Origin of the sequence: Paenibacillus massiliensis 2301065 = DSM 16942 (genome assembly GCF_000377505.1) — a bacterium.
GTDB lineage: Bacteria > Bacillota > Bacilli > Paenibacillales > Paenibacillaceae > Paenibacillus > Paenibacillus massiliensis.
Genome location: NZ_KB898208.1, coordinates 1 through 57671, shown reverse-complemented (window position 1 = coordinate 57671; position 57671 = coordinate 1). Strand labels below are relative to the sequence as shown.

Sequence of the window (57671 nt, the reverse complement as noted above, 5' to 3'; positions counted from 1 at the left end):
ATGAACCCAGTAGCATGTTATTTTTCGCATCAAGTGCTTCTGGATTGGTACAAGCTTCAATAATGTTATTCATAATCAAATCAAGTGCTTCCATTGCAAATGTATTGCTGAACGGATTAGCCTTCGTTGAGGTGAAGCATTCAATCGCGTGGCACAAGGCATCTACCCCTGTAGCTGCTGCGATCGGTTTTGGCAACTTTTTAATCAGGCGACCATCCAGAATCACATAATCGGCAATCATTTCAGGATTCACAATGCCAACTTTCAGCTCTTTTTCCGGCACAGCAACGATGCTATTTGGCGTCGCCTCTGCACCTGTTCCTGCAGTGGTTGGAATCATTAAGGAAGCTACCTGCTTTTTAGCCAGAAGCGGGTTGTCCAACAAATCCTTCACCGTGTAAGCATCTGTGGCCAGGATGGAGGCCAGTTTTGCTACGTCCATCACACTGCCGCCACCGACCGCAATGATGAAATCCGCTTTTTCGTTTTTGAACCGATCCACAATGTCTTGTGCTTGATGATAGCTAGGTTCTGCTGGAATTTCAGAAATAATAGTATAATCAATAGCTTTACTAGTAAGAATTTGTTCCGGGATTGCGATCAATCCAGCACCCAACACACCTTTATCCGTGAAGATAACAACCTTTTTAATATCGGCTGACAGAATGGTGTCCAATTGTTCCAGCGCATGCTCACCTGCGAAAATATTCTTAGGCATTTTCAAACTGTAATCTACTAACATGTCTGTTCCTCCTGCTCTATGATTTTCTTATTAAGATCGTCAAATAATTCTTTATGCCCGAACCCACCTGATTTTGTGATTACCTGGATCGGCTTATCCTTCCACATCATCTCGGATAACACAACCCCCTGACTGATTTCACAGAGTGGTGTTACTTCATTAATCTTCAAGACCTGCATCGACTGGAATAAAGTGTCGCCACCAGTAAAGAGTAAGGTTCGATTTATATTTCTATTAAGTAATTGTTTCGACAAGTTTCCCAACGACTGTGCTATTCTAAAACGAAATTCTGAAGATGGAACATGATTAGACTCTCCGTAAGATTCCAAATTATTCATGGTATAATCGCTGAGTGTTTCGAATATGATTAACTCATTTTCGAGCATGTCCACAAGATAGGATTCGAGACTTTCCTGTCCATCCTTACTTCCCCAATAATCTGTCTCCAGCAGTTGACGGGGGCTTAATGAATAGCGCTTACATTTTTTCGTTTCAGCATACTCAATTTGCTGTCTGGTAATAGGATTAACTGATCCGCAGATGACAACTAACGGTTCATGAATGACTACCTTTTGAGCTGCTCTATTTGAAAAAATAGTATCAGCTAATACCTTAGCAAACCCGGCACATCCAATGGTAATGTCTGAAATATTATGTTTCTTTAATGTAGTCATAATTTGAAGTAGCTGTTCGTCTGTTTCACTATCAAAGAGCAGCAAGCCCGCTCTGGCTTCTTCGATCTGATCATCACGAATCAATTGAGTATCTACATTGGCCTCGTCTAGAAGCCTTTTGGGAATATTACTTTCTGCAACAGGCTCATAAGGATCTTGACCAAACACACTTTCCGCAACCAACTGTCCATTGATATAGAGGTTACCGTCACGAACAATTCGGTTTATTTCTGGAAAAGCGGGTATAAAAGGAATGGTCTTCTCCGAGAAATGATCCAGCACAGCTTTGATTTCACTGCTGATATTTCCCCTCAAAGCAGAATCAACTTTTTTATAAATGAAGGGCACTTGAACCTTCTTGGATTGTTCTATAATGCTACTGATTATGTTGTAGGAATCGGTGAATGACAGATAACGACTTTCCGTATCCATAACCAAAACTTCCAGATCTTCTTCCAGTAGTTCGTAGTCAATAGCTAGATCTGCTGTGACTAAGGTTTTCACACCTAAGTTCGCAAACTGAACTCCCGTATCTAAAGCTCCAGTAAAGTCATCAGCGATCACCAGTAACTTCAGCATCAACTCACCCCCTCTTTGATTACAATTTTATTTTATAGCCATACTAATGATTAAGTAACCTTATACACGAACCAAATGTTTCTTTTTGAAACGATTAATGAATGATTGTATTATTATTTTTGATTTCGCATTATAATCGTTTATAAATGAAACGTTTTTCTGGAGGAGGCGAAGTCTGGTGACCCAAAAAATCAAATTACTCGGTATTGCACCTTACGAAGAATTAAATCATTCCATGACAATTGTCGGGGAACAATTTGAGGAGATTGATATCAAGATTTACACTGCCGATTTAGAAGAAGGACAACAATTAGTCTCTGAATTATCCGTAGACAACTATGATGCTATTATTTCTAGAGGTGGCACGGCTAGCTTACTTCATAAGTCCGTCTCCATCCCTGTGATCGATGTATCTATTTCCGTGTATGATATTTTGGGTGCCATAAAGCTTGCTAACAACTATACTAGTAACTTTGCCATTGTAGGATATCCCAGCATTACAGAAGCCGCCCACCTGATCTGCGATATTTTGCAATATAATATAAAAATTATTACCTTAGATAACTCTTCGAGTGCTGATAACTTATTAGACCAATTAAAAGATGAGCATTACGAAATGGTACTGTGTGATGCCGTTACTCATAAGATTGCCCTGAGTAAATCAATTAATACGATACTGATTACCTCCGGGATCGAGAGTATCAAGCATGCCTATCGACAAGCTATTTCCCTGGTACATGATCTTAAAAAAATCAAACAAAAGAATGAGCTACTAACCGCATGTTTTCATACGCAATCGCAGAAAGTCGCCATTTTCGATAATGAACTAGGAAGCGTTTTCTCTAATATCGATGAGAAGCTAGAAAAATCAATTCGTCACTTTCTCACAACCAAGGGGACTTTAAACGGTGAACAACAATTCTATCACACACATAATACACAGGTTTATCAGCTCAAAATAAAGCAACTCGACATAGAGGATGGGTACGTGCTCTGTGAAGTGAAGCATTCAACGCCTCCCCTAATCAACAATAGCTTCGGTGTGAAGTACCTGAATAAAGCTGAGATCGAAGAAATTATAAATAAAAAGCTCTTATTTACCTCTTATATCCAGGAAGCCTCTAAAAATCAGATCGAAAAGTTAGGCTCCTATTACAATGCCATGCTGATTTTTGGAGAGAGCGGCACCGCTAAGACCAGCTTGGCCTACACAGCCTACCTTAAGCAAAAAAATCATACGAATAATCTAATTGTTATTCATTCTGAACTCGTTAACGAACGAACATGGAAATACCTGCTGAATTCATCGAATGGCCCTTTAGTAGAAATGGGTAATACGCTATTATTCAAAGATATTGAACAAATGAACATTCAAGATGTAGAGAAGCTGCTAACTATTATTAGTAATACCAAGCTGCTGCAAAAAAATAATATTCTATTTACCTACAGTACGAACGGTGCGGATCAAGACAAACAAATCTTCAATCAAATTATGACCCAATTGGATTGTGGCAGTATTTACTCGCCTTCTATTGAAGAGAGAAAAAATGAAATGTCTGGGATCATCACCCTTCTGCTCAATAAAACGAATATTGAATGTAACAAGGAAGTCATCGGCTTTGATCCTAAAGCTTTAAGGGAATTACTGAACTTTGATTGGCCAGGAAATCTTAATCAGCTTGAGCAAACCATTAAAAAGTTAGTTCTGTATTCTAATTCATATTACATTTCAGAGCATCAAGTGCTGGAAGTACTAAAGCATGAAAGAACTGAATTGCCGTCCGCTAATATTACTGCTAATCTGACACAGCATCTGGTTGAGGATAAGACGCTTTTCGACTATACTACCGAAATTGTTAACGCTGTTCTTGAGCAAAACAAGGGCAATCAAACGAAGACGGCTAAGCAGCTAGGTATAAGCAGAACAACGCTATGGCGATATCTTAAGATAGATTAGTGCCTTGACCGGGTCACATGAGAAGATAGCTTCTACAAGCGACTGTAATCATGTTCGGTCAAGATGCCAGCTATACAGGCACTATACATGATCCATAAATGAGGAAGTACACCCATGCGGTCGGTGAATACGATCGCTGAACTGCTCCCATCATAGTAGACGGTAGAAGCATCGGAATTTCTATTGCTACTATGATGGGATTTTTTGCAATGTAAATAATCCCCCAGCTCTTGTCACTGAACTGAGGGAGAAACCGACCTAACCGTTATTTGTTTTTTTCTACAGTCTGTTGATTAAGAACTGATAAGCCATTTGGTCAGCTTCATTTCCCATCGTTGGGCCATGATTAGCTTGGGAGACCGATATATACATCGCTTCCGCATCAGCAGATAGCAGAGCTTTATACAGCCTTTCACTTTGCTCAATAGGCACAAGCGGATCTTGTCCCCCGTGCAAAATTAAGATGGGTGGACCATCGGCGTCTACATAGCTGATCGGACTGCATTTCTTCGCCAACTCCAGGTACTTCCAATCCTCATCATTTGTGTCGCCACTCTCAAGTAATTGATACAAATCTTTTATCGACTTTCCTGATCCAGATAAACCAAGAATGTTGGATATTACATCCTCTGTAGATTGACTGGTATTGTCGACCTCAGTTCCTGATACATTTACGGATTCATGCACACTGTTCCTGATGAACTCTATTAAGTCAGCTGGAGCATAAAAAATGGTTGCTGCTTTTACATCACTGGAGAAGTCGAGATTACCGCCGACGTCGCCTTCCATTTCACTGTTGTTGGCACTCAACGCCACCATGGCAGCTAAATGTCCACCAGCAGAGTTCCCTAGAACTCCAATCCGTTCTGGATCAATATGATACTCTTCTGAATTCGCTTTCAAATAACGAATTACTCCCTTGCAATCATGGATACACGCAGGGAAAGCAGATTGGGTAGACAAACGATAAGACGGCGATACAACAGTAAAGCCTTGCTCTACTAGTCTTACAAGCTCGCGAAAATATACTGCTTTTTGAGTCACCTGCTGGTATTCTCCGTGCATCCAGCCTCCACCAAAGTAATAAACGATGCATGGTCCTGGTGTTTTTTGGTTAAGGTCCTGATATATATCCATTTTTAAAGTATGAGGCTCTCCATTGTCCAGGGTCACATCCGCAAAGGGCACATCCTTGAAGCGTGGCGGGCGCCCTGGTGGACATAATGGTTTTTTAGGCATCTGTTTAGTCAATTTTGTTCCTCCTTTACAATCTATTTAAAAGTTATAAAGAAAGTTTTGTCCATCATACAGGGAACAAAAGCATCGCACCAACAGTCAGCGCCAAAATCCGAATGATATACATCGGAACTGAAAACGCCCAGAAATGGGATAGCTTATATTTACCCATTCCAAAGATCATTGCTGGCATTCCATCAACTGGCATATACCCGCCATTCCATGCGGAGACAACAACTGCAACTGCTGCTGCTGTAGGGTTCAGTCCCAGACTGATGCTGGCTGCAATCGCAATAGGTGCAAAGATATATACAGAACCCATAGCTGCCCCAGTAAAGGTTGCACAAGTACTAGTTAAGAGTGCAAAGATCAGAATCAGCATAAATGGACTGAGGTTCGTCCCAAATGAATTCGCTACATAGTCACCAACCATAGCCGTAAAGCCAGTCTCAGCTAAAGTATTGGCTACACCGATTACCCCCGCCATTAACAGGATCACAGGTGCTCCCATATTATCTCGAACTTCCTTGAAATCAAGCACATTGATGATTAATAAGAATGCTGCTGCAATACCAGGAATGACATATGCAATCTCACCTAATACACTCATCAGCATCATACCAACAACGCCTATGATAAAAGCAGCAATGGTAGCAGTTTCCTTCCATGCAGGCATGGTGGAAACTTCAGCCGTAGCAGCCGCCTCTTTAACTCCAGCATTCCCCTCTTCGGTGTCTGGATAATCTGGCAGAAAACGATAAGCGACCAAAGCCCACACTAAAAATCCAAGCGCCAGGATGAGGTTCACAACAGCGAATTTAGACATCGAAAGCCCACCGGTAAATCCGGCTGTTTCTAATACGCTTACAGTAATACCATAAAAGAGTGCTACGTTAATGGGAAGCAAGGGGTGGTTCGTCGCAAATCCTAACGGCAACATTAGCTTGGATGTAGGCATTTTTTTATTGTAAGGAATAGCCGATACGATGGACAGAATCAGTACATAATAGCCGGTGGAACCCGCGCCTGCCAAGCTGGCACCGAGCATAACCACGATAACTAAAAGAACGTAACTTTTATATCCGCCCTTATTAACCAGCTTGATCATAGCGGACTGAACCTTACCAATGAAATGCGTCTTCATAAGTGCGGCCATAACGACCATGAATCCGGCAATCATAATAACACTGGAATTAACGAAGCCTGCAAAAGCCTCTGGAACCGTTGCCAGACCAGTGACTACTAATAATAGACAAGCAATGAGCGGCGGTGCACCAAAGGCAAATTTGTCTGACATGATCATTACAATCATCAGGACCAAGATACCCAAGGCGAGAATCATTTCCATTGTCATTTTTATCTATCCTCTCTTGAAGTAGTTAGTTTATCGTTTTTTGTTGAAAGCGCTTTATATGCAAAATAATAATATTTTTCGTTTCTCTAAATAAGAAATTACACGAATTCATTCGTTTCTTTTTAGAACACTTTTGTTAAAAATATGAGTATTTTAAAGAATGGGATAATAAATCGTTTCAATTGTTAACGATTACTCGTTTTTTAGATTCCAGATATCGGTATTTACACGCTGATTAGCAGTGCAATAAAACATGTTGAAGAATTTCCGCTGCTTTAAAAAGTCATCTCTGCTGCTCTTAGTATGTGTAGATGTGGTGTGATCTACCATCCATGATCTTATTTGCCCCACATCTTGATGCCACGTAACCAGAAAGAAATGCTGGCTTTGAACCCAGTGATTGATGCAAGCCATTACTGTCACACGACACGTGCATAAATGCCTTCCACTGAATACCCCTTTCTTTCTGGTGTTCGTCACCCCATCACGCGCAGCATCTGCTGTTTTTAGGCATAGAAAAGGCAGGTACACCATTTGGCGTACCTGCCCATTCTGGAGTGCCTGCCCTTTCTAGGGTACCTGCTTTCCACAAGTTCGGACAAGCAATAACAGACACTAAATCGTGTCCGTTGCTGGTATTACATAGCATTCTTTATATAATTCAATTCTTAATTTGCTTCTTCTTACTGACTGGCCAGGGTTAGATATATTGTTTAGATATATTGTTTAGATATATTGTTTAGATATATTGGTTAGATTTATTGGTTAGCTAATCTAGCCTGCTCTTTTCTCAGCTTTTCAGGAGTAACATCATCATTATTCGGATCATAAATGGTAGAATTCAAAAGGATGCTTTTTACAGACCCCCGAAAGATTTGAAGGTATTCTTTGCGGAGGTTAGTCTGTTCGTTTTTTTCAATTTCAGTTAATCCAACTTCGTTTGCTTTTCTTGCGAGCTGATTAATTCTGTTTAACATTGTACGCATGTGTATACCTCCATATTCAAGATTTTGAATTTAATTGTGTTTCAAATTTAATTATCTTGATATAAAGATATAATATTTTGTAGTCTTTGTCAATACCTTGTTCCGAGAAGGATATCTCAAGGATTGATTAAGCCGATTGCATCAAAAACTTTGGCTTACGCGCATGCATGTTGACTAGCTTTTTTCAGAATTGCTAGGATCTGTTCTCAGTTTACAAGCATCTTGAATTACTCCGTCTTTATGATTTCATTACTATATCAAAAAGAGCCACCAACCAGCTGACTGGCCGATGACTCTTTGACTTAATAGATATGGAGGCGAGGGGAGTCGGACCCCTGTCGGAAGATAACGCCACATAAGCTTCTACGGGTGTAGTCACAGTTTTGATGCACCTAGGCAGGCGCTAATTAGGTTGAATTTCAATTTTATAATTGTATAATTGTTATAACAGTTGAATATAATGATAAGGAGGAATACTTATGAATAGGATGGTTGATATGGAACGAAAGGTAACAAAATTCGGTAATAGCCTAGGTATAACGATGACGGATGCTTTGAAGCAAATTGGATTGGAGCAGGGTGATACAGTTAACATTGAGGTTAGTCCAGATTCAGGAGAAATTAGAATTAAGAAATCTACAAAAGTTTCATTGCCTGTAGGAATCAGTTCAGACTTTATGACCACTTTGACTGAGGTTATTGAAGAGTACGATCAAACACTTCAAGGACTCAAAGATAGATGATGCAAACTCGTTATTTATCTGTTCAAGAAGTAATAGCCATAAATGTAGCCATGATTCAACGTTACAGTCCAGGGGAACATATAGGCGTTAAAGAAACTGGGTTGCTCGAATCAGCTGTCCACCGACCGCGATCTTCGGTCTTTGGAGAAGATGCTTATCCAACTATTTACGAAAAGGCTGCCGCTTTGTTCGAATCGCTTGGTCAAAACCCTCCTTTTCACAATGCCAACAAAAGGACCGCTTTCACAGCACTCGTAATATTCCTACGTTATAATGGTATACACCTTAAGATGGATACAAAGGAAGCCGAAGACTTTACAGTGGACATGGTTAATCATCAATTCGATCGACGGCACACCGCTGCAATCATTGAATCCTACTGCACTCCAATAACAAAATAAAAAGCAAAAACACCATCCGCATGAGGATGGTGTTCACAGACCAGCTAGGAATTTTCCCTACACAATATACAAGTGTATTTTGATCCAGCTCGGCCATTATGGATGTTCATAATGATTCTAATAACAAATATAGTACCTCATTTTTCTGTAATTAGATATATTCAATCCATGATTTTTAACAAAACAGAGAAGCAGATACCAAATGGTATCTGCTTCTGATCGTAAGTATGGAGGCGAGGGGAGTCGAACCCCTGTCCGAAGATAACGCCACATAAGCTTCTACGGGTGTAGTCACAGTTTTGATGTCACCCGAGTATCGCCCCGTAACCGGCTATACTTTGGGTCAGCCTGATTGTCTTCTTCAGTACACCCCAGGCGGAGATGTAACAGCGTATCCCACTATAGGTTAGCCCCTACATCCGGCACATGGGCGATGCAGGAGAGGAGCACGCTCACAGGTTATTAAGCTGCGAAAGCGTAGTTAGTTTGTTGTTTGCCGTTTAATAGGCTTTAGCGTTGATGAAGTGGACGCGTCCCCACTACCCGCTACTCATGCTCGAACTATCCCCGTCGAATCCAAGAACGCCCCCTCATTAAGAAGGGCCTGGATTAAATCCGGCAATGCCGGGCATAAGCATCTAATCTAGCCACAAAAAATAACTTCAATAACAATACTGCTTAGTTAGTATAGCATAATTCCGTCTCTAAATACAGACATCCTGCTATACTGAAGGTGTATAAAATACATCCAAAACAGGTCATTCAAGGCTATCACAGCAGGAAACACCTATCCTGCCAGCTCTTTCATGAACTGCAGGTGAACGCCCTGAGGATCAACTACTTTGTTAAGTCACTGCTTTTCTTTAGTCACCCAACTTCTCCAATCACCACTTATCCTGTTGGCAGGTGTCTCTCCATTAGATAAGCTATCACCCTATCTCTTGCGCTTAACTCTGTCATCCAAAGCCCGAAGGCTTAAATTAACGAGCGATCTTCTGCTTCTCACGCAGTGCACGCTGGATATCACGCTGTGCATCACGCTTGGCTGCCGATTCGCGCTTGTCGAACTGCTTCTTACCTTTACCAAGACCGAGCAGTAGCTTGGCATAGCCATTACGCACATAGATCTTCAAAGGTACGATCGAGTAGCCCTCCTGCTTGGACTGGCCCAGCAGCTTCACAATCTGCGCCTTGTGCAGCAGCAGCTTCCGAGTACGGGTCGGATCATCCGGATTGCTACGGTTCCCCTGCTCGAACGGGCTGATGTGCATATTGTGAATATGAATCTCTCCATTACGAATAGTAGCGAATGCATCTCCGATATTCGCGCGTCCATTGCGCAGCGACTTGATCTCGGTTCCGGTTAAGACCATGCCTGCCTCATAAGTATCCTCAATAAAATAATCGTGGGAAGCCTTTTTGTTCTGGGCCAGCACTTTTCCGTCCGCTTTCTTCGCCATGAGATTCACTCCTTCATCCACTAATTGCACGCAACTACTCATCTCAGACCTCACACTGTAGATGTCCTAATTCAACACACTGTCACGCAGAAATCACCGTGAAAATAACAGTCAGAATAGGGCCTCTGTTCATCATGTAAAAGTCTGATACGACGAATATCCCGTCTGCGTCAGAGCTTTATTGTACCAAATTTGGCTCCCTCAAGGCAAGGAAGCGCATCATTTACTCACAGACGTTGGCAACCCTGCAATCAAATGCATGTCATGCCCGCTGTTCATTTACGCCTTGGAAGCATTCCTTGGAATCATACGGATCACTTACCCACTGCTGTCCATTCTAACTCAATCAGGGAATCTCCATGCCAGACTTACCCACCACAAGCATCTCACAATAGCAATACGGCATCGGCTATCCTTGTAGGGAGTACCGATGCCGTGACTGTTTACCGATGTGTTATCCTGTTACTACTGCTGCTACCCGCTTACCATCTCTGCCTCGCAGCTTTTGAGCCTTCTCACAATATCTTTTCTCTTGCCGAATTACTTCTTTTTCTTCCGGACAAAGGCTGCTGTACCATTGCCATTGCCGTTACTCTTGCTCTTCCGCTTGCGGCGCGATCCACCGTTCCCTCCAGGGGCTGCTCCTTCACCGATGAAAATCCCGCTCTCACTGGTCCGCTTACGGCGCCCTTGACCACCGGAGCCATTACCACCGCCAGCAGGTGCTGGGGAGTTGTAGCCACCCTTGCCGCTACCGAAGCCGAAGCTGCGCTGCTGTGCAGGCTGATCTGCTCGCGGTGTACCCTGTTCAGGGCCACCTTTGCGGCCATTCCCACCGGACTTCGCCGGATTGCCGGTCTTGGACTTCGGCTTGCCGCGTTCGCCTTGGCGACCTCGGTGATCTTCGCCACGTGAAGAGCCCTTGCCTCGTCCTCCGCCAAATCTGCCACCGCCACCTTCAGGACGGCCACGGCCACTTTCAGAACGGCCACCATCCGCACGATCTGGTCGTCCACGCTCGCGGCGTGGCTTCATATCGACCATTTCGAAGTCAATCGTATGCTCATCCATATTGACACGAGCGACCCGAATCTTGACTTCATCCCCGATGCGGAACACCTTGGAGGTGCGCTCACCTATCAAGGCCATATGCTGTTCATCAAAATGATAGAAGTCATCGGTCAATCCGCTCAGGCGAATCAGACCTTCAACGGTATTCTCCAGTTCAATGAACATACCGAAGCCAGTCACACTGCTGATGATCCCATCGAATTCCTGCCCAACCTTATCGAGCATGTACTCTGCCTTCTTCATCTGCTCGGTATCCCGCTCTGCATCTACCGCTACCCGCTCACGCTCAGAGGATTGCTGTGCGATGTCATGCATACGGCTGGCCAAATACTCCTGGCGATCGGCCGGAAGGAGCCCACCATGCTCAATGACCTCGCGAATGACGCGGTGGATGACCAGATCGGGATAACGACGGATTGGCGAGGTGAAATGGGAGTAATATTCAGCTGCCAGCCCGAAGTGTCCCGTCATCGACGCATCGTATTTCGCCTGCTTCATGGAACGCAGCATCATCGTACTGATGACGGTCTGCTCCTTCGTACCCTCGATCGACTCCAGCAAGCTCTGGAGTGCACGCGGATGAATCGCATTACCACGCCCCTTGACCTGATGTCCAAAATTCGCAGCAAACGCCATGAAGTTCTGCAGCTTCTCCTGATCCGGGTCCTCGTGAATCCGATAGATGAACGGTACCTTCAGCCAGTGGAAATGCTCAGCGACAGTCTCATTCGCTGCCAGCATGAATTCCTCAATGATCTGCTCGGCGATCGTCCGCTCTCTTTTGACAATATCAACCGCCTTGCCCTCTTCGTCCACGATGACCTTTGCCTCGTCGAAGTCAAAGTCCACCGCTCCGCGCTTCATCCGCTTGTTGCGCAGCTTGAGAGCCAGTTCCTTCATGAGTCGGAAGTTATCGACGAGGTCGGCATAGCGTTCCATCACTTCCGGGTCTTCTTCCTCCAGAATGATACGAACATTCTTATAGGTCATCCGTTCCTTGGTCTTGATCACACTGGTGAAAATATCATGGCGCACGACCTTCATCTGCTCATCGAATTCCATCTCGCATGACATGGTCAGTCGATCCACTTGCGGGTTCAAGGAACAAATCCCGTTCGACAGACGGTGCGGCAGCATCGGAATAACACGGTCTACGAGGTACACGCTACAGCCCCGATTATATGCCTCCTGGTCCAGCTTGGAATTCTCCCGCACATAATAGCCCACATCGGCGATATGCACACCCAGCAGGTAATGTCCGTTCTCCAGTCGCTCTACATTGACCGCATCATCCAGATCCTTGGCATCCTCACCATCAATCGTTACAATCGTCTTGCCGCGCAGATCACGACGCCCCTGACGGATGATCTCATCCTCCGTAATGGCATCAGGTGCAGCCTCTGCCTCTGCCATGACCTCCTCCGGGAATGCTTCCGGAAGCTGATGCTTACGGATGACAGAGAGGATATCGATACCCGGATCATCCTTATGACCAAGAATCTCAATAATCTCTCCCTCTGCCGCTGCCCGGCCCTCTGGATAATTGACAATCTTGACGACTACCTTCTGTCCATTCACCGCTCCATTGAAGGATGGCTGCGGGATGAAGATATCCCGATTCACACGCTTGTCATCTGGCAGCACAAATCCGTACACCTCATGACTCTGGAAGACCCCTACAATCTGAGTGATGCCACGGGTAACGATACGCACCACTTCGCCCTCCAGCCGCCCACCAGAAGGTCCGCTCGATGTGACACGTACCAGAACAGTATCCCCATTCATAGCCCCTTTGAGGTCATTCGCATGAATGTATACATCCTTGGATTCCCGATCCTCCGGAATGAGAAAAGCAAAGCCCTTCGCATGAGACTGCAGCCGACCGCGGATCAGGTTCATCCGTTCCGGCACCCCGTAACGATTGTTGTGTGTCAGCAGAATTTGTCCGCTTTCCTCCAGCGCATTCAGCACCTTCAGGAACTCCCTGAAATCAGATGCCTCTTCAATGCCAAAATGCTGCTCCAGCTCCTGGTAGGTCATAGGTTTATAAGCGGTCTCCCGCATAAACTCCAAAATTGCTTCTTTCGTTATCATGTGTATTGTCCACCTCGGGTGCCCTGTAATTTTGACCTGTGCGTATTGGCAATGTAGCCCCAGGCCAATGCGTCACTGCTGTGCCGGGTACATCCGAAGTCTGCTCCAGAACATACCTTTCCTGTACAGCAGACCTTAGTATACTCATACCCTAGTATACACCATATTAATCCACAGCATCCGTATAGGATGACCCATTATCCTTTTTAAGATTCGAATCCGCATTTTCATTCACAAAAAAAGCCTTCGTTTCATTGTGAAACGAAGGCTTTCGTATTTCCTTGATTAAGTATAGATAGCAACCACAATCGATACGATCATGAACGCCGCACCCAGACCTGCAGTAGCACGCTGGAGCACCAGATCCATACCGCGAGCTTTGGTCTTACCGAACAGATGCTCAGCTCCACCAGAGATGGCACCGGACAAGCCTGCGCTCTTACCTTTTTGCAGCAATACTACGGTAACCACTGCCAGGGACAACACTACAAGCACAATCTTCAAGAACAATTCCATGTTAATCCACCTCCTATGAGACTGCATCTGATCTTCAAGAACCCAATACAGCAACATGTATGTCAAATGATGATTATCTGTAATTAGGGCCAAGCATAATGCTTAAAACACCAATTTCATTCTATCATACCCCACCGAGGTTGACAACCTGATTTGCTTGATTAGCTCAGTAACGTCATAAAAAATATGGTGGATTCTGGTGCTGCGAAGGCTAGCTGTGAATACAGCCTACATGCATGGACAGTATTCCCTATATATTGTCGATCTTGGCTGCCCATACCTAAGCTCGAACACGTTCAGGAGCTATACACTAGAACTCCCGCCATACATTAGCCAGAGGGTGCTCGCCAATATAAGCCCGATCCCCACCGATACTGTGAACCATGACAACCCACGGTACATGCCCTGCTTCCATGACTGTAATCCCTCATCCTGCAGAAGCCGATCATTCTCTCTTTGCAAGGATCTGGACGTTCGACGCACACCTTGTCCTAACATATGCAGCCCTTGTGAAAATGGAGCCAAAAATCCCGTGTTACGCACATAAGCGAATGCCCCCACGACGAGCGCCAGCAGCCCTAGAAGGAATATGCGATTGGCAGCCTCTGTCCCGCCCTGGAGCACAGGAACTGCATCCGCACCAGTCACGATGACTGGAATGTACCCACTACATATGAGCCAGCCTATCCCAGCCACCAGTCCAGTTATTGTGACTGTACGCAGCAGCATGCTTACTCTGCTACCCGCTTGGCGAAGCGAAGATCTGCATTAGAGCGCGCATCAAAGATGATGCCATCTACCTTAGGGCTGACGAGAGCTGTATCTGCAGAGAACAGCAGGTTCATAATCGGAAGCTCATCCAGCAGAATGCCCTCAGCCTCATGAAGCTGTGCGAACCGTTTTTGTGGGTCCTGCTCATATGTCGACTCCTGAATCAATTGATCGTAAGCCGCGTTGCTCCAGTTCGTGAAGTTGTTCGAGTTGTCTGATGTATAGTGTCCAAGTACGCCCAGTGGATCCAGATAGTTGCCGACCCAGCCCATCCGTGCGGCTTGGAAATTCTTTTGCTTGAACGTATCGATGTACGTGCCCCATTCCTGATTTTCCAGTTGCACCTGCACACCAAGGTTCTCCTTCAACATTTCCTGAACGGCTTCTGCCACTTTCTTATGCTTATCATTCGTATTGTACTTGAAGGTTACTGGTGGTAGCTCTGTAAGTCCTTCCTCCTGCAGGCCCTCTGTCAGCAATTTTTTGGCTTGTTCTACATTGTACTCATAGTACTTGACCGTTGCCTCCTCACGGAAATCCTTTCCGGACGGTGCTGTAGTTCCATAGGGCACATACCCATAGGCAGGTACTTCTCCTGCTTTGGTAACATTGTTAGCCAGCGCCTCCCGGTCAATGGCGTAGGAGAATGCTTGTCTGATCTTCTTGTTGTTGAATGGCTTCTCATTTACATTAAATGAGTACGTATAGACGCTGAATGAAGGGTGCGACAGATACTCTTGGTTGCTCTTCTCCTGATCAATCGTATCTACAGGCAGCGACAGAATGAGATCAAGGTCACCCGTCTTATACATCTGATAGTAAGTGGTGGAGTCCTGTACCATTTTGAAAGTAATTGTATCTAGCGTGATAAGGTCCTTACTCCAATATGAATCGTTCTTCCCGAGTACAATTTCCTCATTGTGCTTCCAGTCTTGAACTATGAATGGGCCATTGCCCACGAGTGTCTCAGCCTCTGCCGCCCATTTGTCATTTTGCTCGACAACAGCACGGTTCACAGGCAGATAAGCGCGTCCAACAGCAATCGTTGGGAAGAAGCTCAGCGGCGATTTCAGCTCTACCTTCAATGTTCGGTCATCAGTAGCCGTAATGCCTACGTCCTCGACTTTTCCTTTTCCAGTGTTATATTCCTCAGCGCCTTTGATGTAATAAAAAGAAGAAGGATCGTAAGCAGCCGTCTCCGGATTCAATACACGCTTCCAAGCATATTCAAAATCCTGAGCCGTAAGCGGATCGCCGTTGGACCATTGTGCACCATCGCGGATTGTGAACGTGTACGTCTTGCCATCCTCCGAAATGTCAACGTTGCTTGCAGCCGCCTCTACGACCTTACCCTCTTTGTCATAGCCGTATAACCCCTCATACAGATTGTCAATGATCCAGTAGGAGGTGGTATCCGAAGCAAAGGCTGGGTCCAGCGTATAAGGCTCGCCGCCTGCAAGATTGGTTGTTAGAACTTGGGGAACGCCCTCGGCAGATCCACCCTCTGTGCCCCCCGTTGAATCGGTCGAAGGGCTGCTGCTGTTAGAGCATCCCGCTACTGCAATAACGGCTACCAGCAATAGAACAATCCAGGATCTTGTGAATGATTTCATAAGACTCTACCTCCAAATATTATTATTTAATTGCGACCTCTCGGATCAAGCACATCCTGAAGCCCATCACCAAGTGCGTTGAATGCGAACATGGTTAGAGAGATCATGAAGCCAGGGAAGAATAATCGCCACCACTGCCCACTCAGAATTACGCCTAATGAATCGTTAGCCATCGTCCCCCAGCTCGCTGCTGGTGCCTGGATTCCCAGACCAAGAAAGCTCAGAAATGATTCGGAGAAAATGGCTGACGGAATGGTAAAGGTCAGATTCACGATGATAATTCCGGCCGCATTGGGCAAAAGATGCTTCAGAATGATTCTGGTGTGGGACATGCCCATCATACGAGCCGCCAGTACATATTCTCGTTGCTTGAGCTGCAGGATCTGACCTCTGACGACTCGTGCCATGCCGACCCAGCCTGTAATTGATAATGCGATAATCATCGTCCATATCCCAGGCTTCATGATGACCAATAGCAAAATAATGACTAGCAGGTAAGGAATGCTATACAGAATTTCGACAATTCGCATTAGTACGCCGTCCACCCTGTCACCCAGCTGACTTCTTCCTGCCATATAACCTGATATCCCCCCGACCACTATGCCTAGCACCAGATCAATCGCCGCTGCCGCAAAGCCGATGAACAGCGATATTCTGGCACCAGCCCAGGTACGAGCCCACACATCCCGGCCAAGGTCATCGGTACCGAACCAATGCTCTGCCGAAGGAGGCAGATTCGTCTGCGTCAAAGCCTGTGCGCTGGGGCTGTAAGGGGTCACATGAGGACCAAGCCAGGCCAAGATCAAGATCAGAATCAACAGTCCTCCGCCGAATACGGCGAGCTTGTTGCGAAGCAGTCGGAGGATCACCTCCCGCCAGGCTGGTACGGCAGGTTGTCGCTGAATGGTACTTTCCGGCTTTTCCTTGCCGACGAGCCTGAACGAGGACTCAGGATAGGTGCCCAGTTGCTCTGTAGATGCCTTCATGCTACTCTCCTTTGCTCACCAGTTGGATTCTTGGATCGACCACACGGTATAGAATGTCTATCAGAAATAAGGTGACGACAAGCACCGTGCTGTAAAAGATGGTCGTGCCCAAAATAACTGGATAATCACGGTTGAATATACTATCCACGAAATATTTGCCAATTCCCGGAATCGCAAATATTTTCTCGATCACAAAAGTCCCGGTAATTACAGAGGCAAATAGCGGACCCATGAAGGACAACACCGGTATAAGTGCATTTCGCAGACCATGCTTAATGACAACCTCCCATGTTGATAATCCCTTGGCCTTCGCTGTATGTATGTAGTCCTGACGCAATACATCTATTAGACTTGTTCGCACGAAGCGAGCAATAATAGCCAGTGGTGTCACAGATAGAGCTAGAGAGGGCAGCACTGTATGCTTCCAGCTCCCCCACGATGCTACTGGCAACAGCCGCCACTGCACAGCTGCATACTTGATAAGCAGCGGCGCCAAGATGAAGCTAGGGATCGAAATTCCGATGATTGCTACGATCATGGACAAATAATCAAGCGCCCGATTATGGTACAGCGCAGCCACACTGCCCAAGGTCACTCCCGCCAGAATTGCGAACAAGATCGCCTGCAGACCAATCCATGCCGAAGGGGGAAAACCCCGGCTAATTAGTGTATTTACATCCGTCGTCTTGGACTGAATGGATGGCCCCAGGTCGAACGTAAGCAAATTCTTCAAATACATCACATACTGCACAGGTAAGGGCTGATCCAGATGATAGCGGGCTCGCATATTTTCTACTACGGCCTCTGGCAATGTGTTCGAGTCTGATGCAAATGGATCACCAGGAATCATGTGCATGATCAGAAAGGTCAGCGTAACGACAATCCAGATTGTGATCAGCATGGTTAGCATTCGTTTGGCAATATACATCTTTCTGTTCTCCTGTCTGTTCATATTACTCTGTAAACTTATATGTAAAGTAAGATTAAGAGACACAAAAATTGGACTACTAGGCAGTCAAAACATAGCGCAGTAGTATGAATCCACAAATGGTAAAATATTATTCCTACAAATTTAATAGGAATAATATAGTATTTAACCAGTCATGTCAACTATTTTTCCAGTATGAGCCTTCCTGTAGCCTCGTTTAATAGCCAATTCACTAGTATTTTTCGCCTTTCTATTATGAAACTTTCCAACCATCTTTAGTTGAGAAGCGACTTCATAGACTGGTATAATAATACAATTCATTCTGTTTCAAAATTCCAAGCTACAACAAAGGAGACAATTACATGACAGTGCAACAGCAAGCAGCCAAGGAGTCCTTGATTGAATGGTTGTCACACGAGCAAGAGCTGGGGCATAAGCCCCGCAGGATTGAGCCAGCGGGAGAGTTCGAACTGCACGGCATGCGCTACTACATATTTAAGTACAAGAAGAATCTACTGGGTGGTTGGCTGATTGGGGTATGCGGCGGTTATGAGAGCCCCGAGGATACTCAGCACTGCGGTCACGTATTCAGTGAGATGCAGCCTTATAATCCATCTACAGCCGAGCAGGATGCCATCGCGATGGTGGAAATGATTCGTGAATACTGGATGCAACAAGCTGCAGCCTATGAAGCCACTGGAGAAGCTCCAGCGCAGGGAGGCTCATCGGATTCCGATAACTCCGATGACTCCGACGACTCTCCGGGGCTATTTACCGGATTCGTGTTACTGAATTCATCTGAGTTCAATGAAGAACAGATCAAAGCGAATCTGCTTCAAGACTGGAGCATCTCGGTTGATGCTGCCGTGGCGGAGGAAGACCATTCTCGTGAAGATCAGGACGGCCCGACTCCCCTGGTCTTTGAAGCAGAGGGCTGTATGATCGCTGTCAGCTTCGTGAATGCCCCTGTTCCTGATGATGAAGCAGTACACAATGCAGCCAGTAATTATCTCTGGCCCGAGGCAGAAGAGGTCACTCGCACCCATGTCGCTCAGATCATCATCGCTGTATTCAAGCGGGAGAGCTCTCTGCTAGATACCGCTGCCGTATACACCAAGCTGGCTTCCAGCTGTCTTAAGCTCCCTAATGCGATCGGGCTGTACTCCTCGGGGACGGTATTCCAGCCTTCGTTCTTTCAAGAGGTAACGGAGGACATGAAGGCCAATGAGCAATTCCCGTTGTTAAATCTGGTATACTTCGGGTTGGTGCGGACAGAGAACGGGGTGAGTGGCTATACGATTGGGCTGAACTCCTTTGGCAAGGATGAGATTGAAGTGCTCGAAAGCCCTGCTTCTCCTGCTGAGCTCCGCGATTTCCTGGCGGATATAGCCCGGTATATTATCAGTTATAATGTTACCTTGCGCGATGGAGAGACCATTGGTTTCACTGAGGAGCAAAAGCTGGCCATTCGTCGCTCGGCTGGCGTGAATATTCAGGGAGACACACTTAAGATTCAGTTCTAGTAGCTTATGTATCTGACATATACACTGAAATTATTAACAAACAACATTCAGGAGGTTAAGCTCCCATGCAGCCCCAGACCATTCAACTGGATGCCTTTCAGGTAGTTGGCTACCGATTGGAAGCCACTGTTCAGGAATTTGAAGCAGAGCTAGGCCAAGACACATATCATGCTCTGGTCAATCGTAAGCATGAGCTATCCTCCATAAATCAAGATGAGGTATTACTCATCCAGATATACCCTGAAGATGAGGAATTCGATCCCAAGAGCGACAGCTTCTCACATATCATCGGATATCGTACAGCTGGTGTAGTAGAGGCGCCGTCCGAACTGATTATTCAGCACATCGCTAAGAGCTCTTATGTCCAATATACGCATGTTGGCCCCGAGTCTGCATTAGATGAGACCTATGATTACCTCTATCGAGAGTGGATTCCGTTTCAAGGCTATGAGCTCCGGGACTACGATTTCGAGATATGGGGAGCTGCTTACCAGCCCGAAAGCGAAGCGAATAAGATTGAGCTGTACATTGCGATTAAGTAATACGGCTCAATGAGGGGAGGAGCGTCCATGCCTGTGCCTTATCAGGTTGGCATATTTTTATTCAACGAGGTGGAAGTGCTGGATTTCGCTGGGCCCTTTGAGGTGTTCTCGATCACTGAGACACAAACCTTCCACAAGAACGAAGCTGGGGCGGCCATGACAGCTAAGGCCTTCACCGTGCATACGGTATCAGCGGACGGAGCCATGATTACGGCACGCAATGGACTTCAGGTACAGCCGGGTCACAGCTTTCAGACCTTGCCTGTCGTTGATCTACTCATTGTCCCAGGCGGCTATGGGGCGGAGGAAATTGAAATACGCAAGCCAGAGGTACTGGAATGGCTGCGTGAACAGGCACAGAACAAGGTGCAGATTGCCTCTGTCTGTACAGGAGCTTTACTGCTTGCTGAGGCTGGGCTACTCGACGGTCGTTCAGCCACCACACATTGGATGGATCTGGAGAGACTTGCCCGAGACTATCCTGTCGTACAGGTCCAAAGTGGCGTCAAATACGTGGATGAGGACGATATAATTACCTCTGGAGGAATATCGGCAGGTATTCATATGTCCCTCCATCTCGTTAGTCGATATCTAGACGTAGAGACAGCCCTTCAAACAGCTAGACGTATGGAATACGAGTGGAAAGCTCCTGATTGACGAGGATGATACGTGCGAGCCTTACTCAGAATGAGCACATACAGATTAGTTATCTAGATGCCAGGTGACGACCCTTGGTTGTACACCTCAGCAAGTATGATACGTTTGCGAGCCATATGCAAAAGAAAAAGCGGACCCGTAGGTCCGCTTTTTGTCGTAGAATAAGCCCTCATACCGAAGCACCTTATTATATAAGGATACTACAGTACATCAGCACTCATTCATATGCTAAGCACACATTCCAAGTCTTCAGGTGAAGACGTCAGGAACCGTTACTTATTTTTTCAGGTTGTAGAAGGATTTCAGGCCGTTGTATTGTGCCAATTCACCCAGCTCGTCTTCGATGCGAAGCAGTTGGTTGTATTTTGCAATACGGTCTGTACGGGAAGGTGCACCCGTTTTGATTTGGCCAGCGTTAGTAGCAACCGCGATGTCAGCGATTGTGCTGTCTTCGGACTCACCGGAACGGTGGGAGATAACAGCTGTGTAACCAGCGCGTTTTGCCATTTCGATCGCATCGAAAGTCTCAGTCAGTGTACCAATTTGGTTCACTTTGATCAGGATAGAGTTACCGATGTTTTCTTCGATACCTTTGCCCAGACGCTCAGTGTTAGTAACGAACAGATCGTCACCCACCAGTTGGATTTTGTTGCCCAGTTTCTCAGTGAGCAATTTCCAACCTTCCCAGTCGTCTTCGGAGCAACCATCTTCAATGGTAACGATTGGGTATTTTTCCACCCAAGAAGCCAACAGGTCAACGAACTCAGCAGGCGTGAAGGATTTCCCTTCGCCTTCCAGTACGTATTTACCATCCTTGAAGAACTCAGTGGAAGCTACGTCCATACCCAGCAATACGTCTTCGCCTGGTTTGTAACCAGCTTTTTCGATAGCTTCGATGATAGAGGACAGAGCATCTTCGTTGGAAGTGAAGTTAGGAGCGAATCCACCTTCGTCACCAACTGCAGTGTTCAGGCCTTTGTTTTTCAGTACGGTTTTCAGGTTGTGGAAGATTTCAGCACCCATACGCAGTGCTTCCTTGAATGTTGGAGCGCCAACAGGCAGAACCATGAACTCTTGTACGTCAACGTTGTTGTCCGCATGAGCGCCACCGTTAACGATGTTCATCATTGGTACTGGCAATTGCTTCGCATTGAATCCACCCAGGTACTGGTACAGTGGCAGTGCCAGAGCTTCAGCAGCAGCACGAGCTACACCCATGGATACTGCGAGGATCGCATTAGCACCCAGTTTACCTTTGTTTGGAGTACCGTCCAGGCTGATCATCAGCTTGTCGATCTCAACTTGGTTCACAGCATCCAGACCGATAACTTCTGGTGCGATGATTTCATTTACGTTCTTAACAGCTTGCAGAACGCCTTTGCCAAGGTAACGATCTTTATCGTTGTCACGAAGTTCTACAGCTTCATGAGCACCAGTGGATGCACCGGAAGGTACGATCGCACGGCCAATTGCGCCGGACTCCAGATATACTTCAACTTCAACAGTCGGGTTACCACGGGAGTCAAGGACTTCGCGGGCGTATACATCAGTAATAATAGTCATTTGTACACAGTCTCCTTTAATTATGTTATGAGGGTCGCCTCTTCGCTCCCGCATTCAGCAGAGATTGAAGAAGCGTCAGTACCAATTTACTTACGGCTTGCAATCATGGACTGGCCTGTCATTTCGGCAGGCTTCGGCAGCCCCATCAGATCAAGCAACGTTGGTGCGACATCGGCCAAGATACCTTTGTCACGCAGTACCACATTCTCATCTGTAACGATGAATGGCACAGGGTTCGTGGTGTGTGCAGTGAATGGACGGCCTTGCTCGTCAATCTCCATATCTGCATTACCGTGGTCCGCAATGATGATCACGACGCCGCCTTTGGCTTTGACTGCATCAACCACACGACCTACACACTCATCCGTTACCTCTACCGCCTTGATTGTAGGCTCCATCATACCGGAGTGACCTACCATATCCGGGTTGGCAAAGTTCAAGATGATCGCGTCGTGTTTGTCCGCTTCGATCTCCTTCACACAGGCATCAGCTACCTCGTAGGCACTCATTTCTGGCTGCAGGTCATATGTAGCTACCTTAGGAGAGTTAATCAGGATACGTGTCTCGCCTGGAAGCTCCACATCACGCCCACCACTGAAGAAGAACGTTACGTGTGGATATTTCTCCGTCTCAGCGATGCGCAGCTGCTTCTTGTTGTTCTGCACAAGCACTTCACCGAAGGTATTATCCAGATTCTTAGGCTCGTAAGCCACGAAGCCGTTCACCGTCTCGCTGAACAGGGTCAGACATACGAAGTGCAGCGACTGCGGGAACTTCGGTCCACGGTCAAAGCCACGGAAATCGTTACTTGTGAACACTTGGGACAGCTGGATTGCACGGTCAGGACGGAAGTTCAAGAAGATGACCGAGTCATTCGTCTCTACCAGGCCTACTGGACTTCCATCTGCCTTGGTAATGACTGTCGGCTCTACGAATTCATCGAATACGGACTTCTCGTACGATTCCTTAAGTGCTTTCAGAGGATCGGTATATTTCGGTCCATCACCATACACAATGGCACGGTAGGACTTCTCTACACGCTCCCAGCGCTTATCACGGTCCATAGCATAATATCGGCCTTGGACCGTCGCAATTTTACCAATACCTACTTCTTCGATCTTCGCAATCAGCTTCTCCATGAAGCCAACGCCGCTATCCGGGCTGACATCACGACCATCCATGAAGGCATGGATGTAGACTTCTTGCAGCTCTTCCTTCTTGGCGAGGTCCAGCATCGCGAACAAATGCTCGATATGACTGTGTACGCCGCCGTCGGAGAGCAGACCATACAGATGAAGCTTGGTATTGTTCTGCTTCGCATGGCGAACCGCTTCCACCAATGTCGGGTTATCAAAGAATTCACCGTCACGAATGGATTTGGAGATTCGAGTCAAATCCTGATACACGATTCGGCCAGCACCGATATTCAGATGACCTACCTCAGAGTTACCCATCTGTCCTTCAGGCAAGCCTACAGCTTCACCAGAAGCCGTGAGCGTCGTGTTCGGATATTGAGTCAAGTATTTATCATAATTCGGCTTATTGGCTTGTGCGACAGCATTACCTTCAACCTTGTCACGCAGACCAAAGCCGTCCATGATAATGAGAGCAACCGGTTTGGGTGCAGTCATCTTACTTCGCCCCCTCAACAAGTGCAATGTAGGATGCAGGCTGAAGGCTTGCACCACCAACAAGAGCACCGTCGATGTCACTTTGTCCCATATACTCGGCTACATTCTCAGGCTTAACGCTACCGCCGTATTGAATACGAACAGCATCCGCCACTTGCTCACCGTACAGTCCTTTAACCAGACTACGAATATAAGCAATGACTTCGTTAGCATCCTGTGCAGTCGAAGATTTGCCAGTTCCAATCGCCCAGATTGGCTCATAAGCGATAACTACTTTAGCTGCTTGGTCTGCAGCCAGACCTGCAAATGCAGCTTCTGTCTGTACCTTGCAGACTTCCTTCGTCTGGTTAGCTTCACGCTCTTCCAGCTTCTCACCGACACATACGATCGGAGTCAAGCCATGACGGAAGGAAGCATGAACCTTCTTGTTCACCGTCTCATCAGTCTCAGCAAAGTACTGACGACGCTCGGAGTGGCCAATAATGACGTAATCTACGCCAAGATCCGCCAGCATACGTCCGCTGATCTCACCAGTGAACGCACCATCTTCTTCAAAGTGGACGTTTTGTGCTCCAACTTTAATGGCCGTTCCCTTAACCGCTTCTACCAACGCTGGCAGATTAGTGAAAGGTGCACAAATGACGCTCTCTACGCCTTCAACTTCAGCTTTGCCTTTGACTTCTTGAACGAAGTCCTTAGCCTCTGGAACAGTCTTGAACATCTTCCAGTTGCCTGCAATAATAGGTGTTCTCAATATGTTCAGCTCCCTTGCCTTATTACTTGTCGTTCAGTGCTACAACGCCAGGAAGTGCTTTACCCTCCATGAACTCAAGAGAAGCGCCGCCACCAGTGGAGATGTGATTCATCTTGTCAGCCAGATTGAATTTCTCTGCAGCTGCTGCGGAATCCCCGCCTCCAATAATAGTGTAACCTTCTGTGTTCGCGCAAGCTTCAGCCACTTCACGAGTACCACCAGCGAATGGCTCCATTTCGAAGACACCCATTGGTCCGTTCCATACAACCAGCTTGGAGTTCTTGATAACATCAGCATAGATCGCGCGAGTCTTCGGTCCGATGTCTACGCCTTCCCATTCAGCAGGAATACTGTCGATGTCTACGATTTGAGTGTTAGCATCCGCACTGAAATCATCAGACACTACGATGTCTACTGGCAGGTAGAATTTCTTACCAAGCTTCTCAGCCTTCTCGATGAAGCCCAGAACTACATCCAGCTTGGATTCATCCAGCAGGGATTTACCGATCTCGTGTCCTTGAGCCTTGAAGAACGTATAAGCCAGACCACCACCGATAATGATGTTGTCTGCCAGCTCAGTCAGATGGTTGATTACGTCAATTTTGTCCTTAACCTTAGATCCACCGATGATCGCAGTGAAAGGACGCTCAGGGTTAGACAGAGCCTTACCCAATACATCCAGTTCTCTCTCCATCAACAGGCCGGATACTGCTGGCAGGTGATGTGCGATCCCTTCTGTGGAAGCGTGAGCACGGTGTGCAGCTCCGAAGGCATCGTTCACGAATACATCCGCCAGTTCAGCAAATTGCTTAGCCAGCTCAGCATCGTTCTTCTCTTCACCAGGATAGAAGCGAACGTTCTCAAGCAGCAGTACATCGCCATTGTTCAGCTTGGCAACTTCAGCCTTCACGTTCTCGCCAATTGCCTCATCAACCTTCTGAACAGGCTTGTTCAGCAGCTCGGACAAGCGTGCAGCAACTGGAGTCAGACGCATTTCCTCAACAACTTGACCCTTTGGACGGCCAAAGTGGCTAGCGAGGATGATCTTAGCGCCTTGCTCAATCAAATAGTTGATTGTTGGCAGTGTCTCGCGGATTCGCTTGTCATCTGTAATTTTACCATTTTCTACAGGCACATTAAAATCTACACGGACAAATACCTTTTTCCCGTTCAACTCGATATCACGAACACTCTTTTTGTTCATCGTATGTTCCTCCATACCCTTAATATTTTAATGGGAATTCCCCAAGGAAGAGCATTCCACAGGAGTCACTTGTGAGTACAACTCTGTTGTCATCTGGCAACAAGTTCATAGATAAAGAGCGGAAACAATAACGACTGTTTCCGCTCTATAGTGTTACTCAGGTTCAGGGATTACTTAGCCAGTTTGGCGAAGTGCTCCAAAGTACGAACCAATTGAGCTGTGTAGGACATTTCGTTGTCGTACCAAGCTACAGTCTTAACCAGTTGCTTGTCGCCAACAGTCAGAACTTTAGTTTGAGTAGCGTCGAACAGGGAACCGAAAGTGATACCCTTGATATCGGAAGATACGATTTCATCTTCAGTGTAGCCATAAGTTTCTGGGTCGGATGCTTCTTTCATAGCTGCGTTGATTTCTTCTGCAGTTACTTTCTTGTCCAGTACAGTTACCAGCTCAGTCAGGGAACCAGTAGCTACTGGTACGCGTTGTGCAGCTCCATCCAATTTGCCTTGCAGCTCAGGAATAACCAGACCGATTGCTTTAGCAGCACCAGTTGTGTTAGGGATGATGTTCTCAGCAGCAGCGCGAGCACGACGGAAGTCGCCTTTAGCGTGTGGAGCATCCAATGTATTTTGGTCGCCAGTGTAAGCGTGAATAGTAGTCATCAGACCTTCTACGATGCCGAACTTGTCTTGCAGCGTCTTAGCCATAGGAGCCAAGCAGTTCGTTGTGCAAGAAGCACCGGAGATTACAGTTTCGGAACCATCAAGAATATCATGGTTTACGTTGTAAACGATCGTCTTCATGTCGCCAGTAGCTGGAGCGGAGATAACAACTTTCTTAGCTCCACCTTTAAGGTGCTTCTCAGCAGCCTCTTTAGTTGTGAAGAAGCCTGTGCACTCCAGAACGATATCAACGCCCAGGTCGCCCCATGGCAGCTCTTCAGGGTTGCGGTTAGCCAGAACCTTAACTTCCTTGCCGTTTACTTTGAAGAAGCCGTCATGTACTTCAACGTCGCCTTCGAAACGTCCTTGAGTAGTATCGTATTTGAGCAAGTGCGCCAGCATTTTAGCGTCTGTCAAATCGTTGATTGCAACAACTTCAATACCTTCTACGTTTTGAATACGACGGAAAGCCAAGCGTCCAATACGTCCAAAACCGTTAATACCTACTTTAACTGCCATGAGTAAGTTCCTCCCAAGTTTCGTTTTTATTTATTCAAGACAGAGCGGTTAAGCCCGTCAAGACAACAATATGAATGATTGCCTATGTTACTTAATACAGCAATCTAGCTGTTGCTCACAATAATGTTAGCTGCTGCTTCGTCCGTGACCAAAATATCCTCATGACCAAAACGAAGAACTGCCTGAATCGCCGTAGCCTTGCTAGAACCTCCAGCAATCGCCAGCACAATCTCAGTTCGCTTGATGTCCTCCAGTCGGAGCCCAAGCGTCAGCATCTTGTGAACGACAATACCATCCTCGTTAAAGTAATAGCCGAATGACTCTGCAACGGCCCCTTCAGCACGAATCTCATTAATGATTTCCTGCTCCAGCCTGCGCCGGCGGGCCATCTCATTGGCGTTCCCGATGCCATGAATGATAATTCGACTTTTACGGATAATACTGACAATCTCCTGAACGCTCTGATCCTGATGCAATGATTCATAAGCATGGTTACTGAGCAGATCAGGGACGTGAAGCAGTCGGTACTGGGCACCAACCTTGCGTGCCATAGTGGAAGCAATCGTGTTCGCTTGCATCTCCATGCTCTCGCCAAGTCCGCCGCGTGCGGGTACGAACCATCCACCGCGAATCGGGCCTGTGGGCGGTGTAGTCAACTGCTCGGCCACCTCGGCAATCGTAGTGCCACCAGTGACGGCAATGATATCCTCATCCCCCATAATCCCCAGAAGGGCTTTGGCGCCCGCTCTTCCCAGTTCTCTTCTCGCAAGAGGCGAGCTATCCGAGTCACCGGGTACAACGACAACCTTCCTCAGGTTGTACATCTGACGAATCTGTTCCTCGAGCAGGGACAATCCGAACAATTCCTTGGCAATCGGCTCAAGCCGCTCTAGCAGCTCGTATCCGGCCTCGCTCACTCTCATGCCTACATGATCAATCTCCAGAAGCCCTTGGGCCTTCAACAGATCGGTTTCAGCTCGCAGTACACGTTCTGTCATATGAAGGGATGACGCCAGCGTTCGGCGGCCAACCACCTCAGACAGCATGATCTGATGCAGGATGGTATATCTTTTTTTCAAAACTTCCGTGAGATCAGGCAGAAGCTGCTTCTGTATTTCTAATATATTTCGCATGCTTTCCACTCCTGCAGACTTCTATTCTGCTCTAACTCACAATCAGATGGTACAGTCCATCTCAAACCTAGCTGGTCTCAAAATGTCCCGGGTTAACTTTTTAAGTCCCACAGTTATTCTACCCAATATTTGCTTCAGAAGCAAGTGCCCCGAACCTATATTTCACTACCTTTTTGCCCTTTATACATAAGTAAGGAATCTTTACGTCAAAAAAACAGATTCAGGCTATAGATTTTGCAAAAGAATACATCTTCCGTTAGGTATTGGTCAGTTACGTTACCCTAGATGGTATGTTATATCGGTAAATATCCATAGACCACATAATAAGCGTGCGTTCTAATCAGATACTTGCTTTTTCATTCCACTTAGCATATAATCAACTTTGCTCGCCAATTAGTAAATTAACTAGTTAATTAGTTAGTTAGAGGTATAATTGATTGAGTACTACTTTAATAAATAGCATGCGCCCGTGGTCCAATGGATATGACGTAGGCCTCCGGAGCCTGAGATCAAGGTTCGATTCCTTGCGGGCGCGCCATATTTTCTAAGAACTTGTACATAAGCACTTATTATATTGTTAACCATTTAAGAGCGGATTCGCTCTTTTTTTGATTCTTTAGTTTGACTTTCTTTGACTTTTTGATTTAAATTGTTTATGATGTGGTTATTAAGGTAACAGTTTAATGGGAAGGGACTTTGGAAGAATATATTCTAAGACCTTTCGCAACACATAATCGAACTAATTTAAGGGAGGTTTTTACGTGAGTTACATTCCTATGGTCGTTGAACAAACCAATCGCGGCGAACGCGCCTATGACATCTATTCCAGATTGCTGAAGGATCGCATTATTTTCCTCGGTTCTGATGTAAATGATGTTGTTGCCAATTCCATTATCGCTCAAATGCTGTTTCTGACTGCGGAAGATCCGGAAAAAGACATCCACTTGTACATCAACAGTCCTGGCGGCTCGATCACAGCCGGCATGGCGATCTTCGATACTATGCATTTCATTAAGCCTGATGTATCTACCATCTGTGTAGGTATGGCTGCTTCGATGGGCGCATTCTTGCTGAATGCAGGGGCCAAAGGCAAGCGCTTCGCCCTTCCGAACAGTGAGATCATGATTCACCAGCCGCTGGGCGGAGCCCAAGGACAGGCGACAGACATCGAGATTCGTGCACGTCGCATCCTCAAGATGCGTGACAAGCTGAACAAGATTCTGGCTGAGCGCACAGGACAGCCGCTGGAACGGATTGAGAAGGACACCGACCGCGACTACTTCATGTCCGCTGAGGAAGCCAAGGAATATGGTCTGGTTGACCAAGTAATCTCCAGCACTCCACCACAAGGTGTCTAATACACTTTGTCTGGGTTATAGCGTGACCTAGTATTACGGAAATAGTTGACAGCAACAAATAAGCCGCCTCCGGTTATAACCGAAGGCGGCTTATTTAGCTTGTTCACGCTGTCCTGTAGGTAGCTCGTTACGTTTCCTTTGATGAAGTGTGCAAATTATTGGTTTGACTGTTTATTCAGGTCTTCTCATGAGTCGCTGTGAAAGTAGCTATTCTCAGGATATTCTTTAACGAGAGAAGGGGGCCTTCCCTTGTGGCAGCAATGAGCTATATGGGAATACGAACTCCGGAATCCCGGCAGCATAAGCCGTGTACTCATATTGCTGGAAGAAGATCACCACGCCTGCAGGAGACAGATAGAAATCCTGATCTTTGCTAATGCCCTTGAAGTCCCCAAGATAGCCACCGTGGTTCGTAACTTGTGGAGTCAGCTTGTCATTTAGTGCCTTCAGGTAATTTGAGTTCGCCCCCAATACGTCTTCCAGCTTCAGCAGCTGTCCATCCTTCAAAGAGAAGGTATAGCCTTTACGGACAGTCATCCCGTGTGCTCCGCCAAGGTATCCATACTCATCCACAACCAGGCTGACGACATCAGCTTGAAGATCCGTCACCAGATAGTTATTCTCAAATTGAAATGGACGGTCTGCCGTCGGGCCGCCAGTCTCTACAGATTCCTTGGAAGCAGCCGCCAGCTCTTCCGCACGCTTCTTCAGGATCTCGTTGATCTTTGCTATTCCAGGATAGTCGCCTTCTAATTTCAAGGTGTGAATATCATATTCGACCGTTGATTCTTCCTTCTGCAGCACAGGCTCCGTTGACCATTTTAGAGGCTCATTCTGCCCCGCACTCATCCGAACCTGCTTACTCACACCGTCCCACGCTGCCTGGATGCCCAGATAATTCTTCACCACACCAATCGGTATATAGAGCTTACCGTTCTTCTTAGTTCCTTCCATACCCTTCGTATAGACCTGGTTCACATTCAAGAACAGCTCTTCAGCGCTCCCGTCATAAATACGAACCTTGTTCTGTCCGCCATTAATTGTATAGGTCAAGCTCTCGGCATCATAAGAGACACCCAGCTTCAGATCATCACGCAATGCGGATACAGGAATCATAGTCTTGCCTTGAATCAATAAGCCCTTATCCTTAAGCTCCTGTCCCTCCCAGAACAGCTTCACTTGCTGATTCTGAGCTTCTTGTACGGTCGATGAGGCCCAGGTAGACGATATCGGCAGCATTGCCCCTGTAACTACTGCTGTAGCCAGCAGCAGGTGCCCTATAGGCTTAGTGTAGTATCTCATAACATCCGTCTCTCCTTTATCAACATTTATGTACCTCTTCAAAAAGCTATTCTACGCTGACCCATGTTGAATTGGGTAACAACCCCGGTTACAAGATTGTTAGAATCTTATGCCAGCCTTTAGACGGGTCAAAAATCAAACAGAGGCTGCCACTCTCTTATGCAAGTCAGTGACAGCCTCCGCTTGGATTACACCTGGATAGCTAATGTTATTTATTTCATTTCATATTGTGCGCTAAGCTGCGTACTGATCTTCACTTCACCTGGTTCGAAAGATGTGGAGTCCGCAGTGCCGCCTGCTCTGGATTCCATCAATTCATTTTTGAGGTACACGAAAGGTACTTGAGCCTGCTCCAAATTCACATTCAACAGGGTACCAAGCTGGCGATTGGCAGCCTTGGCTACTGCGCCAGCTTTCATTTGGGCGTTAGCCAGCGCCTTCGCGATCACTTGCTCCTCATACGGCTGTGTATCCTCTACCGAGAATTGGATGTTGTCCACGCTGTTCGCTCCAGCATTGGTTGCCGCATCCAGCAGCTCCCCCACCTTGCTCAGATCGCGGTATTTCACGCTCAACGTGTGAGTAGCAACGTAGCCAATGAGCTGTTGGCCTTCTTTTTCAGTATAGTTATAGTTAGGTTGCACATAGAATTGGTTGGTCTGGATATCCTTGTCTGCAATGCCCCATGTCTGCTTGAGCAGTGTGTTCAGCTTGGTCATTCTTTCTGCGTTCAACTTCTGAGCCTCAGCGGCTGTCTTCCCTTCAGTCCGTACACCGATGTAGAGAGTAGCCATATCCGGCTTGATGGAGATCTCTCCAGACCCATTAACACTGATTACATTACGAATTACATCTGATGCTGTAGCTGCATACGCCCGGCCGCTATCCTGTCCTCCCAGTCCTACGGTACCAAAACCGCCTAAAAATACGCTACCTGCCAGCAAGGCTGCTCCTGCTGCTCTTGTCCATGTTTTCATTTACATGCTCCTCCTTTGATATGGCCCTGCTTATGTTGAAGTTGGATAATTTTAACCTCTAGACGGAATTACGCAAAAAAGGTTGCACTACATAAACCCAGAGTACAAAAAAAGATCAGCGGAATCTCTCCCTGATCATGTGTATAGCTTCTCCACCCTATGTATAACACTCCAAAATTCAAAAAAATAATTCAATAAATACATCCCAACTCTAATTACGGATTACTATTCTGACTATATACAAAAAGCCCCTCTTCAGGGGCTGCACACCGACAGAGCGCCGATTATTGATTTTCGAGTTCTTCCTTGCTTACCAAGCTTACTAAAGCGTTTACAGCCTGTTCAGCGTCCGCACCCTCAGCACTAATGTAGATTTCTGTCCCGGAGCTGATTGCCAGGCTCATAATTCCCATGATGCTCTTGGCATTTACTTTCTTGTCGTCCTTCTCTACAAAGACCTCAGAAGAATATTTATTGGCTTCCTGTACGAATAATGCAGCTGGTCTGGCATGCAGTCCTGTTTTCAAACGTACAACTACCGGATGTTTAGACATGTTCAACAACTCCCCCTTTTTTAGAGTGCAATCTATCAACACAAATGAAACATAAATACACCATTTTATTTATCACATTATACCATTAACCGGGGCCATTAACTAGAAAAAAAACAGCAACCGTCCAGTCGAGATGCCAGATGCAGCAGTTGGAAGTCCGTCAGGACAGTTCTGCACGTACTTTCTCCGCCATTTCATCAATCTTGCGGAGACGATGATTGACGCCCGATTTACTCACTGTACCTTTCAACAGCTCGCCGACTTCCTTCAGATTCATATCCGGGTGAGCCAACCGAACCTCCGCTACCTCACGCAGCTTATCAGGCAAAGACTCCAGCCCGACTTCCTTCTGCAGCAACTTGATGTTCTCAATCTGCCGCACAGCGGCACCGATCGTCTTGTTCAAATTCGCCGTCTCACAATTCACAATCCGATTCACCGAGTTACGCATATCACGCATAATACGTACGTCCTCGAACTTGAACAAGGCCTGATGCGCTCCAATAATGCTTAATAGCTCAATAATCTTCTCGCCTTCCTTGATGTAGAGAATAAAGCCCTTCTTGCGCTCAATACAACGTGCGTTCAGATGAAATTCATTCGCAAGCTCTACGAGTGCCTGGCAATGCTCCTCATACATCGATGCGATCTCCAGATGATAGGATGAGCCCTCGGGATTGTTCACGGAGCCTCCAGCCATGAAGGCTCCGCGCAGATAAGCCCGCTTACAACAGTTTTTCCGAATGATCTCCTTATTAATCCCTTCGGTAAATACAAATCCCTCAGACACAATATGAAGATCTTTCAGAATTTCCTGTACCCTGCTCGGTATACGGACAATATATACATTATTTTTCTTAAGCCGCATCTTTTTACGAACCAACAGTTCAGTATGCACTTGAAAATGCTTCTTGATGAAGGAATAGATCCGTCGTGCAATCGCGGCATTCTCCGTTGATATATCCAGAACGACTTTTTTGTTCGTAAGCTGGACTGAGCCAAGCATCTGAATCAGGGCTGACAATTCTGCTTTCTCACAGCAATCCTGAGCTTCAATCAGGGTCAGCTCTTTTTTGGTCTGGGCCGCAAATGACAATGGATTTCACCTCCTTCTGAACATCCAATTCTGTACCAGCTGATAAATGTGCTGGCTCAACTTGTCAGCATCATGGCGCAGGTACGTTCGAAATAGCACCAGTGTATCCGCCACCACTTTATATCCTCGCTCTGACACCGGTCCGAGATCAAGCTGTACGGGTCTTGCTCCTTGCTCGGCATACTTCTCCTGCACCTGAGGCGGAATCTCCCCATTATTCACAATAACATAGTCAAATAATTGATGTCCTACATGATCCACAATTGCTTGAAGATGATCACCGACACTGTAGTTATCCGTCTCTCCAGGCTGTGTCATCACATTACAGACAAAAATCTTGACCGCATCAGACGACACCACAGCCTCAGCCAGCTTGGGAACCAGTAAATTAGGCAAAATACTAGTATACAGACTTCCCGGACCGATGAGTATCGCATCAGCCTTCTGGATCGCTTCCACAGCCTCAGGCAACGGCTCCACGTGATCCGGCTCAAGGTAGACTCGCTTGATCCGCATGCCCGCCTCCGGGATCTTGGACTCGCCTGTGACGATGGAGCCATCCTCCATCTCGGCATGAAGAATGACGCCCTCACCCGCAGCAGGAAGCACGCGCCCACGAACGGCAAATACCCTGCAAAGCTCTCGCACGGCTGTAACAAAATCACCATCAGAAATGTCGGTCATGGCAGCCAAAATCAGATTACCCAGACTATGTCCTGCAAGCCCTGAGCCGGAGGCAAAGCGATACTTGAGCAGATCCGCCATCAGTGGCTCTACGTCTGCCAATGCAGTCAACACATTTCGTATATCCCCCGGCGGTGGCATCTGTAGCTCATTTCGTAAAATCCCTGAGCTACCGCCATCGTCAGCTACAGTGACAATGGCTGTAATATCCAGCGGCTTCTGCTTAAGACCTCTTAGCATGACTGACAGGCCCGTACCCCCGCCCATGACGACAATACGTGGACGCTCCAGCTGTTGTCCCGCTGTTTTCATAAACTCACCTCTATCTTAATGCCGATCCCGATCGGCATCCCTGTGACTGACCGAGACAACCTCTGTTTCGCTTGCACCGAGCATTTTGCCCAGATACTCTGATATCGCTACCGAGCGGTGCTTACCACCAGTACAGCCTATTCCAATAATGACCTGGCTCTTTCCTTCCTTCCGATATTGTGGAATAAGGAAATGCAGCATATCCAATAGCTTGGTCAGGAATGACTGGGTCTCTGGCCACTTCATAACATAATCATATACGTCGCTATCTTGTCCCGTGCGTGGTCGCAGCTGCTCCACATAATGCGGATTAGGCAGGAACCGAACATCAAATACCAAATCTGCATCAATCGGAATTCCATACTTGAAGCCGAACGATGTGATGTTGACCGAGAACTGACTGCCCTCCAGATGTGAGAAACGCGCAATAATGCGTTCCTTCAGAACAGCTGGCTTCAGCGAGCTGGTGTCAATCACCTGTGTAGCCGAATACTTCAGCTCTTCCAGCATCTTGCGCTCCAGACGAATGCCATCAAGTGGCATTCCTTCCGGAGCAAGCGGATGACGACGACGACTCTCCTTGTAACGCTGTACAAGGACGGCATCACTGGCATCCAAGAATAGAATTTCACAATGTATGGTGAAATGATCCTTAACGTAATTCAGCGATTCAGAGAGCGCCGTGAAAAACTCCCGGCCCCGCAAGTCAATAACCAGGGCAACCTTGGCAATCTTGCCTTTCGATTGTTCAATCAATTCGGCAAATTTGGGAATCAGCACGGGCGGAAGATTATCTACACAGAAGAATCCCAGGTCCTCCAGGCTTTGGACGGCAATCGTCTTCCCTGCACCCGACATCCCTGTAATGATGATTAGTGTTGCGGTCGCGGTTGCTATTGAGCTGTTTTCCGACATGCGGCTCCCCTCTTTCCCCATACGCTTGAATGAATTATAGCTATCTAATCAGGAACGCAACAGCAGACCTGCTGCCCCTACAACCCCAGCGTCATTGCCGAGAATAGCGGGCACAACGGTGAGTCCCTGATACAACGGTCCCGGCGTCAGCTGACGAACAACCTCACGTAGCTCATCGAACAGGATATCCCCTGCCTTGGAGACGCCCCCACCGACGATGAACATCTGCGGATTCAGCACGGCCGCCGTAGTAGCCATGGCCTTTCCTAGATAAAAGGCTGCGCGGCGAACGATGCGAACCGCTGTCTCATCACCCTGCTTTGCGGCATCGAAGACATCCTTAGCCATGATATGCTCTACCTGAGCCAGCGCAGTAAGCTCTCCCCGTTCCACGGCATCCTTCGCCATACGGATAATCCCTGTTGCCGAGGATACGGTCTCCAGGCAGCCCATCTTTCCGCAGCCACACTGAATGGCTTCCAGATCAGGAACAACTGCGATATGACCGACTTCACCAGCCATACCGGAGAAGCCTTGATAGATCTTGCCGCCTATGATGATACCACCACCTACGCCCGTTCCCAGCGTAAAGCATACACAATTGGCAACTCCTTTGCCTGCTCCAGCCCATGCCTCACCCAGTGCCGCTACATTGGCATCATTCTCTATCTTCACTGGCTTACCAATCCGCTTCTCCAGCAGAGCACGAATTGGCACGTCCTTAAAGCCTACGTTGGGAGCCAGTACAACAACTCCATCCTCGGAGTTCAGGAATCCAGCAATGCCCGCTCCTACCCCTTGCAGCTGATCCCAGCTGTAGGGAGAATCCTCGACAATCTGTCTGACGTACTGCTCGATATTGGATAGGATTTTCTCCACACCTTCACCGGTTCCTGTCGGTCCCTCATAGGTCTGCAGAAGCTGTCCCTCGCTGTTACAGATACCAACCTTTATTGCTGTACCACCCAAGTCAACACCAACGTAGATACCCTCGGACATATTAAGCCACCTTCTTCTATAACTTTAGTAAGAGACTAAAATTCAAATTATCGCGCTTACAGCAAGGGGTTTCCCGCCTTGGTCTTACCTACGTATCCAACTATAAGCGAACCTATTCATCCGGTCAAGCAGACGAGAAAGGATACCTTCCCGGGCCGAAAATTGCAACACCCACACATGCATGTTGCCAGCAAGGTGGGTGTGGGGAATACAAATAAACGGTGTAAGACCAAATTCCTGGTCTGATCTCTGCTCCTTGTTATTGATCCAGTGTCTCGCTCCAATCATGCACCATGCTGCCCTCAAGGTACTTCTCGGCATCCATAGCCGCCATACAACCGGAGCCAGCTGCTGTGATGGCTTGACGATATCGGGTATCCTGCACGTCTCCACATGCAAAGACGCCTGGTATGTTCGTCTCGGTCGTTCCAGGTCTTACTTCGATATAGCCATGGCTATCTGTCGTCACCTGTCCTGCGAGGAAGCCTGTATTCGGTGTATGACCAATGGCTACGAATACACCGTCCGCTTCAATGAACTCCTCTTGACCAGTCTCATTGTTCAGCACCTTCAAGCCCTTCACGCCAGTAGCCTCAGCCACGACCTCCAGCGGAGTACGGTTCAAGGACCAGAGGACCTTCTCATTATCACGGGCACGATCCTGCATGATCTTGGATGCACGCAATTCCTCTCTGCGGTGAACCAGGGTAACGCTGGACGCGAATCTCGTCAGGAAGCTTGCTTCCTCCATCGCCGAGTCGCCTCCACCAATCACAACGATTTTTTTGTTACGGAAGAAGAAGCCGTCGCAAGTAGCACACGTACTTACTCCCCGGCCCACATTATCCTGTTCGCCTGGAATGCCCAGATATCTGGCTGATGCCCCCGTAGCAATAATGAGAGATTCCGTCTCAATGACGCCCACTCCCTCTACTTTGACTTTGAAAGGACGCTTGGACAGATCCACCTCTTCCACCCAGCCGGATTTGAACTCGGCTCCAAAGCGTTCGGCCTGCTTGCGCATGTTATCCATTAATTCAGGCCCCATAATGCCATCAGGAAAGCCTGGGAAATTCTCTACTTCGGTAGTTGTCGTAAGCTGTCCGCCTGGTTGCATGCCTTCAATGACAAGTGGATTCATATTGGCTCTTGCCAGGTAGATCGCTGCGGTATAGCCTGCAGGACCTGTGCCGATAATAAGGGATTTGTACATGGAAATGACCTCCTTCAAAGTAGTTCTTCGTCTGTGCTGGGTGTAGCCCGAGTACATCCTTGCTGCCAACTATACTCGTTCTGTGAAATCCTTCAGGGTCTTGCTCGTCTTTGTGCTGATGCCACATACCGAATCAATCTGCCGGGCATACCGACTAATCGTGGATACCGATATCCCGTAATAATCTGCAACCTCACGATAGGTGACCCGTTGGTGATTCATTTTAGCCGTCAGATACTCCAGCGCTGCAGACCAGCCTTCTACATGCTGAATCACGAGCTCATGCCCGACATGATTCACATACTCAGACCAGAGCTGCTTCAGATCATTGATCTGAGCAGCGTCATAGCGTTGTCCCATGACGGAGACAGCTCTGTCGAGAACAGCCTGAAGCTGAATGTTGGCAGAATCCGAGAACATCGTTTCACTTCGCAGCTTCTCCGGAATGGCCGTGACAGAAGGGGCTGCTTCCTGCTCAGGTTGCTCTACTTCCATTTCACGGAGCACCTTGGTGGCCGCTTGATACAAGGTGTCACTCAGACCCGTCTCGGTGAGGAATGTCTCAAGTGCCTGCCGTACCTCCTCATCACCGATCAATTCCAGGGCATGAATCACCTGAAGCCTAGTTGCATCATCACCATGATGCAGAGCCCAGAAGAAGGAAGAGCGCACAAGTGGGTCCTTCTTCATATCGTCGGGCATACTGCGCGAACCATATTTCTCCCACAGCTTAAACTGCTCGTCGAACGGCAGATGGTAGTGATAGCTCAGCTTCTCAAGGTGCTTCCCCTGAGACTTAAGCTCATTCATTCGGGACAGATAGAACCTTGGAATCTCGGAGGAAGGATCCAGCTTCTGCACCTTCGCCCACAATCGCAAGGCCTCGTCATATCGTCCTGTATTGCTGGCCGCTACGGCAGCATAGTGGTACAAGGAAGGGTCCGTTCCACTCTCGGTCTGCCGCAACAGTCGCCGGAAATGGTGATACGCCTCTTCATGATGCTCCAGAATGCCCATGGTTGTGCCTAGCTTGAACACTTGATCATGCTGGAAGGGAATTGTGACCGCGAGAGTCTTGATCAATGTGTCCAGATGGGGACCACCGCCCTCATTCTGATAGAAGATCGCCAGATTGCACAGGGCATGCAGATTGCCTGGATCAGACTCCAGCACTTGTAGAATGGTCTCTTTGGCCTTCTTGAACATGCCCATGTAGTAGTAGGACAACGCCAGATTGTTACGGGCTGCAAGCAGTTCAGGCTGATCACCCGAGATCTGCTCCAGCAGTTTCGCCGCTTGGGCGAATTTGCCCTCTTCCAGCAGCTTTCTGGCTTGATCATGCTCGACAACTCCACCCCGAGCCTTGATCCGGTTCAGCTTGGTTGGACGATTCAGCTCATAGTACAGGAGCTCCATCATGTCCTCTGCCTCTTCCAGATACTGCCCCTCTGCGTCTTCCTCCAGATAGGTGACCAAGGCACGCTCCGCCTCTTCAAATTGTTCCATATTGGCATAGTTATTAGCCATATAGAAGTAGCATTCCGTCATTGATGGATTGACATGCGTCAACACGTGGTCGAGCACCTCGTTGGAACCTGTATAATTCCCCATCTCTGATAATATACCCGCCATATTGCAATGATTCACCGGATTATCCGGTTCATATTCCACAGCTTTGCGAAAATATTTCAATGCCTTGTCATAATGATTGCGATCCAGCGAGCGGACGGCTCTCTCGAAGAAAAAGGACGCGTCGAGACGCAAAGTGATCATATTGGAGCGAGTGTCCGTAACCCGCAGGTTTTTGCCTTTCATAATAACAAAGGCACCTCCTTTAACTTGCTATTGAGCCTATCTATTATAACATAACTTGATTGCCACTTCTCACAGAAATCAGCAAGTTATTTTTGGCACCAGCTCCGGACAACGCATTACAATATGCTTCACTTTTCTCTTCCCTGTGAGCTGCAATTACGAGCAATTCACCTCTGACCGGAGATTGAACTGAGTGTTTACGATAGGGGCTACTCTATGTTGAGCTCACGATCCCCCAAATTAGCAAATGTTCAGTAATAAAAATCCAAAAAGACGCATGGCATTTAAATGCCTGCGTCCTTGAACAGGGTAGCAATCGAGCCACCATCCATAATTATGCGAACAGCCTGAGCCAGCATAGGAGCAACGGAGAGCACCTTAAGCCGCTCCATCCCTTCTGCGGATAGCTTGATGGAGTCCGTAACGACAATCTCCCGGATGAATGGATGATTCAGCTTGTCCAGAGCACCGCCCGAGAACAGCCCATGCGTGGCACAGACGATGACTGGCTGTGAGCCTCTTTCCCTCAAGCTCTCGACCACATTCACAATCGTCGTTCCTGTATCGATCAGATCCTCAATAATAATCGGCGTACGCCCCTCCACATCTCCGATAACGTGCGTAATGACAGACTCATTATGAGCAGGACGCTTCTTGATCATGATGGCAAACGGGGAATCCAGTTGATTCGCCAGCTTCTCTGCCATGGAGGCACGGCCTGCATCTGGGGATACAACTACGGGACGTTCAAGAGACTGCGAACAGAGATGCTCACTAATTAGATCCAGAGCGGTTAAATGATCCACCGGAATATTAAAAAAGCCTTGAATAGCTGCCGCATGCAAATCCAGCGTCACGACACGTGTAGCCCCTACCGTAGTCAGGACATCAGCCAGCATCTTGGCGGAAATCGGCTCGCGTGGAGCCGCCTTGCGCTCCTGTCTCGCATAACCGTAGTAAGGTACCACAATATTAATTGTTCGGGCAGAAGCACGCTTAGCCGCATCAATCATGACAAGTAGCTCCACGAACAGCTCATTGATAGGGTGCGCGAGGGATTGCACCAGGAACACATCACAGTTACGTATGCTCTCCTCATAGTGAACATAGACTTCTCCACTCTTGAAACGCGATAGCTTGATGCGCCCCAATTCTACGCCCAGCTTGTCACATATGCTCGCAGCAAGCTCAGGATTCGATGATCCCGAGAAAATCCGCAGACTCTGTTGCATGCTTGTCCTCCCCCGACCTTCCATTCAATATAAGAAAAACGTCATCTGAGCTTCTATATACTTCATGTTTCTCTAAGTGGATTATAACGCCCTTTAGCCGCTAGAGCTATGAAAATAACCGATCTTGCTCAGACACGTATGCCTTCGAATCGAGATCGGTTACTGCTGTAAGTTACCCTTTATTATTCGACGTCCATAATATCCTGCTCATTCATTCTAACCGTTCCTGTTAGAGTCTTATGCCAGCTCGACGAATGAGCGCTCTCTATTCCGAAAGACTGCCAGCTCCCGATATCCCACATCATAGAGCAGCGCACGCGCTTCCTCCAGATGCTCGGACAGCTTGAGCGGATCATGCGCATCCGAGCCCAGCGTTACAGGAATCGCCAGTTGCCGTGCTTCTTCCAGAATGCGCTGACTTGGGAACATCTCCGCACATGGCTTCGATAACCCCGAAGCGTTCAGCTCCATTGCTCGACCACTGCGGGCTATCGCGCTCAGCGTCGCACGCTCCAGCTCCCGAAGCTCCTCCTCCTCGGATGGCTCCGGGTAATGACCGAACCGCTTAATGACATCAAGATGACCCATAATATCGTAGAAGCCGGTGGCAGCTGCTTTGGACACTGCATCATAGTACCTTGCATACACCTCAAGGACACGCTGACCTTCCCAGTTGTGAACCTGACGATAGTCGCTCACGTCCCATTCCCCGAGAAAATGCACCGAACCGATAACATAATCCCACGGATAGGCCTTTACGATCTTCTCGATCTCACGCTCCCAGCCCTCAATGTAGTCACCCTCCAGACCAACTCGAATATCAATCTGATCCTTGTAGCGCTCCTTCAGGCTCAAGCACTCCTCAACATAACGGGGCAGCTCCTCCATAGCCATGGCCATCTCGGGATAATACGTCGCAGGGTTCACATGAAGCAGAGGCATATGATCAGACAAGCCCAGTTGGTCGAGACCAAGCCGAATCCCCTGCTGAACGTACTCCTCCAGACTGCCGACTGCGTGCCCACAACGGGCATGGTGTGTATGATAATCAATACGCACAGCCTTTCCCCCTTTATGTGATCAAAATCCAGTTTCTCACAAGCTCTAGATAAACGTTATGAAAGCTGAATTACTAATGCGCGATAAGCGCACCCCGATCCCGATTAATCCCGTCGAGGACGTTCGTGTCGGCGCTCCAGCTCCGTCATGATCTCATCCAGTGGAAGCTTACGCTCCTGCAGTAGCACCAGCAGATGATACAGCAGATCACTTACCTCCAGCCGTAGCTCGTCATTATCCTGATTCTTGGCAGCAATGATCGTCTCCGACGTCTCCTCGCCCACCTTCTTCAGAATCTTGTCGATGCCTTTTTCGAACAGATATGTGGTATAGGCCCCCTCAGGGCGCGTACGCTCACGCTCGGCAATCACTGCTTCCAGCTCAGCCAGTACAGCGAAGCGATCCGGACGAGAGCTATTGGTCTCACCTGTAGCGGAGACTTCCTTGCCCGGAAGAACAATCTCGCGGTCGAAGCATGTAATAGCTCCCGTGTGGCAAGCCGGACCTGCGGGGTGTACGCGTACAAGCAGAGCATCTCCGTCACAATCCAGATTCAAGGATGCAATCCGCTGTGTATTGCCCGAGGTAGCTCCCTTATGCCATAGCTCTTGTCTAGAGCGTGACCAGAACCACGTCTCCCCACTCTCCAGGGATTTACGCAGAGACTCCCTGTTCATATAGGCCAATGTCAGTACCTGCCCAGTCACCGCATCCTGTACAATCGCAGGCGCTAGACCGGCCTCATCCCATCGCACATTCTCCACGACCTGCTCCAGGGAGATTTGCTCGTTAATTTCACTACTCGTCATCGAATCTCCACTCCCCTGTTCTTCAAATCTTTCTTCAATTCCTGAATGGCAATCTCTTTATAGTGAAAAATCGTAGCCGCTAGTCCTGCATCAGCGCCGCCTTCGGTGAACACGTCGTAGAAGTGCTCCTTCTTGCCAGCACCACCGGAAGCAATCACGGGTATGCTGATCCGATCAGCTACCGCCGCAGTCAAGGCGAGATCGAAGCCATCCTTCGTTCCGTCCGCATCCATGCTCGTCAGCAGAATCTCACCTGCTCCCAGCTTCTCCACATCGCTTGCCCACTGTAGCGCTCGAATGCCGGAAGCTGTGCGTCCACCATGGGTGTACACTTCCCACTCGCCCCAGGCTTCGTTATATCTGGCATCGATGGCTACCACGACACATTGTGATCCGAACCCACGGGCTCCATCCGTAATCAGCTTCGGGTTCAATAACGCAGCTGTATTAATGCTAATCTTGTCCGCTCCAGCTCGCAAGATCCGCTTCATATCGTCGACGTGAGATATTCCTCCTCCGACCGTGAAGGGAATCGAGATTTCACCTGCGGTCTGACGCACGACCTCTTCCATGGTCGCTCGCCCCTCCACCGAGGCCGAAATGTCGAGAAATACGATTTCATCGGCACCTTCCTGATCATACAGAGCAGCTAATTCTACTGGGTCGCCTGCATCCCGGAGATTGACGAAATTCACACCCTTTACGACGCGGCCATCTTTTACATCCAGACATGGAATAATACGTTTAGCCAGCATCTCCTTACCTCCCCGCCACGATTTACATTTACCTAACACCAGAATCACGTACACCACAAGACATGCTCCGGTCGTTTGCTTCTTACAATAGTTCGAATCCTGTACCCGACTCTGGCTCTATTATTCCGCTCCAGTCACGGCACGAATTGCTTCATCCAGTTGAATGCTGCCCGTATACAGCGCCTTGCCCACAATCGCTCCGCCAATGCCTTCCTTGGCATGAGAGGACAGCTTCAGCAGATCGTCCATCGTGCTGACACCACCCGAGGCAATGACCTGACGACCGCTGCTCTTGGCCAATGACAGGATCGCTTCAACATTCGGCCCCTGCATCATACCGTCACGCGATATATCGGTGAAAATGAACGTCTCTGCGCCTTTGGCAGCCAGCTCACGAGCGAGCTCTTCAGCCTTGACCTCCGAGGTCTCCAGCCAGCCGCGTGTCGCTACGTATCCATTTCTGGCATCCAATCCAATAGCAATCTTGTCTCCGTAGGTGCCGAGCACCTCCTCTGTAAAGGCACGATCCTCGATAGCAGCTGTCCCCAGAATCACTCTGCTTACACCGAGTGACAGCACACGGTCCACATCCGCCCGCGTCCGCAAGCCGCCTCCGACCTGAACAGGCACCTGTACCGAAGATGTGATGCTGCGGATAATATCATCATTCACGGGATGACCGGCCTTCGCCCCATCAAGATCTACCAGATGAATGAAAGTCCCACCCAGTCGCTCCCACTCACGAGCTACCTCAAGTGGATTGTCGTTGTATACCGTCTCACGGTTGTAATCCCCTTGTATCAACCTTACACATTTACCGTCCCGAATATCAATAGCGGGATAGATCGTGAACATACGCTGCCTCCCTGTACTGTGAATTCATATGTTGAGAGTCGAATTGACTCATTGATTATGCTTTATCATCTGTCATAGCAAGAAAATTCCCTAACAGGGCAATCCCCAGCTCCCCGCTCTTCTCCGGGTGGAACTGCATGCCATAGACAGTGCCACGCCCTACAATGGCGGTAACAGGTCCGCCGTAATCCGTTACAGAGAGCAGATCACTAGCAGATTCCGTCTGTGCGTGATAGGAATGCACGAAGTAGACGTGACCTTCCTCTAGTCCTCGAAATAGCGGATGATCTCCTTGGGAGAAATGCAGACGATTCCATCCCATATGTGGCACCTTCAGCCCAGAATTGGCGGCGAACCGTACTACGGTACCAGGCAAAATATCCAGTCCCTCGTGCTCACCGTATTCTTCACCCCGGCTAAATAGCAGCTGCATCCCTAGGCATACACCTAGTAGCGGCTGTCCAGAGGCAGCTACATCCTTCATCACCTTATCCAGTCCGCTCTTGCGCAGCTGCTCCATGGCATCCCCAAATGCGCCAACCCCTGGCAGGATGACACCTGCAGCAGAACGGATCATCTGCTCATCGCTCGTCACCACAGCCTCGTATCCAAGCCGCTCTACAGCCTTGCTGACACTATGCAGATTGCCACGGCCATAATCTACAATCGCGATGGTCACGTTACAGCACCCCTTTCGTCGAAGGAACACCTTTCACACGCGGATCAATAGACGTCGCTTCGTCCAGTGCACGTCCCAGTGCCTTGAACACCGCTTCAATCATATGATGCGTATTCTGACCGTAATGCACAATGACATGCAGCGTCATCCGAGCTTCAAGTGCGAACTTCCAGAGGAACTCATGAACGAGCTCTGTCGAGAAGCTCCCCACCTGAGCTGAAGGATACTCAGCACGGTACTCGAAGTGTGGACGATTGCTCAGATCAATAACCACCTGGGCAAGCGCCTCATCCATGGGAACAAATACACTCGCATACCGCTTGATGCCTTTCTTGTCTCCCAACGCCTCCTGCAGCGTCTGTCCCAGGCAAATACCGATATCCTCCACCGTATGATGGTCGTCGATCTCAATATCGCCTCGTGCCTGCACCTTCAGATCGAATTGCCCGTGCTTCGCAAATAAATCCAGCATATGATTCAGGAAAGGAACATCGGTCTCAAGCTCTGTCTGGCCTGTCCCATCAATTGCAAATGCCAATTGGATATCAGTCTCATTTGTTTTACGGCTGATGTCAGCCGTCCGAGCTTGTACTGTATTATTGTTGTCCATCTTGGGATCACGCCTCTCCTTCATTAATTAACCGTACCAGAATAGCTCTGGCATGCGCTTCAAGACCCTCGTGTCTCGCCAGCTCCATGATGGTCTCCCCGTTCTTCAGCAACGCTTCCTTGCTGTAGTAGATCAGGCTGGATTTCTTGATGAAATCGTCCACATCTACAGGTGAAGAGAATCTCGCTGTACCATTGGTCGGGATAATATGATTTGGTCCTGCAAAATAATCCCCTACAGGCTCTGAGCTATACGGTCCAAGGAAGATTGCCCCGGCATTCTCGATTCGGCCAACGTATTCCATTGGATTCTCAACCATAATCTCCAGATGCTCTGGAGCCAAGCGGTTCACAATAGAGAGCCCCTCCGTAATGTCCTCTACGACCACGATAGACCCATAATTCGCTACAGAGGCAGCAGCAATCTCCCGGCGTGGCAAATCAGCCAACTGGCGCTCCACCTCCGCAGATACCGCCTCAGCAAGCTGCTGTGATGGCGTAACCAGAATGGCAGAAGCCATCTCATCATGCTCAGCCTGTGACAACAGGTCTGCTGCCACATAGACAGGGTTGGCCGTATCGTCGGCCAGCACTACAATCTCACTCGGTCCAGCTATGCTATCAATATCAACGGCACCATAGACCTCACGTTTGGCGAGAGCTACGTAGATGTTCCCGGGACCGCAGATTTTATCCACCGGGCGAATGCCGTCCGTTCCATAGGCAAGGGCTGCGATCGCTTGTGCACCACCTACACGATACACTTCAGTTACGCCTGCCTCAGCAGCAGCCACCAGTGTATACGGGTCGATGCCTTCCTTTCCGTTCGTTGCCGGAGGCGTTACCATCACGATCTCAGGAACTCCGGCCACCTGTGCAGGTATGACATTCATTAGCACGGAGGATGGATACGCGGCTTTTCCACCAGGCACATATACACCTACTCGCTGCAGAGGTCGCAATACTTGACCCAACAACGTACCGTCCGGCTGCAGATCCATCCAGGATGTGCGCTTCTGCTTGACATGAAAGGCTCGAATCTGCGCTGCCGTGGCTCGAATCGCTTCCACGAAAGTTGGCTCCACCCGGTCATAAGCTGCTGTCAGCTCCTCTGGTGAGACCCGCAGTGAAGCGCCAGACAGACTTACTTTGTCAAAAAGCTCCGTATATCGCTGCAGCGCCTGGTCACCTTCCTCACGCACTGCACGAATAATGTCCTTCACGGCTGCATTCTGCTCTGGTGTTCCGTAATCCACTTCACGCTGCAGCTGCAGGTCACGGGCTGCTACTATCTTCATTACCGTTCCTCCTCCGTACACATCCGATCCATCTGAATCCTTAAATACTATATAACTGAACTCTAGCTGTAGCTCAGATACACTATCCACTTTGCTTGACGGCCCCAGGAATCACCTGCTGCAGTCGATCGCATATCGCCTGGATCCGTTCATTCTTCATCCGGTAGCTGACTCGATTCGAGATGAGACGGCTTGTAATCTCGAAGATCTCGTGCTGCTCTACCAGCCCGTTCTCACGCAGCGTCTGGCCAGTTTCGACCATATCCACAATCCGGTCCGCGAGGCCAATCAGCGGAGCTAATTCAATGGAGCCATTAAGCTTGATGACCTCCACCTGCTCGCCATGCTCTCGAAAGTATTGCGAGGCTACCTGCGGATACTTGGTCGCCACGCGCTGGCGAATGCCAGGTTGCCAGTTCGGCAACCCGATGACGGACATGCGGCAGCGTGCGATACCCAGATCCAGTAGCTCGTACACATCCTTGTTCTCTTCCATTAAAACATCCTTGCCTACAATACCGATATCAGCCACACCGTATTCCACGTAGGTCGGCACGTCTACCGGCTTGGCCATGATGAATTCCATCCCCAGCTCCGGCAATGGAATGACCAGCTTGCGCGTATCATCCACATCCTCTGGAATCGGAATACCAGCCTCCCGGAATAGCACCGAAGCCTGCTTGTAGATCCGCCCCTTGGGCATGGCGACTTTCAGAATCTCGGTCATTCGTAATCCCTCCTATCGTGTTATATTCCCGGCCGAGTGGCCAATCCCTTTTCATAGGTGATGATTTCAGTATAAGCAGTGGCCGAAGCTTCCGTATCGGCTGTGCCTCCCAGTATTCCAGTAATAACCACCTTACCCGCTTCACGCAATCGTGTAGCCTCGGTCAGAGCCTCTCTGCGACTCTCAGCGTCATATCGAATGAACACGGTATGCTGCTCCGTCACCTGTTGCTCTTCCATTCCATCCACGATCCGGTTGGTCTTCAGAGCGAAGCCCGTAGCTGGCACATCCCGTCCAAATTGCTGCAGCAAATTATCATATCTTCCTCCACTGGCGACAGGAGAACCGATTCCCGCAGCATAGCCCTCGAATATCATGCCCGTATAATAGGAAAAATCGCCAATCATCGTCAGGTCAATGAGCACATGCTCGGATACACCATAAGCCTCCAGCACCTCCCATACCTTGCAGAGATGTGAGACAGAATCCACTGCCAGCGGATTCGAGCTCAGCTCCGTAGCCTGATCGCAAATCTCTTTCCCGCCACGCAGACGCAGAATAGCTTCCAGTTGATTCTGTGCCTCTTCTGAAGCATCTGCACCCTTCCCAGAATTTGTCGAGAAAAGCTGTTGCACAGCGGCACGATAGCCGACCACATCACGTCTTAGTAGTAGCTCCTTCAGCAGCTTCTGATCCTCCGTCTGACCCGGAATAATCTCCTCGAACAGTCCATTCAGAAATCCGACGTGACCCATTGCAATCTTGAAGGATTGCACACCGGCGGCCTGAAGTGAAGCGATCGCCAGTGCCACGACCTCTGCATCAGCCTCAGGAGAGTCATCTCCCACCAGCTCCAGTCCAGTCTGGAAAAACTCCGCCTCACGACCCGCCTCCTCCTCAATAGCCCGAAAGACATTCGCATGATAGGACAATCTCAACGGTAGGGCCTCTGCCTTCAGAAGAGAGGATACAACACGAGCGATCGGTGCCGTCATATCAGAACGGAGGACGAGCGTAGTACCTCGGTTATTCAACAATTTGAAGAGCTTATGATCCGAGGTTGAGCTAGCAACACCAACTGTGTCATAGTATTCCATGCTCGGGGTTATAATCTGTTGATAGCCCCAGCGCTCCATACAAGCAAGCACCTTGCTCTCAATATCGCGAAGCCGTGCCACTACATGTGGTAGATAATCTCTTACCCCGATCGGTTTCTCGAATCCCTTCGGCTTGGACATATTTATTCACTCCATTTATAAGATCAGTTATCGTTTAATAGAAACATTGTAGAAAGTTTTGTTCTTTTCTACAGTACCAGCATTACACTTATATTCATCGTCACATGTACATCCATGACTACATTGTACCTGTTACTGCAAATCACTTCACTATGGTAAAGTGCTAACAAATTAAAGCGTTCGATATTTCGCTATATTAACATGAATACCCTTATTCAGTCAATTGCGAACCTTTGGCTAGCCTTAGAGCGGCAAGGTACAAATACGATTGTTATCTCTAATCTACAATGTTATCTATAGTCTGCGTAGCTAGTGAGAATCATAGCAATAAATACACAAAAAAGGTCAACCAGCAATTGCTGGCTAACCTGATCATACGAAAACGGCCCAAATGCCCAAAGATGGCCGAACAATCTAAAGATTCAATGGGCGTTTCCTAAATGTTAGCTCGACGTGGCTGAACCTTGGATGAGTCCTTCCCTGCTGTTGGCAGATAGGACCTGGGCACACTCCCCAGGAAAATTCTAACGAATGGGACATAGCGGAAGCCGAAGGCAACCATCAGCCAGGTAAGGAAGAGAGCAACCACCAGCCCCCCAGCGATCCATACAACATAGGTAAAGGAATCAATCGGGATGTGGTACCGGAAACGGCGATATACAGCCAGCACCAACGGATGGATCAGATAGATTGCAAAGGATGCCTCTCCCATCCGAATCAGGAAGGTCACCACAGCCTGATTTGCTCTCGCATACAGCCTGAAGGCGCTATGCAGCAGGACTAGTGCCGATAGCATGGTATGTGCATTCCACAGCAGCTCGTACCATAGCGTATCCACCCATACTCCATCTCGGCGGGCATACAGCCACAAGAGTACGTGTACAATCGACACCGTAAGCCAGCTTCCCCACAGCAGTATCGTACGCCAGCGAAGCGTAGCAGATAGCTCAGACCATGAAGAATTTAGCCAAACTTTGAATCGATCAAAATAAACCGCCACAAAAGCACCCATAAAATAATAAGCAAGATAGGAGATCGACAAGCTTCCTTTATTCACAATCTGCCACTCAAATTTGTTCATGAAGATAAATGCCCACTGCAACACAAGTCCGACGGGAATCGCCCAGCGAACAAGCCAACGCGAGGATTGGAACATTTTCAACAGGAACGGGAACAAAATGTAGAATTGAATACTGATGAATACAAAGTATAAGTGCGTATAATTAGATCCTGTCAGGAGTCTGTACAGAAAAAACTGCAACTGCTCTGTAATCGGTAAATACAACTCTCCGTTCACGGTCTGGGCCAATACGAAATAGCCAAGTGAGATGATGAAATAGGGGAGGAGAATATAGCTCATTCGCTTCCCGTAAAAGCGGCCAATCATCCCTCGGTCAATCGGACGATCATAATAATTGTAGAACAACACAAAGCTGCTCAAGAATATAAATGAAGGGGTGCCGAACTTAAAGAAGATATTCACAAAATTCAATATCCAGTAATAAGGTGATTCCATTGCCTGTATGCCTGCTGCATAGGATGTAGCATGAACATGGAGCACGCCGAGAATAGCCAGGGCTCGGAATATATCAAGTTGCGGCAACCTTTCCTTTTGCTGCCGTGCCATCATCATTCCTCCTTCTTAGACAAGCCTCTCCATTACCTTAGACGATTCACCAGGTTAGATCAACTAATATCCCAATAGTTACCTATATACCACAATGTAACTTGTTTCACATTCACCGGTGCTTCGCTAGTATACAGGCTGATTCTGACTACCAACCAAATGCACCCTGAGAGCAAGCTGAATGTTATAAAGACGCACCTGCCATGTACCAACAAAAAAGGCCCGACTGAAGCTGTCCGGCCTTGTTCGATCATTACACGTCTGTCAAGTATCTGCACTGAATCGGTATGTACTACGAACGCGGCCCAGACTGCTTCAGCTCCCGCAGAGGATTCCCCCCCACAAAGGCTCCTGCCGGGACGTCCTTATGCACAATGGAGCCAGCTGCTACTACTGCACCATCCCCAATGGTTACACCAGGTAGAATGGTTGTATTCGCTCCAACCAGCACCCCATCGCCAATAATGACCTCGCCAAGGCGGTACTCCTGAATCAAATACTCGTGGGCAAGAATGGTCGTGTTGTACCCAATTACGCTATTGGTGCCGATCTTGATCTTCTCGGGAAAGAAAACATCGACCATGACCATCAGCCCGAAGGCCGTGTGCTCACCAATCTGCATGCCGAGCAGCCTGCGGTATATCCAGTTTTTAAGGGGAAGCACTGGGCAATATCGTGCTGCCTGAATGCATATGAAATTCTTGACGCCCTTCCAGGGGCTTACACTTCTGTAGATCTGCCATAGTGCATTCGCGCCTTCAACAGGATAACGTTCCAGTCGTCTCACAGCGCCTCAGAGCCTTGCTTAACCAGCTTGAGCAGATCCCTCATATCATGCAGCATATAGTGCGGCTTATAGCTCAGCAGTGTCTCCTCACCCTTCAGGGACCAAGCCACTCCAGCCGATAGCACACCTGCAGCATGCGCCGCCTGTATATCAAACGAGCTATCTCCAACCATCAGCGTGCGCGCAGGATCAGCATTCAATGCGGAGACCGCTTTTAGTACAGGCTCGGCATGCGGCTTGGGATGCTCTACATCATCCACTGTTACAATAGTACCCATATAAGAGGTCAATCCAAACAAATCAAGCACCCGGTACGAAGATGGACGAATCTTGGTAGTTACTACTCCCATCTGTATACCCATCTCATGCAGAGACTTGATAACCTCCTCCACATGGGGGAACGGCCTGACCATATTGTCATGATGCAGCAGGTTATATGCCCGATATTGACGTACATAGTCAGCTACATCCGCTGCGCCCGTGAAGGTGCGCAGTTGGTTCTCCAAGGTACCGCCCATATGCGGAATGATGTGCTCCCGTGTCAGCGTAGCCGAGCCTTGATCCTTCATAATATGGAGAAATGAGCTGATGATCAGCTCATTCGTATCCATAATGGTACCGTCCAAATCAAATAATACTGTGTTAATCATGATTGCGCTCCTTTGGCTGTGCCTCTGTCTCCTCCGATGCCTCCTCTGCATGGCGGTCTGCGGTATTCGCTTGCGCGGAATCCACCTTCTCAGATGCTGTAGCACCATCTTGTCCATGCTGAACCTTGGTAGAGACAATCGGATCATTGTAGTGCGGCAGATTCGGATACGTTTTACGTCTATATACAATGAAGATAACGGCTGCCAGCACGAGCACAATAGCGAGGAGCTGCGAAATACGTACATTTCCATACGCTGGGTCCAGATAGCCTGGCTCGAATCCAAACCATGTCATTGGGGCCCACAGCCCATTTACGAAGGAAGCTAGCCATTCTGGACTCTGAAAAGCCAGACTGTCTGTTCTCAGACGCTCGATGAAAAAGCGACCAATGGAGTACCAAATGAAATAGCCAGCAAATATCTCCCCAGCACGCACGAATGGGCGGCGGCGAAGCAGCAGAAGCAGGCCTACTCCAATCAGGCTCCAGATGGACTCGTACAAAAAGGCAGGGTGATGGAACACGCCGTTCACATTCATTTGATTCACAATGAAATCTGGTAAATGAAGCTGTGAACGCAAGAAGGATTCCTCTACAGGTCCACCATAGGCTTCCTGATTCATGAAGTTCCCCCAACGTCCGATCATCTGACCAATGAGTAGACCTGGTGCACAGATATCCGCAATCCTCCAGAAGTTGTAGCCTTTGTAGCGGAAGTAAATGACCCCGCAAATAATCGCACCGATCAAAGCCCCGTAGATGGCTATACCGCCGTTCCAGATTTTGAAGACATCGACCAGGTTGTCACGATAATCTTCCCATTTGAAGGCCACGTAATAGATTCTGGCCCCAATGATGGCTGAAGGTACGCCCAGCAGTAGCATATCCATGAAAAAATCCTGAGGAATGCCATAGCGCTTACCCTCACGAATACACAGCAGCAGCCCCACCAGCGCCGCGCATCCAAGAATTAGACCATACCAGTGTACCTTAAGCGGTCCAATAGCGAACGCGATCGGATCTATTAACAGTGTTGCCATATGATTTATCTCACTCCCTGAATGCCAGTGTTTTCTTTAGCCTGAACTCCTGTTCAGAATCAGTCCATATCATCCATATCTTCAGCAATTGTTGCTGTCAGCTTGTTAGTGAACTGCAATGCAGCATTATAGCCCATTTGCTTCAGTCGATAGTTCATTGCAGCTACTTCAATGATAACAGCAAGGTTCCGTCCGGGTCTAACCGGAATAGTGACTAGAGGCACGTCTGTATCAATGATACGTGTAGTCTCTTCATCCAGTCCAAGTCGATCATATTGTTTGTCCTGCTGCCATGCCTCAAGACGAACAACAAGCGTAATACGCTTGTGATTCCGAATAGCACCTGCACCGAATAACGTCATAACATTGATGATACCTACCCCACGAATCTCCAGCAAATGACGGATGAGCTCAGGCGCACTGCCATGCAGCTGAAAGTCTGAGGTCTGACGAATCTCAACCGCATCATCAGCGACCAGACGATGTCCACGCTTCACCAGCTCCAATGCTGTCTCACTCTTACCGATGCCGCTTCCGCCGGTAATAAGCATACCTACCCCGTATACATCACACAATACACCGTGAATGGTAGCTGTAGGCGCTAATTTCCCTTCCAGGAAATTGGTGATTCTACTGGACAAGATTGTGGTGGCCATATTACTGCGCAGCACAGGAATGTCATGCTTGCTACTCGCATCAATCAGCTCCTGCGGCACCTCTAGCTCTCTAGTCACTACAATACACGGCGTATCTTCTGTACAAAGACGCTGCATCCGATCCACTCGCTCCTCTGGTGGGAGCATAGCAAAGAACGCCAGCTCAGTTCTACCCAAGAGCTGCACCCGTTCCTGTGGATGATATTCAAAATATCCGGCCATCTCCAGACCTGGACGATTCAAATCATCTACCGTAATTGGTCTGCGCAACCCCTGTTCACCAGAGATAACTTCCAAATGAAACTGCTGTACGAGTTCGCTCACTTTCACTTTTTTGGGCATGTTTCTCTTCCTTTCAACCTCAGCCGGGTCCGATATGTTATCATACAGAGCCTGCAAGCAAGCTCTGCTGCAATACTCAAGATTTGGAATTACCTAAAGACTGTGAGTAACCATCGAGCGTATAGCAATTCAGCAGATATTAGACAAAACACTTACTTCTTCTACAGATCAACCAAATAAACAAGCTAATGAGCCTTATGTAAGCTGAGTAGTAATAACTCCCCCATGATACATACCCATCGTATAGGAATTTTCAGTTAAATGCAATTGCAGGTGATGCAGAGCTTCATAAGCTATGACTAGCATAAAGTATAACTAGCATAAAGATATAACTGACATAACAACAAGAAGCCACCGAGTTACCTCGGCAGCTTCAACCTTTGTCATATCTCTATTAAGCTAGAAATACGTTGGCTTCGGACTCTTTGTCGAAGATATGGACTTTGTTCATATCAAAGGCCAACGTAGGCTTGCTTCCTTCACGAGTAGTAGAGCGACCATCTACACGAGCAATGACAGTGGAAGGACCTGCGCCTGTCAGGTACAACAGGGTCTCGTGACCCAGGTTCTCTGTAGCATCTACTGTAGTCTTGAAGGTTGTATTCGGGGAAGCTTCCAGGAATACAGGCTCTTCATGAATATCCTCTGGACGAATACCCAGGATAACCTCTTTACCAATATAACCCTTGGATCTAAGGATCTGTGCTCTGCCTTCAGGAACTTCGACGTCCAGATTCTCAGCTTGGAAATGAACCTTACCACTCACTTCCACCAGCTTACCGTTGATGAAGTTCATTGTTGGTGAACCCATGAATCCGGCAACGAAGAGATTCTTCGGACTATTATACAGGTCATCTGGAGAATCCACCTGTTGAATGATTCCTTCGGACATTACTACGATACGGTCACCCATTGTCATCGCTTCAGTCTGGTCATGTGTTACGTAGATAACGGTAGTTTCCAGACGTTTTGCCAATTTAGTGATCTCATTACGCATCGCACCACGCAGCTTGGCATCCAAGTTGGAGAGCGGCTCATCCATCAAGAAGACTTGAGGGTCACGTACGATCGCACGTCCCAAGGCTACACGCTGACGTTGTCCACCGGAGAGAGCCTTCGGCTTACGCTCCAGCAAGTGCTCAATGTCGAGAATTTTTGCTGCTTCACGAACACGTCTTTCGATCTCTTCTTTCTTTACTTTACGGAGCTTCAGACCAAACGCCATGTTTTGGTATACGTTCATATGCGGGTACAGGGCATAGGATTGGAATACCATCGCAATATCCCGATCTTTAGGAGCTACATCATTTACAACACGGTCTCCGATGTATAGCTTACCTTCCGAGATTTCTTCCAGACCTGCGATCATCCGCAGCGTAGTGGATTTACCACAACCCGAAGGACCAACCAATACCAGGAACTCTTTATCTTTAATGTCCAAGTTAACATCAACTACAGTCGCTTTATCGGAACCCGGATACTTTTTGAAAATATGCTCTAAACGTACACCAGCCATGGGTTTTGCCTCCTCAGTTCTCGTAATGAAATCGAATACATTTCCTAATACATATATTACCCGAGCCCTGCCTAACTGGCTATCCACAAACTGCACAAAAAAGCTATTTGCTTTTTGTTACTTTGTACAATAGCAGAATAAGTCTGGCCAAAACCGCATCATTAAAGGTACGCACATCAAGTCCCGTCTCTTGCTTGATCTTATCGAGTCGATAGATGAGGGTATTACGGTGCACATACAATCGCTTCGCCGTCTCACTGACATTACAATCCATCTGAAAAAATGTCTCCAGTGTCGTGAGGGTCTCTGCATCCTCGAACATGGCTGACTGGTTGCCCGCATGCTTCACGAAAAATTTGCGTTGCTCATCAGGGATACTATAGATCATACGCTCCAGGCTTAGCTCCCATGGAAGATGAATATGCTCTGTTACATGGAAGATACGCCCCAGATGAATCGTCTCTCTGAGCAAAGACACTGTTCTTGGTAGTTCTACCAAAGGTGTGATAGATTTGCCGACTGCAATATGGAACACCCCTACCCATTCGCTCGCAACAAGCTCGTACAGCCCGAGGGCAAAGGCCGTAAGCACCTCTTCCATTTGCTCTGCCGTGTTTGTGTCACGTTCATCCTCGGCTCCTACGACGAGTTCTTCCTCCGCCAAGATGAACCACTCCTGATCCTCCAAAGGGATGAGCATGACCACTCCACCAAAATAAGAGTTCAAAAATCTTTGTAGCAAGGCATAGTTCACCTGCCCTGAATGCAAGCCCTCGCCTGTTAGCAGCAGTGGTACCATTGCTGTCTGGAACTGCTGATCTAGCCTTAACTGATGTGGTACACGTTGGTCTTCATCCAATATCGACTGCTCCAGAGCCCACCGCCCCAGTCTTCTCATGCGCCCCTCTTCGTCATCCTCCAGATCTCCCGAGGCATCCCCATGCCCAGGAACACCATCCAGCCAAGCATCCACAAGCCTGCGCTCACGCGGTGAGAGTTGTTGCTCGTCAATTACAAAGGCAAGCTCGGCTCCAGCAGAAGCACGCTTTGGGAAAAAAATCTGGTGCTCATAAATGAAGGATTCTCTCCTTCCCTGCTCCTGATTAACCTGTGGTAACCAAGGCTCGTGCTCCTCCGTAAGCTCAACTATGGAAAAGGTTAAACCCGTAATCTGCTGTAGCTGCTGTAACGTCTCGGTATGATTCATAGCAAATCCCCGCTTTATGTAGAGTATATCTCATATTTTATCACACACGATGAAAATACAAAAAAGCCATCAACGTAAAGTTGATGACTTATATGAATGAGCCATGAAGGACTCGAACCTTCGACACCCTGATTAAAAGTCAGGTGCTCTACCAACTGAGCTAATGGCTCAAATTCTGGTGGAGGATGATGGATTCGAACCACCGAACCCGTAAGGGAGCAGATTTACAGTCTGATGCGTTTGGCCACTTCGCTAATCCTCCAGATTAAGGTGGCTCGGGACGGAATCGAACCGCCGACACGAGGATTTTCAGTCCTCTGCTCTACCGACTGAGCTACCGAGCCATATCAAAAATCCTTATAAAATAAAAATAAAGTGTACAGGGGATACCCCTTTCCACTTTACCAGTGTCTGTCATACTAAACAGTGTAAAGCTTAAGAAAATGGCGGAACTGACGGGATTCGAACCCGCGATCTCCTGCGTGACAGGCAGGCATGTTAGGCCTCTACACCACAGTTCCTCGCATATTTCATAAATGGTGCCGGCGAGAGGACTTGAACCCCCAACCTACTGATTACAAGTCAGTTGCTCTACCAGTTGAGCTACACCGGCACATATGGTGGAGGCTGAGGGGATCGAACCCCCGACCCTCTGCTTGTAAGGCAGATGCTCTCCCAGCTGAGCTAAGCCTCCTGGGTATGTATAGCGGCGGAGGGGATCGAACCCCCGACCTCACGGGTATGAACCGTACGCTCTAGCCAGCTGAGCTACACCGCCATAATAAATGAAGCTTGTACTCCTTAAAAATGTTACTACGGAGAGAGAGGGATTCGAACCCTCGCACCGCTTACGCAGTCTAACCCCTTAGCAGAGGGTCCCCTTATAGCCACTTGGGTATCTCTCCATAATTCCAAGGTGTTACACCCTGAAAACTGGAACCGAAACGAATCATTGCATTTTACTTTAGGATAAGCCCTCGACCGATTAGTACTGGTCAGCTCCATGCATTACTGCACTTCCACCCCCAGCCTATCTACCTCGTCGTCTTCAAGGGGTCTTAC

General features: G+C 48.0%; 51 protein-coding genes, 9 tRNA genes, 1 rRNA gene and 1 other RNA gene (1 of these 62 running past the window's edge). 8 read left to right on the top strand and 54 right to left on the bottom strand.

Going from position 1 to position 57671, the window contains the following annotated elements; genetic code table 11:
* Together D328_RS0127110 and D328_RS0127105 are read right to left on the bottom strand one after the other, a co-directional pair.
* Positions 1 to 742, bottom strand: partial view of an iron-containing alcohol dehydrogenase gene (locus tag D328_RS0127110; RefSeq protein WP_018888183.1) — the 5' portion only. It extends 416 nt beyond the left edge of the window; the window shows 742 of its 1158 coding nt (coding positions 1-742); its start codon is at positions 740 to 742; its stop codon lies beyond the left edge, outside the window.
* On the bottom strand, positions 736 to 1995 hold the full coding sequence (locus D328_RS0127105) for a four-carbon acid sugar kinase family protein (protein ID WP_018888182.1): 1260 nt from the start codon (positions 1993 to 1995) through the stop codon (positions 736 to 738). Before D328_RS0127105 ends, D328_RS0127110 begins: the two co-directional genes overlap by 7 nt.
* Positions 1996 to 2173: 178 nt before the next feature.
* On the opposite strand from D328_RS0127105, the gene D328_RS0127100 reads away from it, so the two are divergent.
* Positions 2174 to 3952: a sigma-54-dependent Fis family transcriptional regulator gene (locus D328_RS0127100; RefSeq protein WP_018888181.1), complete on the top strand. Its 1779-nt coding sequence runs from the start codon at positions 2174 to 2176 to the stop codon at positions 3950 to 3952.
* A gap of 279 nt (positions 3953 to 4231) precedes the next feature.
* Here the strand turns inward: D328_RS0127100 and D328_RS0127095 are convergent, their stop codons facing one another.
* From D328_RS0127095 to D328_RS0127085, 3 genes are all read right to left on the bottom strand, one after another.
* On the bottom strand, positions 4232 to 5203 hold the full coding sequence (locus D328_RS0127095) for an alpha/beta hydrolase (RefSeq protein ID WP_018888180.1): 972 nt from the start codon (positions 5201 to 5203) through the stop codon (positions 4232 to 4234).
* A gap of 52 nt (positions 5204 to 5255) precedes the next feature.
* Positions 5256 to 6542: an SLC13 family permease gene (locus D328_RS0127090; protein WP_018888179.1), complete on the bottom strand. Its 1287-nt coding sequence runs from the start codon at positions 6540 to 6542 to the stop codon at positions 5256 to 5258.
* A 758-nt stretch (positions 6543 to 7300) separates the two neighbouring features.
* Entirely contained in the window at positions 7301 to 7528 is a 228-nt protein-coding gene (locus D328_RS0127085) for a DUF896 domain-containing protein (protein ID WP_018888178.1), read from the bottom strand.
* 479 nt (positions 7529 to 8007) lie between these two features.
* On the opposite strand from D328_RS0127085, the gene D328_RS0127080 reads away from it, so the two are divergent.
* The gene (locus tag D328_RS0127080) at positions 8008 to 8271 is read left to right on the top strand and encodes an AbrB/MazE/SpoVT family DNA-binding domain-containing protein (RefSeq protein ID WP_018888177.1); all 264 of its coding nucleotides are present in this window, start codon (positions 8008 to 8010) and stop codon (positions 8269 to 8271) included.
* Positions 8268 to 8672 carry a type II toxin-antitoxin system death-on-curing family toxin gene (locus D328_RS0127075; protein ID WP_018888176.1) on the top strand — a complete coding sequence of 135 codons (405 nt, stop codon included), beginning with the start codon at positions 8268 to 8270 and terminating at the stop codon, positions 8670 to 8672. Before D328_RS0127080 ends, D328_RS0127075 begins: the two co-directional genes overlap by 4 nt.
* A 225-nt stretch (positions 8673 to 8897) precedes the next feature.
* On the opposite strand, the gene ssrA is transcribed toward D328_RS0127075, so the two are convergent.
* From ssrA to D328_RS0127040, 8 genes are all read right to left on the bottom strand, one after another.
* Positions 8898 to 9262, bottom strand: a transfer-messenger RNA (tmRNA) gene (gene ssrA / locus D328_RS30900).
* A 390-nt stretch (positions 9263 to 9652) separates the two neighbouring features.
* Positions 9653 to 10132 carry an SsrA-binding protein SmpB gene (smpB, locus tag D328_RS0127070; protein WP_018888175.1) on the bottom strand — a complete coding sequence of 160 codons (480 nt, stop codon included), beginning with the start codon at positions 10130 to 10132 and terminating at the stop codon, positions 9653 to 9655.
* A 540-nt stretch (positions 10133 to 10672) separates the two neighbouring features.
* Positions 10673 to 13297, bottom strand: a complete 2625-nt coding sequence (rnr, locus tag D328_RS0127065; RefSeq protein WP_018888174.1) for a ribonuclease R — start codon at positions 13295 to 13297, stop codon at positions 10673 to 10675.
* A gap of 285 nt (positions 13298 to 13582) precedes the next feature.
* Positions 13583 to 13813, bottom strand: coding sequence for a preprotein translocase subunit SecG (gene secG, locus D328_RS0127060; protein WP_018888173.1), 231 nt, complete (start codon positions 13811 to 13813; stop codon positions 13583 to 13585).
* Between the two features lie 303 nt (positions 13814 to 14116).
* A complete protein-coding gene (locus tag D328_RS0127055; RefSeq protein WP_018888172.1) occupies positions 14117 to 14542 on the bottom strand; it encodes a DUF3899 domain-containing protein in 426 nt (141 codons plus the stop codon).
* Between the two features lie 2 nt (positions 14543 to 14544).
* Complete coding sequence (locus tag D328_RS0127050) at positions 14545 to 16197, bottom strand: peptide ABC transporter substrate-binding protein (protein ID WP_018888171.1); 1653 nt, start codon at positions 16195 to 16197, stop codon at positions 14545 to 14547.
* A 26-nt stretch (positions 16198 to 16223) separates the two neighbouring features.
* A complete protein-coding gene (locus D328_RS0127045) occupies positions 16224 to 17183 on the bottom strand; it encodes an ABC transporter permease (RefSeq protein WP_018888170.1) in 960 nt (319 codons plus the stop codon).
* Between the two features lies 1 nt (position 17184).
* On the bottom strand, positions 17185 to 18111 hold the full coding sequence (locus tag D328_RS0127040; protein WP_018888169.1) for an ABC transporter permease: 927 nt from the start codon (positions 18109 to 18111) through the stop codon (positions 17185 to 17187).
* 362 nt (positions 18112 to 18473) lie between these two features.
* On the opposite strand from D328_RS0127040, the gene D328_RS0127035 reads away from it, so the two are divergent.
* The 3 genes from D328_RS0127035 (at position 18474) to D328_RS0127025 (ending at position 20833) form a co-directional block, all read left to right on the top strand.
* A complete protein-coding gene (locus tag D328_RS0127035) occupies positions 18474 to 19634 on the top strand; it encodes a DUF4261 domain-containing protein (RefSeq protein ID WP_018888168.1) in 1161 nt (386 codons plus the stop codon).
* A 65-nt stretch (positions 19635 to 19699) separates the two neighbouring features.
* Positions 19700 to 20176 (top strand): GyrI-like domain-containing protein, encoded by a 477-nt coding sequence (locus tag D328_RS0127030; protein ID WP_018888167.1) that lies wholly within the window; start codon positions 19700 to 19702, stop codon positions 20174 to 20176.
* Positions 20177 to 20203: 27 nt separating this feature from the next.
* Entirely contained in the window at positions 20204 to 20833 is a 630-nt protein-coding gene (locus D328_RS0127025) for a DJ-1/PfpI family protein (RefSeq protein WP_018888166.1), read from the top strand.
* 276 nt (positions 20834 to 21109) lie between these two features.
* Here D328_RS0127025 and eno read toward each other — a convergent pair whose 3' ends face one another.
* The 6 genes from eno to D328_RS0126995 form a co-directional block, all read right to left on the bottom strand.
* On the bottom strand, positions 21110 to 22396 hold the full coding sequence (gene eno / locus D328_RS0127020) for a phosphopyruvate hydratase (protein WP_018888165.1): 1287 nt from the start codon (positions 22394 to 22396) through the stop codon (positions 21110 to 21112).
* Between the two features lie 86 nt (positions 22397 to 22482).
* A complete protein-coding gene (gpmI, locus tag D328_RS0127015; protein ID WP_018888164.1) occupies positions 22483 to 24027 on the bottom strand; it encodes a 2,3-bisphosphoglycerate-independent phosphoglycerate mutase in 1545 nt (514 codons plus the stop codon).
* A 1-nt stretch (position 24028) separates the two neighbouring features.
* A complete protein-coding gene (gene tpiA, locus D328_RS0127010; protein ID WP_018888163.1) occupies positions 24029 to 24781 on the bottom strand; it encodes a triose-phosphate isomerase in 753 nt (250 codons plus the stop codon).
* Between the two features lie 22 nt (positions 24782 to 24803).
* Positions 24804 to 25985, bottom strand: a complete 1182-nt coding sequence (locus tag D328_RS0127005; RefSeq protein ID WP_018888162.1) for a phosphoglycerate kinase — start codon at positions 25983 to 25985, stop codon at positions 24804 to 24806.
* 170 nt (positions 25986 to 26155) lie between these two features.
* A complete protein-coding gene (gene gap / locus D328_RS0127000) occupies positions 26156 to 27166 on the bottom strand; it encodes a type I glyceraldehyde-3-phosphate dehydrogenase (protein ID WP_018888161.1) in 1011 nt (336 codons plus the stop codon).
* Between the two features lie 104 nt (positions 27167 to 27270).
* Entirely contained in the window at positions 27271 to 28299 is a 1029-nt protein-coding gene (locus D328_RS0126995) for a sugar-binding transcriptional regulator (RefSeq protein ID WP_018888160.1), read from the bottom strand.
* Positions 28300 to 28762: 463 nt separating this feature from the next.
* Here D328_RS0126995 and D328_RS0126990 point away from each other — a divergent pair.
* Together D328_RS0126990 and clpP are read left to right on the top strand one after the other, a co-directional pair.
* Positions 28763 to 28837, top strand: a tRNA-Arg gene (locus D328_RS0126990).
* A gap of 223 nt (positions 28838 to 29060) precedes the next feature.
* On the top strand, positions 29061 to 29657 hold the full coding sequence (gene clpP / locus D328_RS0126985; RefSeq protein WP_018888159.1) for an ATP-dependent Clp endopeptidase proteolytic subunit ClpP: 597 nt from the start codon (positions 29061 to 29063) through the stop codon (positions 29655 to 29657).
* A gap of 225 nt (positions 29658 to 29882) precedes the next feature.
* Here clpP and D328_RS0126980 read toward each other — a convergent pair whose 3' ends face one another.
* From D328_RS0126980 to D328_RS0126810, 35 genes are all read right to left on the bottom strand, one after another.
* Positions 29883 to 30959 (bottom strand): DUF3298 domain-containing protein, encoded by a 1077-nt coding sequence (locus D328_RS0126980; protein WP_018888158.1) that lies wholly within the window; start codon positions 30957 to 30959, stop codon positions 29883 to 29885.
* A 212-nt stretch (positions 30960 to 31171) separates the two neighbouring features.
* Positions 31172 to 31936 (bottom strand): SIMPL domain-containing protein, encoded by a 765-nt coding sequence (locus D328_RS0126975; RefSeq protein WP_018888157.1) that lies wholly within the window; start codon positions 31934 to 31936, stop codon positions 31172 to 31174.
* Positions 31937 to 32220: 284 nt separating this feature from the next.
* Entirely contained in the window at positions 32221 to 32490 is a 270-nt protein-coding gene (locus tag D328_RS0126970) for an HPr family phosphocarrier protein (RefSeq protein ID WP_018888156.1), read from the bottom strand.
* Between the two features lie 160 nt (positions 32491 to 32650).
* Positions 32651 to 33586, bottom strand: a complete 936-nt coding sequence (gene whiA, locus D328_RS0126965; protein ID WP_018888155.1) for a DNA-binding protein WhiA — start codon at positions 33584 to 33586, stop codon at positions 32651 to 32653.
* Positions 33587 to 33592: 6 nt separating this feature from the next.
* Entirely contained in the window at positions 33593 to 34582 is a 990-nt protein-coding gene (locus tag D328_RS0126960; protein ID WP_018888154.1) for a gluconeogenesis factor YvcK family protein, read from the bottom strand.
* A gap of 15 nt (positions 34583 to 34597) precedes the next feature.
* Complete coding sequence (gene rapZ / locus D328_RS0126955; RefSeq protein WP_018888153.1) at positions 34598 to 35497, bottom strand: RNase adapter RapZ; 900 nt, start codon at positions 35495 to 35497, stop codon at positions 34598 to 34600.
* A gap of 48 nt (positions 35498 to 35545) precedes the next feature.
* A complete protein-coding gene (locus tag D328_RS0126950) occupies positions 35546 to 36496 on the bottom strand; it encodes an ROK family glucokinase (RefSeq protein WP_018888152.1) in 951 nt (316 codons plus the stop codon).
* 259 nt (positions 36497 to 36755) lie between these two features.
* Complete coding sequence (trxB, locus tag D328_RS0126945; RefSeq protein ID WP_018888151.1) at positions 36756 to 37709, bottom strand: thioredoxin-disulfide reductase; 954 nt, start codon at positions 37707 to 37709, stop codon at positions 36756 to 36758.
* A 69-nt stretch (positions 37710 to 37778) separates the two neighbouring features.
* Complete coding sequence (locus D328_RS0126940; protein ID WP_018888150.1) at positions 37779 to 39524, bottom strand: tetratricopeptide repeat protein; 1746 nt, start codon at positions 39522 to 39524, stop codon at positions 37779 to 37781.
* A 284-nt stretch (positions 39525 to 39808) separates the two neighbouring features.
* Entirely contained in the window at positions 39809 to 40756 is a 948-nt protein-coding gene (locus D328_RS0126935) for a ribose-phosphate diphosphokinase (RefSeq protein ID WP_018888149.1), read from the bottom strand.
* Positions 40757 to 40993: 237 nt separating this feature from the next.
* On the bottom strand, positions 40994 to 41815 hold the full coding sequence (gene hisJ, locus D328_RS0126930; protein WP_018888148.1) for a histidinol-phosphatase HisJ: 822 nt from the start codon (positions 41813 to 41815) through the stop codon (positions 40994 to 40996).
* Positions 41816 to 41919: 104 nt separating this feature from the next.
* Entirely contained in the window at positions 41920 to 42624 is a 705-nt protein-coding gene (hisIE, locus tag D328_RS0126925) for a bifunctional phosphoribosyl-AMP cyclohydrolase/phosphoribosyl-ATP diphosphatase HisIE (protein ID WP_018888147.1), read from the bottom strand.
* Positions 42621 to 43379 (bottom strand): imidazole glycerol phosphate synthase subunit HisF, encoded by a 759-nt coding sequence (hisF, locus tag D328_RS0126920; protein ID WP_018888146.1) that lies wholly within the window; start codon positions 43377 to 43379, stop codon positions 42621 to 42623. Before hisF ends, hisIE begins: the two co-directional genes overlap by 4 nt.
* Before the next feature lie 120 nt (positions 43380 to 43499).
* Positions 43500 to 44234, bottom strand: coding sequence for a 1-(5-phosphoribosyl)-5-[(5-phosphoribosylamino)methylideneamino]imidazole-4-carboxamide isomerase (gene hisA / locus D328_RS0126915; protein ID WP_018888145.1), 735 nt, complete (start codon positions 44232 to 44234; stop codon positions 43500 to 43502).
* A gap of 55 nt (positions 44235 to 44289) precedes the next feature.
* On the bottom strand, positions 44290 to 44913 hold the full coding sequence (gene hisH / locus D328_RS0126910; protein ID WP_018888144.1) for an imidazole glycerol phosphate synthase subunit HisH: 624 nt from the start codon (positions 44911 to 44913) through the stop codon (positions 44290 to 44292).
* A gap of 1 nt (position 44914) precedes the next feature.
* Positions 44915 to 45523 (bottom strand): imidazoleglycerol-phosphate dehydratase HisB, encoded by a 609-nt coding sequence (gene hisB, locus D328_RS0126905; protein WP_018888143.1) that lies wholly within the window; start codon positions 45521 to 45523, stop codon positions 44915 to 44917.
* A gap of 7 nt (positions 45524 to 45530) precedes the next feature.
* Positions 45531 to 46820 carry a histidinol dehydrogenase gene (gene hisD, locus D328_RS0126900; protein WP_018888142.1) on the bottom strand — a complete coding sequence of 430 codons (1290 nt, stop codon included), beginning with the start codon at positions 46818 to 46820 and terminating at the stop codon, positions 45531 to 45533.
* A gap of 82 nt (positions 46821 to 46902) precedes the next feature.
* Complete coding sequence (hisG, locus tag D328_RS0126895) at positions 46903 to 47547, bottom strand: ATP phosphoribosyltransferase (RefSeq protein WP_018888141.1); 645 nt, start codon at positions 47545 to 47547, stop codon at positions 46903 to 46905.
* Between the two features lie 20 nt (positions 47548 to 47567).
* Positions 47568 to 48785, bottom strand: a complete 1218-nt coding sequence (locus D328_RS0126890) for an ATP phosphoribosyltransferase regulatory subunit (RefSeq protein ID WP_018888140.1) — start codon at positions 48783 to 48785, stop codon at positions 47568 to 47570.
* Positions 48786 to 49221: 436 nt separating this feature from the next.
* Positions 49222 to 50412, bottom strand: coding sequence for an acyltransferase (locus tag D328_RS0126885; RefSeq protein ID WP_018888139.1), 1191 nt, complete (start codon positions 50410 to 50412; stop codon positions 49222 to 49224).
* A 292-nt stretch (positions 50413 to 50704) separates the two neighbouring features.
* Positions 50705 to 51199 carry an acyltransferase gene (locus tag D328_RS0126880; RefSeq protein ID WP_018888138.1) on the bottom strand — a complete coding sequence of 165 codons (495 nt, stop codon included), beginning with the start codon at positions 51197 to 51199 and terminating at the stop codon, positions 50705 to 50707.
* Positions 51196 to 51849, bottom strand: coding sequence for a pyrophosphatase PpaX (ppaX, locus tag D328_RS0126875; RefSeq protein ID WP_018888137.1), 654 nt, complete (start codon positions 51847 to 51849; stop codon positions 51196 to 51198). Before ppaX ends, D328_RS0126880 begins: the two co-directional genes overlap by 4 nt.
* Positions 51842 to 52888: a prolipoprotein diacylglyceryl transferase gene (lgt, locus tag D328_RS0126870; protein WP_018888136.1), complete on the bottom strand. Its 1047-nt coding sequence runs from the start codon at positions 52886 to 52888 to the stop codon at positions 51842 to 51844. Before lgt ends, ppaX begins: the two co-directional genes overlap by 8 nt.
* 59 nt (positions 52889 to 52947) lie before the next feature.
* Positions 52948 to 53886 carry an HPr(Ser) kinase/phosphatase gene (gene hprK, locus D328_RS0126865; RefSeq protein WP_018888135.1) on the bottom strand — a complete coding sequence of 313 codons (939 nt, stop codon included), beginning with the start codon at positions 53884 to 53886 and terminating at the stop codon, positions 52948 to 52950.
* A 394-nt stretch (positions 53887 to 54280) separates the two neighbouring features.
* A complete protein-coding gene (locus D328_RS0126860) occupies positions 54281 to 55402 on the bottom strand; it encodes an ABC transporter ATP-binding protein (RefSeq protein ID WP_018888134.1) in 1122 nt (373 codons plus the stop codon).
* A gap of 103 nt (positions 55403 to 55505) precedes the next feature.
* Positions 55506 to 56609: a PucR family transcriptional regulator gene (locus D328_RS0126855; protein ID WP_018888133.1), complete on the bottom strand. Its 1104-nt coding sequence runs from the start codon at positions 56607 to 56609 to the stop codon at positions 55506 to 55508.
* 97 nt (positions 56610 to 56706) lie between these two features.
* Positions 56707 to 56779: transfer RNA gene (locus D328_RS0126850), tRNA-Lys, on the bottom strand.
* A 6-nt stretch (positions 56780 to 56785) separates the two neighbouring features.
* A tRNA-Tyr gene (locus tag D328_RS0126845) sits at positions 56786 to 56871 on the bottom strand.
* Positions 56872 to 56880: 9 nt separating this feature from the next.
* Positions 56881 to 56953, bottom strand: a tRNA-Phe gene (locus D328_RS0126840).
* A 100-nt stretch (positions 56954 to 57053) separates the two neighbouring features.
* Positions 57054 to 57130 (bottom strand) — tRNA-Asp (locus tag D328_RS0126835).
* Positions 57131 to 57146: 16 nt separating this feature from the next.
* Positions 57147 to 57222 (bottom strand) — tRNA-Thr (locus tag D328_RS0126830).
* A 5-nt stretch (positions 57223 to 57227) separates the two neighbouring features.
* Positions 57228 to 57303, bottom strand: a tRNA-Val gene (locus D328_RS0126825).
* A gap of 10 nt (positions 57304 to 57313) precedes the next feature.
* Positions 57314 to 57387 (bottom strand) — tRNA-Met (locus D328_RS0126820).
* Between the two features lie 38 nt (positions 57388 to 57425).
* Positions 57426 to 57514 (bottom strand) — tRNA-Ser (locus tag D328_RS0126815).
* A 60-nt stretch (positions 57515 to 57574) separates the two neighbouring features.
* Positions 57575 to 57671 (bottom strand): 23S ribosomal RNA (locus tag D328_RS0126810); the annotation flags it as partial.

Excerpts from the sequence above, each read along its gene's own strand:
- D328_RS0127105 (WP_018888182.1), bottom strand. The coding sequence starts at position 1,995 with ATGCTGAAGTTACTGGTGATCGCTGATGACTTTACTGGAGCTTTAGAT.
- D328_RS0127090 (WP_018888179.1), bottom strand. The coding sequence starts at position 6,542 with ATGACAATGGAAATGATTCTCGCCTTGGGTATCTTGGTCCTGATGATT.
- D328_RS0127085 (WP_018888178.1), bottom strand. The coding sequence starts at position 7,528 with ATGCGTACAATGTTAAACAGAATTAATCAGCTCGCAAGAAAAGCAAAC.
- D328_RS0127080 (WP_018888177.1), top strand. The coding sequence starts at position 8,008 with ATGAATAGGATGGTTGATATGGAACGAAAGGTAACAAAATTCGGTAAT.
- D328_RS0127075 (WP_018888176.1), top strand. The coding sequence starts at position 8,268 with ATGATGCAAACTCGTTATTTATCTGTTCAAGAAGTAATAGCCATAAAT.
- smpB (WP_018888175.1), bottom strand. The coding sequence starts at position 10,132 with ATGGCGAAGAAAGCGGACGGAAAAGTGCTGGCCCAGAACAAAAAGGCT.
- rnr (WP_018888174.1), bottom strand. The coding sequence starts at position 13,297 with ATGATAACGAAAGAAGCAATTTTGGAGTTTATGCGGGAGACCGCTTAT.
- secG (WP_018888173.1), bottom strand. The coding sequence starts at position 13,813 with ATGGAATTGTTCTTGAAGATTGTGCTTGTAGTGTTGTCCCTGGCAGTG.
- D328_RS0127055 (WP_018888172.1), bottom strand. The coding sequence starts at position 14,542 with ATGCTGCTGCGTACAGTCACAATAACTGGACTGGTGGCTGGGATAGGC.
- D328_RS0127050 (WP_018888171.1), bottom strand. The coding sequence starts at position 16,197 with ATGAAATCATTCACAAGATCCTGGATTGTTCTATTGCTGGTAGCCGTT.
- D328_RS0127045 (WP_018888170.1), bottom strand. The coding sequence starts at position 17,183 with ATGAAGGCATCTACAGAGCAACTGGGCACCTATCCTGAGTCCTCGTTC.
- D328_RS0127040 (WP_018888169.1), bottom strand. The coding sequence starts at position 18,111 with ATGTATATTGCCAAACGAATGCTAACCATGCTGATCACAATCTGGATT.
- D328_RS0127035 (WP_018888168.1), top strand. The coding sequence starts at position 18,474 with ATGACAGTGCAACAGCAAGCAGCCAAGGAGTCCTTGATTGAATGGTTG.
- D328_RS0127030 (WP_018888167.1), top strand. The coding sequence starts at position 19,700 with ATGCAGCCCCAGACCATTCAACTGGATGCCTTTCAGGTAGTTGGCTAC.
- D328_RS0127025 (WP_018888166.1), top strand. The coding sequence starts at position 20,204 with ATGCCTGTGCCTTATCAGGTTGGCATATTTTTATTCAACGAGGTGGAA.
- eno (WP_018888165.1), bottom strand. The coding sequence starts at position 22,396 with ATGACTATTATTACTGATGTATACGCCCGCGAAGTCCTTGACTCCCGT.
- gpmI (WP_018888164.1), bottom strand. The coding sequence starts at position 24,027 with ATGACTGCACCCAAACCGGTTGCTCTCATTATCATGGACGGCTTTGGT.
- D328_RS0127005 (WP_018888162.1), bottom strand. The coding sequence starts at position 25,985 with ATGAACAAAAAGAGTGTTCGTGATATCGAGTTGAACGGGAAAAAGGTA.
- gap (WP_018888161.1), bottom strand. The coding sequence starts at position 27,166 with ATGGCAGTTAAAGTAGGTATTAACGGTTTTGGACGTATTGGACGCTTG.
- D328_RS0126995 (WP_018888160.1), bottom strand. The coding sequence starts at position 28,299 with ATGCGAAATATATTAGAAATACAGAAGCAGCTTCTGCCTGATCTCACG.
- D328_RS0126980 (WP_018888158.1), bottom strand. The coding sequence starts at position 30,959 with ATGAGATACTACACTAAGCCTATAGGGCACCTGCTGCTGGCTACAGCA.
- D328_RS0126975 (WP_018888157.1), bottom strand. The coding sequence starts at position 31,936 with ATGAAAACATGGACAAGAGCAGCAGGAGCAGCCTTGCTGGCAGGTAGC.
- D328_RS0126970 (WP_018888156.1), bottom strand. The coding sequence starts at position 32,490 with ATGTCTAAACATCCGGTAGTTGTACGTTTGAAAACAGGACTGCATGCC.
- D328_RS0126960 (WP_018888154.1), bottom strand. The coding sequence starts at position 34,582 with ATGAAAACAGCGGGACAACAGCTGGAGCGTCCACGTATTGTCGTCATG.
- rapZ (WP_018888153.1), bottom strand. The coding sequence starts at position 35,497 with ATGTCGGAAAACAGCTCAATAGCAACCGCGACCGCAACACTAATCATC.
- D328_RS0126950 (WP_018888152.1), bottom strand. The coding sequence starts at position 36,496 with ATGTCCGAGGGTATCTACGTTGGTGTTGACTTGGGTGGTACAGCAATA.
- trxB (WP_018888151.1), bottom strand. The coding sequence starts at position 37,709 with ATGTACAAATCCCTTATTATCGGCACAGGTCCTGCAGGCTATACCGCA.
- D328_RS0126940 (WP_018888150.1), bottom strand. The coding sequence starts at position 39,524 with ATGAAAGGCAAAAACCTGCGGGTTACGGACACTCGCTCCAATATGATC.
- D328_RS0126935 (WP_018888149.1), bottom strand. The coding sequence starts at position 40,756 with ATGCAACAGAGTCTGCGGATTTTCTCGGGATCATCGAATCCTGAGCTT.
- hisIE (WP_018888147.1), bottom strand. The coding sequence starts at position 42,624 with ATGACGAGTAGTGAAATTAACGAGCAAATCTCCCTGGAGCAGGTCGTG.
- hisF (WP_018888146.1), bottom strand. The coding sequence starts at position 43,379 with ATGCTGGCTAAACGTATTATTCCATGTCTGGATGTAAAAGATGGCCGC.
- hisA (WP_018888145.1), bottom strand. The coding sequence starts at position 44,234 with ATGTTCACGATCTATCCCGCTATTGATATTCGGGACGGTAAATGTGTA.
- hisB (WP_018888143.1), bottom strand. The coding sequence starts at position 45,523 with ATGGACAACAATAATACAGTACAAGCTCGGACGGCTGACATCAGCCGT.
- hisD (WP_018888142.1), bottom strand. The coding sequence starts at position 46,820 with ATGAAGATAGTAGCAGCCCGTGACCTGCAGCTGCAGCGTGAAGTGGAT.
- hisG (WP_018888141.1), bottom strand. The coding sequence starts at position 47,547 with ATGACCGAGATTCTGAAAGTCGCCATGCCCAAGGGGCGGATCTACAAG.
- D328_RS0126890 (WP_018888140.1), bottom strand. The coding sequence starts at position 48,785 with ATGTCCAAGCCGAAGGGATTCGAGAAACCGATCGGGGTAAGAGATTAT.
- D328_RS0126885 (WP_018888139.1), bottom strand. The coding sequence starts at position 50,412 with ATGGCACGGCAGCAAAAGGAAAGGTTGCCGCAACTTGATATATTCCGA.
- ppaX (WP_018888137.1), bottom strand. The coding sequence starts at position 51,849 with ATGATTAACACAGTATTATTTGATTTGGACGGTACCATTATGGATACG.
- lgt (WP_018888136.1), bottom strand. The coding sequence starts at position 52,888 with ATGGCAACACTGTTAATAGATCCGATCGCGTTCGCTATTGGACCGCTT.
- hprK (WP_018888135.1), bottom strand. The coding sequence starts at position 53,886 with ATGCCCAAAAAAGTGAAAGTGAGCGAACTCGTACAGCAGTTTCATTTG.
- D328_RS0126860 (WP_018888134.1), bottom strand. The coding sequence starts at position 55,402 with ATGGCTGGTGTACGTTTAGAGCATATTTTCAAAAAGTATCCGGGTTCC.
- D328_RS0126855 (WP_018888133.1), bottom strand. The coding sequence starts at position 56,609 with ATGAATCATACCGAGACGTTACAGCAGCTACAGCAGATTACGGGTTTA.